The sequence below is a fragment of the Clostridium beijerinckii genome, from assembly GCF_036699995.1.
GTDB classification, from domain to species: Bacteria; Bacillota; Clostridia; order Clostridiales; family Clostridiaceae; genus Clostridium; species Clostridium helianthi.
Genome location: NZ_CP144906.1, coordinates 1,506,713 through 1,564,383, shown reverse-complemented (window position 1 = coordinate 1,564,383; position 57,671 = coordinate 1,506,713). Strand labels below are relative to the sequence as shown.

General features: G+C 28.7%; 56 protein-coding genes (2 of these 56 running past the window's edge). 9 read left to right on the top strand and 47 right to left on the bottom strand.

Annotated features, from left to right (window positions below):
• From tig to hisZ, 13 genes are all read right to left on the bottom strand, one after another.
• Positions 1-553 carry the 5' end (the start) of a trigger factor gene (gene tig / locus PZA12_RS07300; protein ID WP_103697688.1) on the bottom strand. Its footprint begins 731 nt before the window's first position, so 553 of the gene's 1,284 nt are visible here — the first part of the coding sequence; the start codon lies at positions 551-553; its stop codon lies off the left edge, out of view.
• A gap of 95 nt (positions 554-648) precedes the next feature.
• Positions 649-1,464, bottom strand: coding sequence for a hypothetical protein (locus tag PZA12_RS07295; protein WP_103697687.1), 816 nt, complete (start codon positions 1,462-1,464; stop codon positions 649-651).
• 129 nt (positions 1,465-1,593) lie between these two features.
• Complete coding sequence (locus tag PZA12_RS07290) at positions 1,594-1,788, bottom strand: hypothetical protein (RefSeq protein ID WP_077837953.1); 195 nt, start codon at positions 1,786-1,788, stop codon at positions 1,594-1,596.
• A 655-nt stretch (positions 1,789-2,443) separates the two neighbouring features.
• Positions 2,444-2,770 (bottom strand): phosphoribosyl-ATP diphosphatase, encoded by a 327-nt coding sequence (gene hisE / locus PZA12_RS07285; RefSeq protein ID WP_077837954.1) that lies wholly within the window; start codon positions 2,768-2,770, stop codon positions 2,444-2,446.
• A gap of 31 nt (positions 2,771-2,801) precedes the next feature.
• Positions 2,802-3,131: a phosphoribosyl-AMP cyclohydrolase gene (gene hisI / locus PZA12_RS07280; RefSeq protein WP_077837955.1), complete on the bottom strand. Its 330-nt coding sequence runs from the start codon at positions 3,129-3,131 to the stop codon at positions 2,802-2,804.
• A gap of 58 nt (positions 3,132-3,189) precedes the next feature.
• Positions 3,190-3,951: an imidazole glycerol phosphate synthase subunit HisF gene (gene hisF / locus PZA12_RS07275; protein WP_103697686.1), complete on the bottom strand. Its 762-nt coding sequence runs from the start codon at positions 3,949-3,951 to the stop codon at positions 3,190-3,192.
• A gap of 4 nt (positions 3,952-3,955) precedes the next feature.
• Entirely contained in the window at positions 3,956-4,678 is a 723-nt protein-coding gene (gene hisA, locus PZA12_RS07270; protein WP_103697685.1) for a 1-(5-phosphoribosyl)-5-[(5-phosphoribosylamino)methylideneamino]imidazole-4-carboxamide isomerase, read from the bottom strand.
• Positions 4,675-5,295: an imidazole glycerol phosphate synthase subunit HisH gene (gene hisH, locus PZA12_RS07265; RefSeq protein WP_077837958.1), complete on the bottom strand. Its 621-nt coding sequence runs from the start codon at positions 5,293-5,295 to the stop codon at positions 4,675-4,677. Before hisH ends, hisA begins: the two co-directional genes overlap by 4 nt.
• A gap of 127 nt (positions 5,296-5,422) precedes the next feature.
• Entirely contained in the window at positions 5,423-6,010 is a 588-nt protein-coding gene (gene hisB / locus PZA12_RS07260) for an imidazoleglycerol-phosphate dehydratase HisB (RefSeq protein ID WP_041895193.1), read from the bottom strand.
• Positions 6,011-6,226: 216 nt separating this feature from the next.
• Positions 6,227-7,267, bottom strand: a complete 1,041-nt coding sequence (locus tag PZA12_RS07255) for a pyridoxal phosphate-dependent aminotransferase (protein WP_078114946.1) — start codon at positions 7,265-7,267, stop codon at positions 6,227-6,229.
• Positions 7,254-8,552, bottom strand: a complete 1,299-nt coding sequence (hisD, locus tag PZA12_RS07250) for a histidinol dehydrogenase (RefSeq protein WP_103697684.1) — start codon at positions 8,550-8,552, stop codon at positions 7,254-7,256. Before hisD ends, PZA12_RS07255 begins: the two co-directional genes overlap by 14 nt.
• Before the next feature lie 131 nt (positions 8,553-8,683).
• A complete protein-coding gene (hisG, locus tag PZA12_RS07245) occupies positions 8,684-9,313 on the bottom strand; it encodes an ATP phosphoribosyltransferase (RefSeq protein ID WP_041895184.1) in 630 nt (209 codons plus the stop codon).
• A gap of 2 nt (positions 9,314-9,315) precedes the next feature.
• Positions 9,316-10,461, bottom strand: a complete 1,146-nt coding sequence (gene hisZ / locus PZA12_RS07240; RefSeq protein ID WP_103697683.1) for an ATP phosphoribosyltransferase regulatory subunit — start codon at positions 10,459-10,461, stop codon at positions 9,316-9,318.
• Positions 10,462-10,737: 276 nt separating this feature from the next.
• On the opposite strand from hisZ, the gene PZA12_RS07235 reads away from it, so the two are divergent.
• Positions 10,738-11,487: a YoaK family protein gene (locus tag PZA12_RS07235; RefSeq protein WP_077843484.1), complete on the top strand. Its 750-nt coding sequence runs from the start codon at positions 10,738-10,740 to the stop codon at positions 11,485-11,487.
• A gap of 59 nt (positions 11,488-11,546) precedes the next feature.
• On the opposite strand, the gene thiI is transcribed toward PZA12_RS07235, so the two are convergent.
• The 6 genes from thiI to PZA12_RS07205 form a co-directional block, all read right to left on the bottom strand.
• A complete protein-coding gene (thiI, locus tag PZA12_RS07230; protein WP_103697682.1) occupies positions 11,547-12,704 on the bottom strand; it encodes a tRNA uracil 4-sulfurtransferase ThiI in 1,158 nt (385 codons plus the stop codon).
• Complete coding sequence (locus tag PZA12_RS07225; protein WP_103697681.1) at positions 12,704-13,852, bottom strand: cysteine desulfurase family protein; 1,149 nt, start codon at positions 13,850-13,852, stop codon at positions 12,704-12,706. Before PZA12_RS07225 ends, thiI begins: the two co-directional genes overlap by 1 nt.
• Before the next feature lie 227 nt (positions 13,853-14,079).
• Positions 14,080-14,970: an NAD(P)-dependent oxidoreductase gene (locus tag PZA12_RS07220; protein WP_192927312.1), complete on the bottom strand. Its 891-nt coding sequence runs from the start codon at positions 14,968-14,970 to the stop codon at positions 14,080-14,082.
• A 50-nt stretch (positions 14,971-15,020) separates the two neighbouring features.
• Positions 15,021-15,845: a RelA/SpoT domain-containing protein gene (locus PZA12_RS07215; protein ID WP_077843480.1), complete on the bottom strand. Its 825-nt coding sequence runs from the start codon at positions 15,843-15,845 to the stop codon at positions 15,021-15,023.
• Between the two features lie 446 nt (positions 15,846-16,291).
• Complete coding sequence (locus PZA12_RS07210) at positions 16,292-17,512, bottom strand: dicarboxylate/amino acid:cation symporter (protein ID WP_103697680.1); 1,221 nt, start codon at positions 17,510-17,512, stop codon at positions 16,292-16,294.
• A 47-nt stretch (positions 17,513-17,559) separates the two neighbouring features.
• On the bottom strand, positions 17,560-19,029 hold the full coding sequence (locus PZA12_RS07205) for a UDP-N-acetylmuramoyl-L-alanyl-D-glutamate--2,6-diaminopimelate ligase (RefSeq protein ID WP_103697679.1): 1,470 nt from the start codon (positions 19,027-19,029) through the stop codon (positions 17,560-17,562).
• Between the two features lie 306 nt (positions 19,030-19,335).
• Here PZA12_RS07205 and PZA12_RS07200 point away from each other — a divergent pair, with 306 nt between their 5' ends.
• Complete coding sequence (locus tag PZA12_RS07200) at positions 19,336-20,196, top strand: AraC family transcriptional regulator (RefSeq protein WP_103697678.1); 861 nt, start codon at positions 19,336-19,338, stop codon at positions 20,194-20,196.
• Between the two features lie 73 nt (positions 20,197-20,269).
• On the opposite strand, the gene msrA is transcribed toward PZA12_RS07200, so the two are convergent.
• The 7 genes from msrA to PZA12_RS07165 all read right to left on the bottom strand — a co-directional run bounded on the left by msrA (position 20,270) and on the right by PZA12_RS07165 (position 27,157).
• The gene (gene msrA, locus PZA12_RS07195) at positions 20,270-20,743 is read right to left on the bottom strand and encodes a peptide-methionine (S)-S-oxide reductase MsrA (protein ID WP_168982082.1); all 474 of its coding nucleotides are present in this window, start codon (positions 20,741-20,743) and stop codon (positions 20,270-20,272) included.
• A gap of 172 nt (positions 20,744-20,915) precedes the next feature.
• The gene (locus PZA12_RS07190) at positions 20,916-21,863 is read right to left on the bottom strand and encodes an alpha/beta fold hydrolase (RefSeq protein ID WP_103697677.1); all 948 of its coding nucleotides are present in this window, start codon (positions 21,861-21,863) and stop codon (positions 20,916-20,918) included.
• Positions 21,864-22,176: 313 nt separating this feature from the next.
• Entirely contained in the window at positions 22,177-23,127 is a 951-nt protein-coding gene (locus PZA12_RS07185; protein WP_077869745.1) for a DUF3800 domain-containing protein, read from the bottom strand.
• A gap of 439 nt (positions 23,128-23,566) precedes the next feature.
• Positions 23,567-24,799, bottom strand: coding sequence for an anti-sigma-I factor RsgI family protein (locus tag PZA12_RS07180; protein WP_103697676.1), 1,233 nt, complete (start codon positions 24,797-24,799; stop codon positions 23,567-23,569).
• 1 nt (position 24,800) lies between these two features.
• Positions 24,801-25,355: a sigma-70 family RNA polymerase sigma factor gene (locus tag PZA12_RS07175; RefSeq protein WP_077837974.1), complete on the bottom strand. Its 555-nt coding sequence runs from the start codon at positions 25,353-25,355 to the stop codon at positions 24,801-24,803.
• Between the two features lie 367 nt (positions 25,356-25,722).
• Positions 25,723-26,799 (bottom strand): anti-sigma-I factor RsgI family protein, encoded by a 1,077-nt coding sequence (locus PZA12_RS07170; RefSeq protein WP_103697675.1) that lies wholly within the window; start codon positions 26,797-26,799, stop codon positions 25,723-25,725.
• A 217-nt stretch (positions 26,800-27,016) separates the two neighbouring features.
• On the bottom strand, positions 27,017-27,157 hold the full coding sequence (locus tag PZA12_RS07165) for a hypothetical protein (protein ID WP_011968634.1): 141 nt from the start codon (positions 27,155-27,157) through the stop codon (positions 27,017-27,019).
• A 1,110-nt stretch (positions 27,158-28,267) separates the two neighbouring features.
• Here PZA12_RS07165 and PZA12_RS07160 point away from each other — a divergent pair.
• The gene (locus tag PZA12_RS07160; protein ID WP_077843472.1) at positions 28,268-28,609 is read left to right on the top strand and encodes a hypothetical protein; all 342 of its coding nucleotides are present in this window, start codon (positions 28,268-28,270) and stop codon (positions 28,607-28,609) included.
• Positions 28,610-28,904: 295 nt separating this feature from the next.
• On the opposite strand, the gene PZA12_RS07155 is transcribed toward PZA12_RS07160, so the two are convergent.
• The 6 genes from PZA12_RS07155 to PZA12_RS07130 all read right to left on the bottom strand — a co-directional run bounded on the left by PZA12_RS07155 (position 28,905) and on the right by PZA12_RS07130 (position 34,682).
• On the bottom strand, positions 28,905-29,570 hold the full coding sequence (locus PZA12_RS07155) for a hypothetical protein (RefSeq protein WP_103697674.1): 666 nt from the start codon (positions 29,568-29,570) through the stop codon (positions 28,905-28,907).
• A 439-nt stretch (positions 29,571-30,009) separates the two neighbouring features.
• Positions 30,010-30,564, bottom strand: a complete 555-nt coding sequence (locus PZA12_RS07150) for a hypothetical protein (protein WP_103697673.1) — start codon at positions 30,562-30,564, stop codon at positions 30,010-30,012.
• Positions 30,565-30,780: 216 nt separating this feature from the next.
• Positions 30,781-31,218, bottom strand: coding sequence for an ACT domain-containing protein (locus PZA12_RS07145; RefSeq protein WP_023974269.1), 438 nt, complete (start codon positions 31,216-31,218; stop codon positions 30,781-30,783).
• Positions 31,218-32,114 (bottom strand): homoserine kinase, encoded by an 897-nt coding sequence (gene thrB / locus PZA12_RS07140; RefSeq protein ID WP_078114931.1) that lies wholly within the window; start codon positions 32,112-32,114, stop codon positions 31,218-31,220. Before thrB ends, PZA12_RS07145 begins: the two co-directional genes overlap by 1 nt.
• Before the next feature lie 11 nt (positions 32,115-32,125).
• Positions 32,126-33,583, bottom strand: a complete 1,458-nt coding sequence (gene thrC / locus PZA12_RS07135; RefSeq protein WP_103697672.1) for a threonine synthase — start codon at positions 33,581-33,583, stop codon at positions 32,126-32,128.
• A 160-nt stretch (positions 33,584-33,743) separates the two neighbouring features.
• A complete protein-coding gene (locus tag PZA12_RS07130; protein ID WP_078114929.1) occupies positions 33,744-34,682 on the bottom strand; it encodes a DUF6414 family protein in 939 nt (312 codons plus the stop codon).
• A gap of 373 nt (positions 34,683-35,055) precedes the next feature.
• On the opposite strand from PZA12_RS07130, the gene PZA12_RS07125 reads away from it, so the two are divergent.
• Positions 35,056-36,030 (top strand): alpha/beta hydrolase, encoded by a 975-nt coding sequence (locus PZA12_RS07125; protein ID WP_078114928.1) that lies wholly within the window; start codon positions 35,056-35,058, stop codon positions 36,028-36,030.
• Positions 36,031-36,453: 423 nt separating this feature from the next.
• Here the strand turns inward: PZA12_RS07125 and PZA12_RS07120 are convergent, their stop codons facing one another.
• The 9 genes from PZA12_RS07120 to hemA all read right to left on the bottom strand — a co-directional run bounded on the left by PZA12_RS07120 (position 36,454) and on the right by hemA (position 44,934).
• Positions 36,454-37,011: a DUF3867 domain-containing protein gene (locus tag PZA12_RS07120; protein WP_077843466.1), complete on the bottom strand. Its 558-nt coding sequence runs from the start codon at positions 37,009-37,011 to the stop codon at positions 36,454-36,456.
• Between the two features lie 83 nt (positions 37,012-37,094).
• Complete coding sequence (locus PZA12_RS07115) at positions 37,095-37,736, bottom strand: epoxyqueuosine reductase QueH (protein ID WP_103697671.1); 642 nt, start codon at positions 37,734-37,736, stop codon at positions 37,095-37,097.
• A gap of 40 nt (positions 37,737-37,776) precedes the next feature.
• Positions 37,777-39,072: a glutamate-1-semialdehyde 2,1-aminomutase gene (hemL, locus tag PZA12_RS07110; RefSeq protein WP_103697670.1), complete on the bottom strand. Its 1,296-nt coding sequence runs from the start codon at positions 39,070-39,072 to the stop codon at positions 37,777-37,779.
• Between the two features lie 255 nt (positions 39,073-39,327).
• Entirely contained in the window at positions 39,328-40,293 is a 966-nt protein-coding gene (gene hemB, locus PZA12_RS07105) for a porphobilinogen synthase (protein ID WP_078114925.1), read from the bottom strand.
• Between the two features lie 75 nt (positions 40,294-40,368).
• On the bottom strand, positions 40,369-40,623 hold the full coding sequence (locus PZA12_RS07100; protein WP_161222725.1) for a DUF3784 domain-containing protein: 255 nt from the start codon (positions 40,621-40,623) through the stop codon (positions 40,369-40,371).
• Positions 40,624-40,689: 66 nt separating this feature from the next.
• Complete coding sequence (gene cobA, locus PZA12_RS07095) at positions 40,690-42,159, bottom strand: uroporphyrinogen-III C-methyltransferase (RefSeq protein ID WP_103697668.1); 1,470 nt, start codon at positions 42,157-42,159, stop codon at positions 40,690-40,692.
• A 12-nt stretch (positions 42,160-42,171) separates the two neighbouring features.
• A complete protein-coding gene (hemC, locus tag PZA12_RS07090) occupies positions 42,172-43,047 on the bottom strand; it encodes a hydroxymethylbilane synthase (protein ID WP_103697667.1) in 876 nt (291 codons plus the stop codon).
• A 43-nt stretch (positions 43,048-43,090) separates the two neighbouring features.
• Positions 43,091-43,771 carry an NAD(P)-dependent oxidoreductase gene (locus PZA12_RS07085; RefSeq protein WP_103697666.1) on the bottom strand — a complete coding sequence of 227 codons (681 nt, stop codon included), beginning with the start codon at positions 43,769-43,771 and terminating at the stop codon, positions 43,091-43,093.
• Positions 43,729-44,934, bottom strand: coding sequence for a glutamyl-tRNA reductase (hemA, locus tag PZA12_RS07080; protein WP_103697665.1), 1,206 nt, complete (start codon positions 44,932-44,934; stop codon positions 43,729-43,731). Before hemA ends, PZA12_RS07085 begins: the two co-directional genes overlap by 43 nt.
• A 1,001-nt stretch (positions 44,935-45,935) precedes the next feature.
• Between hemA and PZA12_RS07075 the strand changes: the two genes are divergently transcribed.
• Positions 45,936-46,577, top strand: a complete 642-nt coding sequence (locus PZA12_RS07075) for an undecaprenyl diphosphate synthase family protein (protein ID WP_103697664.1) — start codon at positions 45,936-45,938, stop codon at positions 46,575-46,577.
• Between the two features lie 144 nt (positions 46,578-46,721).
• On the top strand, positions 46,722-46,988 hold the full coding sequence (locus PZA12_RS07070) for a DUF1294 domain-containing protein (RefSeq protein ID WP_103697663.1): 267 nt from the start codon (positions 46,722-46,724) through the stop codon (positions 46,986-46,988).
• Positions 46,989-47,027: 39 nt separating this feature from the next.
• On the opposite strand, the gene PZA12_RS07065 is transcribed toward PZA12_RS07070, so the two are convergent.
• Together PZA12_RS07065 and metA are read right to left on the bottom strand one after the other, a co-directional pair.
• On the bottom strand, positions 47,028-47,636 hold the full coding sequence (locus PZA12_RS07065; RefSeq protein WP_103697662.1) for a DUF2238 domain-containing protein: 609 nt from the start codon (positions 47,634-47,636) through the stop codon (positions 47,028-47,030).
• A gap of 84 nt (positions 47,637-47,720) precedes the next feature.
• A complete protein-coding gene (gene metA, locus PZA12_RS07060) occupies positions 47,721-48,635 on the bottom strand; it encodes a homoserine O-acetyltransferase MetA (RefSeq protein ID WP_103697661.1) in 915 nt (304 codons plus the stop codon).
• Between the two features lie 592 nt (positions 48,636-49,227).
• On the opposite strand from metA, the gene PZA12_RS07055 reads away from it, so the two are divergent.
• Both PZA12_RS07055 and ade read left to right on the top strand, forming a co-directional pair.
• Entirely contained in the window at positions 49,228-50,286 is a 1,059-nt protein-coding gene (locus PZA12_RS07055; RefSeq protein ID WP_078114916.1) for a lactonase family protein, read from the top strand.
• 257 nt (positions 50,287-50,543) lie between these two features.
• A complete protein-coding gene (gene ade, locus PZA12_RS07050) occupies positions 50,544-52,313 on the top strand; it encodes an adenine deaminase (RefSeq protein WP_078114915.1) in 1,770 nt (589 codons plus the stop codon).
• A gap of 45 nt (positions 52,314-52,358) precedes the next feature.
• On the opposite strand, the gene PZA12_RS07045 is transcribed toward ade, so the two are convergent.
• Together PZA12_RS07045 and yidA are read right to left on the bottom strand one after the other, a co-directional pair.
• Positions 52,359-53,468 carry an HD-GYP domain-containing protein gene (locus PZA12_RS07045; protein ID WP_103697660.1) on the bottom strand — a complete coding sequence of 370 codons (1,110 nt, stop codon included), beginning with the start codon at positions 53,466-53,468 and terminating at the stop codon, positions 52,359-52,361.
• Positions 53,469-53,915: 447 nt separating this feature from the next.
• Positions 53,916-54,728: a sugar-phosphatase gene (gene yidA, locus PZA12_RS07040; protein WP_103697659.1), complete on the bottom strand. Its 813-nt coding sequence runs from the start codon at positions 54,726-54,728 to the stop codon at positions 53,916-53,918.
• Between the two features lie 413 nt (positions 54,729-55,141).
• Here yidA and ytaF point away from each other — a divergent pair, with 413 nt between their 5' ends.
• Entirely contained in the window at positions 55,142-55,768 is a 627-nt protein-coding gene (gene ytaF, locus PZA12_RS07035; RefSeq protein ID WP_011968608.1) for a sporulation membrane protein YtaF, read from the top strand.
• Between the two features lie 199 nt (positions 55,769-55,967).
• Here the strand turns inward: ytaF and PZA12_RS07030 are convergent, their stop codons facing one another.
• Together PZA12_RS07030 and PZA12_RS07025 are read right to left on the bottom strand one after the other, a co-directional pair.
• The gene (locus PZA12_RS07030) at positions 55,968-56,483 is read right to left on the bottom strand and encodes a hypothetical protein (RefSeq protein WP_017211563.1); all 516 of its coding nucleotides are present in this window, start codon (positions 56,481-56,483) and stop codon (positions 55,968-55,970) included.
• Between the two features lie 16 nt (positions 56,484-56,499).
• Positions 56,500-57,671, bottom strand: partial view of a cobyric acid synthase gene (locus PZA12_RS07025; protein WP_077839368.1) — the 3' portion only. 328 nt of this gene lie beyond the right edge of the window; the window shows 1,172 of its 1,500 coding nt (coding positions 329-1,500); the start codon falls outside the window, past its right edge; the stop codon is at positions 56,500-56,502.

Below are 57,671 nucleotides of genomic sequence, written 5' to 3'. Positions count from 1 at the left end.
AGCCTTCTCCACCTTCAAAAGCAACTCCATCTATGTATCCTTTGAAATCAATAACAGCTATATCCCCTTTAGCTATATTTCCCTCTGTTTTAACTTCTATTCTAGCATTTTTTTCTTGCATTTCTTTAATTTGCTTATCTATTTCAGTATCTTCTACTTCATATACAGGCTTCTTTATATCTAATCCTTTATACTCTCCAAGTTCTACTTCTGGATAAGTAGTAACTGTAGCAGTATAAACTAATTCTTTACCTTCTCCTAATTCTACTATATCAACTTGTGGATAATCTACAGGTCTAATATTTTCTGCATTTAATGCTTCTGGATATGATTCATCTATAGCAAAATTAACAGCATCATCATAGAATACTTCAACTCCATAGAACTTTTTAACCATTGCCATAGGAACTTTTCCTTTTCTAAATCCAGGTATATTATATCTGCTCTTATTCTTATTATAAGCTTTAGTTAATGCTGCATCGAATTTTTCAGCTTCAACCCTTATTTCTAATTTTATCACATTTGTTTCTATTTTTTCCACTTTAGCTTTCATTTTATTCTTTCCTCCTAAATAGTGTGCATCTAATTTAACTAAGTCATTATACCATAAACACTTAAATCTTATCAAATAATTTATTAATATTATCTCTATTGAATATAATTACCATTTACATCGATAAAATAAACTCTACCATCAACAGTAATTTTAACGCCTTTTTCTTCCTTTTCACCAATTTCTATATTAGCTCCAGCTAAATCCCAGATAACCTTATCTTCATTATTTGAAGTATCAGTCATCCATACATACTTTTTAAGATTTCCAGCTCCAAAATATGGCCTATTAGTTACAAATATTATTTTATCTTCACTAATAAATTTTGGATTCTGATTCCATAAGTATTTTGGATTTGATTGAATTGTAGCTTCTTTAGTAAAAACACTTCCACTTGTAGATACATATTGATCTTTTGATATCACCTTGTTTGTTCCATCTAAATTATATAGAGTAATTATTGAATTTGTATCTCCTACAATTATTTCCTTACCAGATGGACTTATGCTGTAACTAACACCACTATCATTAGTATCTAAAGTTTTAAAAACTTTTCCAGCATTAGCATCATCTACATAAATTGCTTTTGCAATATTTCCACTCGCTAGAGTTATATTTATATATTCTTCTACCGGTTTTTGAGGCTCTTCTTCAACTACCTCCTCATCTTTTTTTTCATCAGATGTTTCTTCTTTTTCTGCTTTAGTTTGTTCTGAAGAATTATTAGTATCACTATCAATCCATGCCTGTATATTTTGTTTAATATTTTTATAATCTATTGGATTATACGCTATTTTAATTGATAGCGCAGATGTTATTAATATTATTGCCAAAAATATTATTATCGCATTTCTTCTTCTTCGCTTCATCCTTTTTTCATATTCTCTACTAAAAATACTTGGCTTTCCCAAAGATGGCCCCCTCCAAATCTTTCTAATGTATTATAATATAAACAAATTCATTATATATTATTCTTTTGTTTAAATCTACAATATATTTTATATTTTTGTAATCATATAATCCTAGATCAAAAGATAATATTATTTTTTACAACTGTTCTTGCTATTACAATTTGAGCACTTATCCTTTTTATTTTCTCCCTTTAAACAGCAGCCTCCGCATTGCAATAACCCTTCTTTTTTAAGTTCCTCTAGTGTTAATTTACAAACATTTTCTGAATACTCTTCATAATCTATAGTGTTTTTCAATAAGTCTTCCTTATATATTTTAATCATTTTTTTCTCCTACACATATTATTTTATTTTTAAACTTGTCATTATATATTTTAATATTGAATTTATATATTAATATAATAATTAAAAATTTTCACTTCTAAATCTATATCAAATTTAAATTAGTTTCTACATAATATCTATATTATACACCTATAAATTCTTATAATTTTTTCTATACAAAAAGACATTTGCTTAGCAACGTAAACCTTACTTATTCCCCTTATATTTTAATTGTCATAATATAAAAAATTATTGTTTTTTTTTGTGATTATTGTATAATTAAATTATCAATATTGTAACAAATATGCCCATACACTTTATGGTTTATCGCCATAAAATTTTATAAACCCACAATAACATGTTCATTTATTTCCTTTCTCGAGTGGACATGCGAAAACCTGTACTATATATACAGGTTTTCTTTTTTATATTTGATATTATAAGTATTCTTGCCTATAATTAATAAAAAAACTTACTTTGTGTTTATCTAATATTATAATACTCAACTTATAATTGACAATCAACCGTTAAAATTTTGTAATTCTAAAACTTATGTTATTCAGATTTCAGCATCTTAACATCAAAAAAAGGATTGTTCAGACAAACAATCCTACTTTTATACTTATAATACCGCTTAATTACAAATAGAATTTATTTAAACATTTGTTATCGGTTTTCTCTCACCTTTAAAATTATTAATTTTAGTTCTCCTCTTTTCCAATTCTGCTCCTACTTCTTCAATTGAAATATTCATTTGAGCCATTAGAACAAGTAAGTGATAAGTAAGATCACAAATCTCATTTATCTGTTCTTCTTTATTATTTTCTTTACAACTAATTATAACTTCCGTACATTCTTCTCCAACTTTTTTTAATATCTTGTTTGTTCCCTTTTCAAAAAGATACTTCGTATAGGATCCCTCTTCACCTTCCGTTTTTCTTTTTAATATAGTCTCATATAAAGCTCTTATATTTTCATCCATTTTTAATCCTCCAATACTTCCCATCTATAAATTACAAATCTCTATAAAAACAAGTTCTATTTCCTGTATGACATGCAGCCCCAACTTGTTCAGCTAATATCAAAATAGTATCATTATCACAATCTATTTTTATTTCTTTCACATACTGAAAATGTCCCGAAGTTGCTCCTTTATTCCAAAGTTCATCTCTACTTCTACTATAAAACCAAGTTGTATTATCTTCTAATGTCTTATTTAAACTTTCTTTTGACATATAGGCTAACATTAAAACCTCTTTAGTTTTATAATCTTGAACTATAGTTGGAATCAATCCATTCATCTTTTCAAAATCAACTTGCTCTACTCTCTTGCAACTCTCCATACAATTCTTCTCCCTTCAGGTATATACTAGCTATTTGCTTTTTTATATAATATTAAACTTATATACGTACTGAAATATTTTTATCATGTAAATATCTCTTAACTTCATCAACAGTTAATTCCCCATAGTGAAAAAGAGAAGCGGCAAGTGCTGCATCCGCTATATTATTTTTAAATACATCATAAAAATCTTCTAAACAACCGCATCCACCTGAAGCTATTACTGGAACATTAGTTATATTACTTACAGCTTTTGTTAATTCCAAATCAAAGCCTTTTTTAGTTCCATCTGCATCCATAGATGTTAAAAGAATTTCTCCAGCTCCAAGTGCTGTTGCTTCTTCAACCCACTTTAGCAGATCCAATCCTGTATCAATTCTTCCTCCGTTTATTACAACGTTCCATCCTGTATTATCAGATCTTTTCTTTGCATCGGCTGCCAATACTATACATTGACTTCCAAAATAGAAAGCTCCTTCTTTTATAAGCATTTTATTTCTAACAGCCGCTGAGTTTAAGCTCACCTTATCTGCTCCCGCTCTAAGTATTAACTTTATATCATCTAAAGTTTGAAGCCCACCGCCTACTGTAAATGGGATAAAAATTTTTTCAGCTACACTTTGAACAACTTTTTCCATTATGCCCCGTCTTTCATGAGTTGCTGTTATATCTAGGAATACTAATTCATCTGCACCTTGACTATTATAATATTCTGCAAGAGCAACAGGATCACCTACATCGACCAACCCCTCAAAATTAACTCCTTTAACAACTCTTCCTTCTTTTACATCAAGGCATGGAATAATTCTCTTAGTATGCATTCATTTATCTCCCCTCTTTAGAAATTTCTATTGCTTTTTCTAAAGACAATGTTTTAGCATATATAGCTTTACCTGTTATTGCCCCATATAAGCCTATATCTTTTAATTCTTTTATATTTTCAATATCCTTAATTCCGCCAGAAGCTGTAATATCAATACTTACTGTTTCTTTAAGTTTTTTAAGCATTTCCACATTAGGTCCTTCTAAAGTTCCATCCTTACTAATATCAGTCACTATTATATTTTTAACACCTATATTCTCCATCTTTTCAGCAAATTCTATATACTCTAGCTCACTAGCCGCAAGCCATCCTCTTCCGTATACTTTACCGTCTTTGCAGTCTATTCCCACTGCTATCTTACTGCCATATATTGATATTGCCTTTTTTAGTAACTCCTCATCTTCCATTGCTATTGTTCCTAGAATTACTCTTGCTACGCCATTATCTAAAAGATATTTGATAGTTTCAAAAGATCTTATTCCGCCACCTAGTTCCACAGGAATATTAAGTTCTTTAGCAATTTTGATTACTAACTCATGATTTTGATTACTTCCATTTTTAGCCCCATCTAAATCTACTAAATGTATATATTCCGCTCCTATATCTTGAAAAGATTTTGCTGTTTCAAACACATCATCTGCAACAATTTCTTTTTTATTATAATCTCCCTGATACAATCTTACTGGCTTGCCATCAATTATATCAATTGCTGGTAAAATTATCATTTAATCAACTCCCCAAAATTTTTTAAAATAGCCAAGCCTACAGATCCACTTTTTTCCGGATGAAATTGAGCCCCTATTACATTTTTGCACCTAACAACACCTGGTATCTTATTTTTCCCGTATTCGCTGTATGCCACCAAATCTTCATCATTATAACCTTGTGCAAAATAAGAATGCACATAATAGACAAATTCCCCTTCATCTATACCTCTAAAAAGTTCATCGCTTCTACTAAACACCAAATCATTCCAACCGATATGTGGGATCTTTATATTATTAACTTTATCATCTTTCATTTTAATAATATTACCTTTTAATAAGCCGAGGCCTTTTCTTTCAATTCCTTCAAATCCATTTTCAAATAATAATTGCATACCGAGACATATTCCAAGAAGCGGTTTATTCTTTCTTACTTCTTCTGATATTATTTTGTCTAAAGATAATTTTTCAATAGTCTCCATAGCATCAGGGAACGCTCCAACACCTGGTAATATTAACGCATCAGCATCTCTGATTTCATCTTCATTACATGAAATCTTATTTTCAATCTCAAGATAATCCAAGGCATTCTTAACGCTTTTTAAATTTCCCATTCCATAGTCTATTATAACTATCATTATATAACCCCCTCCTATAATAAAGATTAAAATGAATAACAAATGATAAATTAACATCTCTATTCCCCAAATTTTATAAATATCTTATTAATAATCATAATTATTCATTTTTCTTTTTTATAATTTTTTATAAACTTCCTTTAGTAGATGGTATATCATTGTCACTACTTCTAGATATAGCTTCTTTAATTGCTCTTCCAAAAGCTTTAAATAAGGCTTCTATTTTATGATGATCATTTTCACCGTATAAAACTTTTAAATGAAGTGTTATTCCGGCATTAAATGCAAAGGCTCTGAAAAATTCAACCACCATTTCAGTTGACATTTCTCCAACTTTTTCTCTCTTAAAATCACAATCAAAAACCAAAAAAGGTCTATTGCTCACATCAATTGACGCTAAAGCAAGCGTTTCATCCATTGGTACATAAAAAGTTCCATATCTGTTTATTCCATGCTTATCTCCTAGTGATTCTTTGAATGCTTCCCCTAATGTTATTCCGATGTCTTCTATCGTATGATGATCACATACATATGAATCACCTTTAGCAAATACATTCAAGTCAACCTTACTATTAAATGAAAACAAAGTTAACATATGGTCTAGAAATCCAATCCCTGTATTTATTTCACTATTCCCGTTTCCATCTAAGTCAATTTCTACCCTAACACTAGTTTCTTTAGTTATTCTTTCTCTTCTTGAGCTTCTATCTGACATACTAATTCTCCTTAAAACGAATAATTGTATTTTAAATATAGTGTTCCAAAAGAATTCTATATATTAATAATACCTATATAAAACATAATCTTTCTATAGTCAAGCATATCTAAGAAAATAATATGCAGATGATATGATTATTTTTTATTGGGCAGAAGATTATCCATTTAAATAAATCAACATACCAACTTATCACTTTCCTAAATATGCCAGTATTTATACATATATAAAAATCTTCTTTATTCCTTCAACTACTTTCCTATTTTGCATTGGTGAGCCAACTGTAATTCTGAAGCTGTCATCATTAAAATTTCTAATTATTATCCCATTACTCTCAAGTCCCTTAATAAGAGCTTCCTTATGAGGTGTTCGTCCAAAAATGTAGTTTCCCTTTGACGGATAGAATTGTATTTTCATTGCAGCGTTTTTTTCAATCTCTTTTAAATTCTCATATAATTCTTCTCTTTGTTTAACTATTTGTTTTGCATTTTTAACGACATTTTCTGGATATCTCAAAGCCATTGAGGCTAAATTTTGCGAAAACGAACTTATTGTATACGGAATTTTATAATTTAATAATTCAGAAATATTATTCTCATGAGTTATCAAAAATCCTACTCTCAACGATGCAAGCCCCCAAGCCTTTGACAAGGTTCTTGTAACAACCAAATTTTTATATTTATTTATATATGGAATCATTGATTTTCCGTAGAACTCATAATAAGCCTCATCCACAAGAACAACTGTATTTTTAAAAACTTCTAAAATACTAACTATATCTTCTAACTCTATTCCAATTCCAGTAGGATTATTGGGATTTGAAAAAATAATTAGATCTACGGCTTCTTGTTTTCCTATATTTATAAATTCCTGAACATTAAAATTCATAGTTTTGCCTATATCATATTTCTTTAATTCTCCACCAAATCTTGAAACAAAAAAATCATACATTGTAAAATCTGGTCCTAGAGTTAATGCCTTCTTTCCATTTTTAATAGCCTTACTTACAACAAGTTCAAGCATTTCATCAGACCCATTTCCTACAATTATATTTTTGCTCTCTATATTTGCATAATTTGCATATAATTCTTTAATGGTAGTCATCTCATTTGTAGGATACCTATGGAAAAGTACATTAGTTAAGCAAGATTTCATTTTCATTAGTATCTTTGGGTCCATCTCTAGATAAATTTCATTGCTATCTAGATTTATTGTATACTCATCATACGAATTTATATACTCATTATAAGTTCCCATTCTCTAATCTCACTTTCACAGAATTAGCATGAGCTGTAAGTCCTTCCTTGCTTGCTAATGTTATAATTTTTTCTCCATTTTCCATAAGTGCTTCTTCTGAATAATAAATGAAAGAAGATTTTTTTATAAAACTATCAACTGATAACGGTGAAAAAAACCTTGCTGTACCACTTGTAGGTAATACATGATTTGTTCCTCCAAAATAGTCTCCTATAGGCTCTGGACAGTATCTTCCTAAAAATACAGACCCTGCATTTCTAACCATACCTAAATATTTCATTGGATCATCTACCATTAGTTCTAAATGCTCTGGCGCTATAGAATTAGAAATGTCAATACATTCTTCTATTGTTCTGCAAATTATTGTGCTTCCAAAGTTTTTAAGAGAAGTTCTTATTATTTCTTCTCTTTCAAGAGTCTTTACTTGTCGTTCCAACTCCATCTCAACTCTTTTGTGTAATTCTTTTGATGTTGTGATTAATATTGATGATGCTAATTTATCATGCTCTGCCTGTGACATTAAATCTGCTGCTACAAAACTCGGATTAGATTTTTCATCAGCAATAACCAATATTTCACTAGGCCCTGCAATCATATCTATATCAACTTCTCCAAATACCAATTTCTTTGCAGTAGCAACAAATATATTTCCTGGTCCAACAATTTTATCAACCTTTTTAATGCTTTCTGTTCCATAAGCCAAAGCCGCAACAGCTTGTGCTCCTCCAACTTTATATATTTTATTAATTCCTGCTATTCTCGCAGCCACTCCAATATATGGATTAATCCCTCCATTTTTATCTGGTGGAGTTACCATAATAATTTCATCTACTCCTGCTACTTTTGCAGGTATTACATTCATAAGCACTGATGATGGATAAGCAGCGGTTCCACCAGGGACATAAACTCCAACTCTTTCTAAAGGCAATACTCTCTGCCCTAGGTATACTCCTTTATCTTTTGTCATTAAAAATCCATTTGATTTTTGTTTTTCGTGATACTCCTTTATATTTGCTTTAGCTTCTTCTAATGCTTCAATGAACTCTTTCTCCGCTTTATTAAAACATTCATCAATTTCAAGAGTTGACACTTCTAAAGTTTCAAGTTCAACCTTATCAAATGACTTCGTAAGTTCAAATAAAGCTTTATCCCCATCTTTTTTCACTCTTGATAGAATACTGTTTACACTTGAGATTATCTCTTGTTCTGTTTCTGTAACTCTACCTTTAAGTTCACTAATTAAGCTTTCTTTATTACTCTCAGTAATCTCCATTAAATTTAACATATAATTAATAGCCCCCCTTTGACTTGATAAAAAGTAATAACAACAAAAAATACTCTTTAAATTTTATTTATTATTTTTTATTAATTACTCAAGATATCATAATCAATTTTATCAACATCTCACGAATTTTGTCAATTATTAATCACTTTCTTAATCCTATCTATAAAATCCCATATTTCATTCTGCTTCATTTTAAAACTAGCTTTATTCACTATCAATCTAGCACTTATTTCACAAATCCTATCTATAACAACTAAACCATTTTCCTTTAAAGTTGTTCCGGTTTCCATGATATCCACAATTCCATCGCATAGGCCTAATATTGGTGCAAGTTCTACTGAGCCCTCTATTTTTATAACTTCTACATCCATCCCTTTCTTTTTAAAATAATCCTTTGCAACTTTTGGATATTTACTTCCTATTTTTATATGACCAACCTTTTTGAAAATATCACTTTCTGGTAATGATGCTACTATAAATCCACACTTTCCAAATCCTAAATCCAAAACTTCATAGCAATTATTATCACTTTCCAAAATAGTATCTTTTCCAACAACTCCAAGATCAGCTACTCCATGTTCAACATAAGTTATTGAATCTGCTGCCTTTACCAAAAAATAATTTATATCCTGCGTTTTATCTTTAAACACAAGTTTTCTACCTTTATTTTTTAATTCTGAAGGATCGAATTTAGCCTTATCTAAGATCTTTATGGTTTCTTCTTCTAATCTTCCCTTTGTTAATGCTATGCTTATGCTCATTTTTAATATTCCCCACCCTTAACTACTTTTATTTCTTTTACATCTTCATTTGGTAATAAATCAACAATATACCCTTGATTTCTAAACTCTTCACTTTTTTTAATAGCTTCAATTCTAGCATTTTTATTATAGTATATCTTATATATATTTTCCTTTTCACTTGCTATTTTATTGAACTTTACAGTTGGAATCACAGCATCAATATCTATCGAAAATCCTACTGCTGGAACACATTTTTTTGAGAGCTCAATTAAATTATCATATCGCCCACCTCTCAACAATGTATTGCCAACACCTTCTCCATAACCTCTAAAAATAATTCCTGTGTAATAATTCAGTCTCGGAACCATCCCTAAATCAAACGTCACATTTTTACCATAGCCCAACAAATCTAATTCATAGTATAGCGCCTCTAAATAATCAAGATTTTTTCTTATCTCTTCATTAAATGCTAATTTTTTAGCCTCTTCCAAGATCTGTTTATCTCCAAACATCCAAGGCAACTTATTAAAAAATGCCTTATACTCTTCCTTTATATCTAAATCCTCTAAGTAATCCTCTAAACTTTTCATATTTTTATCTTCTATAAACTGCGCAATGGCCTCTTTATATTCCTGCTTTATTTCTAAATTTTTGAATGCCCCATTAAAAAAACCGATATTTCCTATTTCAAGCTTAAAATCATTTAATCCTAATTTCTTCAAAGCTTCTAATGCCAATACTAATATTTCCAAATCAGATTTTTCATCTTCAAGTCCTATAAATTCAACACCGCAATCTGTATATTCATTCCTCTTTCCTCCAAGACTTGCGTGAACTCTAAAAACATTCGAGGTATACCTAAGCTTTATTGGTAATTCTACATCTTTGAGCTTAGTTTCCACAACTCTTGCTATTGGAATTGTCATATCTGGCCTCAAAATTAATATACGCCCCCTATTATCGAAGAACTTGTACATATCTTCTTCTCTTAGAGTTTGTGAATTATAGTTGAAAGTTTCATAAAACTCCAGCGTCGGTGTTATAACTTCTTTATATCCCCATTTTTCAAAAAGCTTATCAATGTCTTTTTCTAAAATACGTTTTACTGCACATTCATCTAATACTAAATCCCTTGTTCCTTCTGGAAGTATGTTCTTCTTATTCATTTTCCACCCCACCTATTCTTATTGCTTAACCTCTATATCATTTTATCATTTTATCAGTTTAGCGCGCTAAATTATCATTTAATTTATGATAACTTATTTTTTCTACCATGTCAATAATTTCAAAAGCTTTTATGCGTTTATAATTATTTATAAGTTATATGTTAAATATTCTTATATCCTTAATTTTAACTATATAGAAATTAGTGTTATAATATAATAGTTTATTTATAAAAGTATTTTTAATACTGGAAATATATTGAAAGGAGACTTTTTACATTGATTACTAAAGATATACACATAAACGCAATAAAAAAAATGCACATCCATACCAAAACTTCTGAATCAGTACGTCTTGGTATTCTCCTTGCAATTGTTGGAGGTTTCTTAGATGCTTACACCTTTGTCTGCAGAGGTGAAGTTTTTGCTAATGCTCAAACTGGTAACCTTGTTTTACTTGGAATAGCTCTTACGAAGAGAAATTCTGGCCAAGCAATTACAGCTTTACTACCTATTTTAGCATTCGTGCTCGGGGTGATATTTACCGAAAGGATAAAAGATATTAAAGTTCCATCAATGACTTTTGCTACGAATGCAGAACGTATAATTCTAATCAGTGAAATTATTGTACTTTTTATTATAGGATTTATACCAACTACAGTACCACACATATTTGTAACAGTTCCAATTTCATTTGTGTCATCAGTTCAAATCGCATCTTTTGGAAAACTGATTGACTCTCCATATAGTACGGCTATGTGCACAGGTAATTTGCGTTCTGCATCTCAAGCTGCTTATAAAGCATTTATAGAAAAAGATAAAAAACTTGCTTTCAAAAGTATCCGCTACTTAGTTATAATATTTTTCTTTATTGTTGGAGCTTATTTAGGCGGAATCTTAACTTTACACGTTGGCGGTAAATCAATTTGGTTTGCTGTAGTAATATTAATTATTTCAGTAGGCTTGTTTAGCGTTGATAAATATATTTTTGACCATAGCTCCAAAGAACAAATAACAAATGAAACTTAGAATAGCATTTAAAGTATATAAAAAAAATACCTCAGGTAAAATAAACCTGAGGTATTTTTTTAAAATGTTACAACTTCAATATTTTCAATTGATTTTTGTACTAATTCATCCACATTTAATTTTTCTTCTTCTTTTATTATTGCATCAAGCTTTGGATTTGTCTTCGGATGCTTTGGAACAAATATTGTACAACAGTCTTCATAAGGTAAAATTGAAGTCTCATATGTTCCTATTTTTCTTGCTATTTCCATTATATCTGTTTTATCCATTGCAATTAATGGCCTAAATGATGGTCTATCTGCACAATTATCACTTACAATAAGACCATCCATGGTCTGACTTGCAACTTGACCTATGCTTTCTCCTGTACTTACTGAATTTATTCCATACTTATCTGCAAGTTTACATGCTATCCTCATCATAAATCTTCTCATTATTATTGTAAGTTCATCTTCTCTACATTTATTTATAATTTCCATTTGTATATCTGTAAAAGGAACTATGTACAAATTAATTTTTTCTGTATATTGAGCTAAAATTTTTGCTAAATCTTTAACTTTATCCTTTGCTCTTTCCGATGTATATGGGTGACTGTGATAATAAACACAACTTACTTCAACACCTCTTTTAGCCATCATGTATCCTGCCACTGGCGAATCGATACCACCAGATAACATTAACATTGTGCTACCATTCATTCCATACGGAAGACCTGCTGCGCCCTTTGTTATATCAGTATTTGCCCAAACATAAGCATAATTATTTCTTATTTCAATATTTATTAAAATATCTGGATTTTTAACATCAACATTTATTTCTCCGTCTAAATTAGTAAGAACATATGCTCCTACTTTCCTTGAAACTTCCATAGAATTCAATTCAAATTTTTTATTAGCTCTATTTGTATTAATCTTAAAAGTATTTCCTTCTGATTGTCTAACCTTTTCTAACGCAACCTCTTGTATACTATTAAAATCTATGTCAACTTCTCTAACTAAACATACTTCAAGTATCCCAAAAACTTTACTTATCCTATTAATACTTTCTTCTATTTCATCAGTTTTTATGAAATATCTTCCACTGTCGTGTATAAATTCAGCTTTTATACCATCAAGCTTTTTAGCTATATTATCTCTTAATTTTCTTTCAAATTTACCTCTGTTTAACCCCTTTAAAAATATTTCTGGTGCATACTTTACTAAAATAAGTTCTCTCATTATTTTTTTATCCTCCTTAAAAATTTAAGTCCTTTTTCTAAAATGTCTACTACATAATCTATCTCTGATTCATCATTGTCATCCGAAAAAGAAAATCTAATTCCTCCTGATATTTCATCCTTAGTTAATCCTAAAGATTTTAATACATAACTGCCACCAATTCTCTCTCTTTCTTTAGAAGAGCACGCTGATCCTGTAGACACATATATTCCTGATTCCTCTAAATAATGAAGTAATACTTCGCCTCTTACACCTCTGAAAGAAACATTCAATATATAAGGTGAAAAATCACTATTTAATAAACTGTTTATCTTTATATTATCGATGTTACTTAATTTATCCAAGAATTTTTTCTTTATCTGAAATACCTTTTCGTAATTTTCTTTCATTTTATCATTTGAAATCTTAGAAGCTAAAGCCATTCCCATAATTCCAGGTATATTTTGTGTACCCGCTCTTATTCCAAACTCCTGAGATCCACCTTCTATCAACGGTGATAAAGAACTAGTATTTTTTATATATATAAACCCTACACCTTTAGGTCCATGAAACTTATGAGCACTTACTGTTAGAAAATCTATATTCATCTTCTTTACATCTATAGGTAATTTACCATAGCTTTGAACTGCATCAACATGAAATTTAGTTCTATTGCTGCTTGCTCTTATTATGTCTCCTATTTCTTTTAGATCTTGAATTACTCCAACCTCATTATTTACATGCATTATTGAAACCAATACTGTTTCCTTAGTTATGGCTTTTTTTAGCTGTTCTAAGTTAATCTTACCATCTTCATTTATCTCTAAAAATGTTACTTTAATATTATTTTCTTCTAATTTCTTTATAGTATTCAAAATAGAAGCATGTTCAAAAGGAGTTGTAATAAGATGAGTTCCACTTTTCAAAAGCCCCTTTAGAACTAAATTATTTCCTTCACTTCCACCCGAAGTAAAATGTATTTCATTTTCACTTGCGTTTATAGTTTTAGCTAATATTCCTCTGCATTCTTTAAGTTTTCTTTCACTTTTCAACCCTAAATTATGTAAGGAAGACGGATTTCCGTAAAATTCCTTCATACCAAAACTCACTTCATCTATTACCTCACCAAGCGGCTTTGTTGTTGAACTATTATCAAAATAAACTTCCATATAAGTCTTCTTCCTTTCAAGTTTATAAACGTCTAAAGATCCATTTAAAATATATTCTTCCCTTATTATCTTATAAACTTACTATGTAATATACATGTTTTATTATAACAAAAAAATAATCCCTGCATAGTATTTTTTTAAATATATAAAATGAAGCAGTAAATAAGAAGTTCTTACTTACTGCTTCTGATAGAGAAAGAAAATTATTAAGAGATAATTTCTTAGTATTAATTTTTGCTATACTTTTCGTAATATTTAATAAGACCTTGAGTTCCTAGATCACCCAAATTATCGTTATCTAATGTTTTATACATTTTTAGCACTTCATTTAATACACCTAAATTTATGGAATTATCCGTAGACTCTTCTATTGCTAAATTCATATCCTTAATAAAATGCTTTATATAAAAACCAGGGTCAAAATCTCCTTTTAGCATACGAGGAGCCATATTTTTCATTTGCCAACTTCCCGCTGCACCTTCACTTATACTATCAAGCATAGTCTGAACATCTAATCCTGCTCCTTTTGCATACGTAATTGCTTCGCATACTCCAGCTATCGCGCCAGCTAAGGCTATCTGATTTGCCATTTTAGTATGCTGTCCATTCCCAGCTTTTCCTTCATAAATTATATTAGTTCCAAGTGCAGATAAAACATCTTTATGTTTTTCAAAAACTTCTAAATCTCCACCAACCATTATAGATAATGTGGCATTCTTTGCTCCTACATCTCCTCCTGATACTGGCGCATCCAAAGCATATATTCCTCTCTTTTTAGCCTCATTATAAATTTTTATAGAAAGCTTCGGACTTGTAGTAGTCATGTCAATTATACAAGACTCTTTTTCAGCATTCTCTAAAATACCATTTTCCCCAAAATAAACTTCTTCTACATCTTTAGGATAGCCTACAATTGTTATTATGACGTCTTTATTATTTGCACAACTTTTAACATCGTCGCACCATTTAGCACCTTCATTTATAACATCAAGAACTTTTTCTTTTGTCCTTGTATAAATAGATACCTCATATCCTTTCTTCATTAGGTTTCTAACCATAGATTTTCCCATTACACCTACACCTATAAATCCAATCGTCTTCACTTCAAACTCCTCCATTTTTAGTTATAATATTTTGTATCCTCAGATTTAACTTCTTAAAATTAACATTAAGAATCTTTTTCTACGTCAATCCATGTCATTTTACTTTTTAATCTATTAATTTCTGCTTCCTGATCTTTTATTATTGTTTTATAATAAACTTCTTTGTCTCCCCACTCTTTACTTAAATTATTTATTAATGATGCCATTTCGTCAGCACTTCCTACAATTCTATTAAAGAGCATTAGGTTAGACTTAAGTATTTCCGGAATTTCATTATGGGAATATCTTAACCTATGATCTATTTCCCCATATCCTTCCTCAAAAATTGTTCTAACTTGTATCTCCGCTATTACCTTCTCATTGATTGGATAAAATTCAACTAAATAATGAACTGAACGATATCCAGAAGCTTTTGACCTTACCTCTATAATAGGATCGTCAAAAACATCTATATTATCTCCTTCTCTTACATTTGCAGTAATCTCAGTTACATTCCAAGTTTTTATTATAAAATCATGTATCCCCTGCCATTGGTCTTTAAATATATGTATAACTCTAATCCCTATTAAATCATTTATTTCATTTCTATAATTATTTACTGTAAATTCAAAATCATCTCCGTATTTATTTTTTCTATCTTCTGTCTTTCTTATAACTTTTTCTATTAATCTCTCAGGATCTTTAATTCTTGATTTAACAGAATGCACCATTCTCTGCGATCGTAAAATGTTTGCTATAAATGCAGCCTGGCTTTCATAAGAAGTTTTATAATTTATGTAGTCTTCGTAGATTTCCTTAAGATTTTCAATATTAATATTATTTTTAGAGATCATTTCTTTAGCCTGAGGATATTTTTCCAAAAATATATCTATGTTAAAACTTTTTTTCATTCTGCATACTCCTCCATAAATTCCATTAATTTCGATACTATATAGATTATACTACATTAGGCATAATCAAAAAATAACAAATCCATCTGCCACACCTATTTTCCACCATGCTGCGTCAGCAGATTGCCCTAATAGCTAGCTATGAGCCCACTCTACTTCCTTACCTGATGAAAAATAATCATAGCATTTTGGACTTATTATTTTCTTTCATATTCCTTAATTAAAAATTATTTCAAAAAACTTCAACCAAAATACGGTTGAAGCTCTTTATTAAAATTATATAGTTTATAATAGCTAATAGTTTAAATTAAATTTCTATAAAATAGACTTTTTAGAACGTATATGAATGTAAATTGTTTATTATCCACCAAAATTTTTGTTTACAAAATCCTTGTAAAGAATATGCTATCCAGCTTCTAATTTAATTCTTAGCAAATTTTTTAGTCCTATTTTTTGTCTATAAATTTTGATATTATCATTGTACAGACAGTATTTCCTGATGAATTTAATAATGTAGCTGGCGCATCAATTATTGTTGCTATTACAAGCATTATGGCTAATGCTTCCTGTGGAAATCCAAATATGCTTAAGATAAGCATTTCACCAATCGCCCCACCTCCTGGCACTGCTCCAACTACTGCACCAATAAGAAGCCCTGCTCCTAATATAGGAAGTAATGAACTAATAGTATTTATGTCTCGGCCAAATATAGCAAACAAGAACATTATTTTATATATTCCTCCAATTACTGAACCATCCTTATGAATGTTAACTCCTAGAGGCATTATTATATTAGCCAAGGTATCTGATACCCCCATATTTTTAGCTGCTTTTATATTTACTGGTATGCACGCAGCACTAGAGCATGTTGCTAATGCAGTTATTGAAGGTTCTGCTGCATTTGTCCAAAATAATTTCACGCCCTCTTTTCTACTTGCTATATAAGCATATATACTGAAGAATACAAAGAAGTATATTATGGAGACAACCAAGTATAGTATAAATATTTTTGCATACCCACTTAATATTTGTCCGCCTAGTTGTCCAATTACATTTGCAAAATAAGCTCCAAGTCCAATTGGTGCATAATACATAATTATATTTACAACTTTCATTGTCACTGTAGCTCCACTGCTTAAAAATGACGCAAAAGCCTTGCCTTGTTCCTTAGACAACATAGTTCCAAAACCTATTAATATAGAAAATAATATTAGTGCTAACAAATTATTTCTGGATAAAAGTTCAGAAAAATCACCTACGCTTATACTCGAAACGATCTTTTCTAAAACTCCTACACTTTTAGGTGTATCTATACTATTAGTGGTCATTAGATTATTAAACATTGATGGATCCAATCCAACTGCTGGATTAAACATTTTAAAACTAATTACTCCTATTATGCCTGAAATAATTGCAGTAATTCCAAATGTAATTAAAGTTATTATAAATATTCTTCCGATCTTTTTGGATTTATCCATATTAGCTATCGCAGAAGCAATACTAAAGAATACTATAGGAACTAACATCGTAAATATTAAGTTTAAAAACAAATTTCCTAGTGGTGCAAATATTTTAGCTTTATCTCCCATTATAATTCCTATTGCCCCGCCTAATAATATCGATAACACTAGAATAAATGATGATTTATAGTTCTTTAAAAATTTCAATTTTCTCGCCCCCTAATATTTTGATACTTAAGTTATAGATCCTCGCACTATCCCAGAGCTTTCCTGACAATTTCCCTATCATCAAAGTATATTTTATCCTTACCTATTATTTGATAGTCTTCATGCCCTTTCCCTGCTATTATTAATAAATCATCCTCTTTTAAAAGTTTTAGCCCTTTCTCAATAGCTTTCTTTCTATCAACAATTTTCTCATAAGTTGAATTTATAACTTCCATTCCTTCTTCAATATCTTCAATTATTTTTATTGGATCTTCCGTTCTTGGATTATCTGAGGTTATTATGCAATAATCTGATAAAATTCCTGCCGCCATTCCCATTACTTTTCTCTTACTCTTATCTCTATCTCCACCACAGCCAAATACAGTAATAAGTTTGCCTTTAGTAGTCTCTCTCGCCATCATTAATAGTCTTTCTAATGCATCAGGAGTGTGTGCATAATCAATTATTACATTTTTATTAGAATTATTTTTCACCATTTCTAGTCTTCCTGGAACATTCTTTAGATTAGATAAACAGCTTATAATATCACCCATATCCATACCAAGACCTATACAAGCTCCTATAGCAGCCAAAACATTATATACAGTTATTTTCCCAGGAATGTTTACTTTTGCATCTGTAATACACCACCAGCGCCATTTTATGTCCCTAAATTTGATTTTGAATATTATGCAATCATTTCTATATCTAATCTCAGTTGCTCTAATATCAGCCTCTTTATTTATTCCATAAGTTAAAATCTTGCAACTAGCCTTTTCTATAATTTCTTCTGCTATTCCATCATCTAGATTTATAACGCCTAGCTCACATTTCTTAAACAATTTTATCTTTTCATTCTTATAATTTTCCATCGTTCCATGTTCTTCAAGATGATCTTGAGATAGATTTGTAAATACTCCAACATTAAAATCACAATACTCAACTCTCTGTTTTGCTAATGCAGATGAAGTAACTTCCATTACAATATTTTCAGCACCTTTATCAATAAACTCCCTAAATACTCCTTGTAATTCTAATGACTCAGGTGTTGTAGGATTAACCTTTTGTATGCTTGCCTTTTCTTTGTTAAATTCATATCCCAAAGTTCCTATTACAGCTGTTCTTTTTTTATACGCCTCTAATATATCTTTTATATAATGTATAACGGTAGTCTTTCCGTTGGTACCTGTTACTCCAACTAAATTAATTTCTTTAGAAGGTTCATTATAAAATAAGTTAGCTATACTTGCTAAAGCTAACTTAGTATTTCTAACTTTTACTACAGTTATATTTTCATTATTTATTTTAATTTCTTCCTGTATCACTATTGCTAAAGCGCCACTTTTTATTGCTTCGTTTATATAGTCGTGACCATCTGCATTAGCCCCCTGTATGCAGATAAACACCGAATCCCCTTTTACTTTTCTAGAATCATAACTAACGCTACTAGCATCTATATCAACACTTCCGCTAATTATTTCGTAATCTAAATCTTTTAATAAATTGTATAACTTCATTTTTATTCCTCCAAGAATTACTTAACTTCTTATATTTTCATTATATACAACATTTTCGCATTAAATAGTGCATATATTGCTTGATATACTGCAAAAAGTGCTTTATGATTTTAATATATATGTTGCATGTGAAATAACAATGTTTCTACTTTCGGTGATAATTGCATAAATCTAGGTTGTATATTGTTTATCTATAAAACTAAAATTTATATATACACAGCTTAGAGTTAATTGAATATATATTTATATCTGATATTTTTAATTAATACAATTACAATTAAAGTTATTTCAAGGGAGTTTTCAACTATGAATAAAAATAGTAATAAATCAGGCTACTTAAACAATGATTTTCAATTATTTCATTTAAAAGATAAAAAAAATCAAGAATTTGAATTCCATTATCACGACTTTAATAAAATAATAATTTTTTTATCTGGAAAAGTTACTTATTTAATTGAAGGAAAAGCATACAACTTAAAACCATGGGATATTCTACTTGTAAATAATCATGATGTTCATAAACCTATTATTGATTCTTCTGAAATTTATGAAAGAATTATTATCTGGGCGAATTCTGATTTTATAGAAAACCACAACTATGAAAATTGTGATTTATCTACTTGTTTTAGACTGGCGAATGAAAAAAGTTTCAATCTTATTAGACTTAATAGCAAATTACAAGATAACATTAAGTTTATAATAGATTCACTAATGACTTCCTTTAACTCACAAGATTTCGGTAGTAAACTTTTAAGTAATTCATTATTTATTCAATTGCTTGTATACTTAAATAGAGTGCATCTTAACAACATGTATATAAATGATGAAGCATCTCTCAAATATGATAAGCAAATTGAAAAAATCCTGAAATATATAAATAATAATTTATCTGAAAATCTTTCTACGGAGACTTTATCTCAAAGGTTCTATATTAGCAAATATTATCTTATGCATAAGTTTAAAAAAGAAACTGGATATACTCTTCACAACTATGTAAATCAAAAGAGATTACTAATGGCAAAGGACCTTATAAGCAGTGGTGAGCAAATTACGAAAGTTTATTTACTATGTGGATTTAATGATTATACATGTTTTCTACGTTCATTTAAAAACCTGTTTAAAAAATCTCCAAGTGAGTTTTCCCCAAAAACAAAAAAACTATCTTAAAATAGTTTTCTATTCTTAAGATAGTTTTTAATAAGTTACCAGTATAAATACGCTAACTCATCAATATTTAATATTAGTTAAATTTAATATGGCAATAACCAGTAGGATTTTTTTCTAAATAATCTTGGTGATATTCTTCTGCTGTGTAATATTTCTTTAGCGGTTTTACCTCAGTTACAACTTGAACATCACATTTTTCTTGAATCTTTTCCTTACTTCTATTAATTGTATCAGCATCAGATTCATCAATATAATAAATTCCACTTCTATATTGAGTACCAACATCTCCAGCTTGTTTATTTAATGTCGTAGGATCAATGATACTCCAAAACTTATCTAATAATTCATCAAGTGAAACCATTTTTTCATCGTATGTTATGTAGCATACCTCAACGAAGTCTGTATCATTTTTGCAAACTTCTTCATATGTTGGATTTTCTGTTTTTCCATTTGCATATCCTACTTCTGTTTCTAATACTCCTGGTATCATAGAAAAAAATTTTTCTACACCCCAGAAGCAGCCTCCGCCAAAAACTATTTTTTTCATATTTAACACATCCTTTAACAGCATTATAAACCCAAATAATACTACTTTGCAATTATATATACTACAATTGAGTTTCTAAACTTTTATTTTAACTGGGTTCTTGGCTTAGTATAATAAATGTAGATTTATCATTGCAATAAATCTACCTATTGAAATATCCTGCTTGATAAAATCAAGTTTTCTTTTCACCATTAACTCTATTCATCCAATTTAAAATATCCTTATATACCTGCAATTTATTTACTTCATGTAAAAGATCATGATATTTATCTGAATATATTTTAGTAAAAACTTTCTCATATCCTATTCTTTTCATAAACCTTGTTAATTCATTAAATCTTTTTTTACTTATAGTAACTATATCCTCTTCCCCCGCAATAGATAGAATTGGGAGATTTAAGTTTCTTTTTGCCCAGTCTTTTTTGCTATAGTCAATTTTTATTAGGTTACATAAATTCTCAAATCCATTTATTGTGAAAATAAATCCACAGCCTTCATCATTCATAAACTTATCTCTTTCTATTTCTGAGGTCGTTATAACATTATCACCTATTCCTCGAAGTATTTTATGTATAAAAATCGACCTATAATGATCTCCCTTTATCTTCTCTATAATTTTACATAATTTTTTAATATACGGGATGACTTTATTCTTTACTGGTGAACCGCATAGTATAAGACCATCTAGCTCATAATCATATTTTTTTAAATATGCTCTTGCAATTAGTGATCCCATACTAAATCCAAATAAAAAATAAGGATATTCCCTGTATCTTTTCTTCATATATAGTGTTATCTGATGTAAATCTTCTATAAGATTGGTAGCTCCATTATCATAAAAATAACCATAATCATCTTTTTTGATAACACTTTCTCCATGCCCTATATGATCATGTACTATGGAAACATAACCATTTGAGCCTAAATAATCCATAAATCGTATATAGCGTTTTCTATGCTCCATCATACCATGGCTGATTTGGAATATCCCCTTTATTTCCCCCTTAGGTACATAAAGCGTTATACCAAGATTCACATTGTCTTGGATAGATTTCATCTTGAAATCTTTAAATTTTTCAGAATAATCTTCTACTTCATTTTCATAAGATAATTTATTCATAAATTCCTCTTTACTAAAAAACTTATTTTTTATATGCTTCCCTTATTTATAGAAATTTAAAATACTTATTGAGGAAATCTATAAAATTCTAATGTTTTGCTTCATTCTTCTTACAAAACAAAATGCCTAAAAGCTTCATTTAAGATTCTTTCAGGCATTTTAACTTTCCTAATTTAATATAATAAGTTTCTATTATAAATTCTAATATACTACCTTATCATATAACTATATAATTGCGAATAAATAATTCTTTGAAATTGTAATCGCTTTGTCAAACAAAATTCAATATCTACATATAAGAAAATTCGTGATACTATATTATCATTTTTCTGTTCACTAAAACTCTCTCTAACTGTTTAGATAACAATTTAATCTCACTGGTAAGTTCACTAATTTCTTTTTCCTTTTCTTTTATTCTATTATCCTTAAGTTTTAATTGCTCTTTTAGTAATTTTAATTCTTTATTAAAACCTTCAATATAGTTGTGCGAAATGGCTTGTAATTGAGTCCGTGATATTCCTATTTCTAAATCGTTGTATACCTTATGTTTAAGCTCACTAAATATCTTGTCCCTGTTACCATACTCTATGTATGATATTAATTCCTCATTAATTTCTCTATTTCCATTTAAAACTCTAAAAAATACATTAGTTATTATATTTAATATCTCTATTCCGGAACCATAAATTTTATTATTCTTGTCAGATACAATAAACGTATTAATTTTATTCTGAACGTTATCTTGTGTACTTAAATTAATATTTCTATTGTTATATATATCAAAGAAATTTTGCATTATACTACAATTTCTATTTCCTACTTTTGCTTCAATGACTATCCCGCCTGATTCTCCATCATTCTTAGTAATAAACGAATAGAACTTCTTTAAAAGTCTTTTTGTCACTATTGAATATGAATCCTCTGTTTCACTTAAATTCTGTTTTATTGAGCTTGAAATTATTTTGAATCTTAATTTGCTAATTAATGTTGGTAGTTTGCTTACGAACTCATTCATTCTGGCTTTGTCAAAATTCCTGTATACTTTATCTTCCAATATTATGCTATCTATTGGTATATTAGAATCACTCTCCATAAAACTTTCTTTCTTATATTCATTTAATTTTCTTTTTAATTCACATTCACTGTTTTTTAAATCAATACAGTAATTATATTCAAAAATCAATCCTACCATTGAGAAATTTCCGCTTTTATCTAAACTTCTAATTCCCCTTTCATCAACAAACATTACATATTTTTTTCCCATATAAACTCTCCCCTTTAATAATTACTCCTTAACCTTATATATTCAATCCTCTTCACACTGTACAACAAATTATTCCTATGAGTACATTAAACACGCTTGCTTATATATAACTTATAAAACATCCTCGTATTAAGTCCATCTTTCAAAGGAAATATATTTTTCATCCCCCTACTACTCAAAATTGAATTCCCTTTTATTTTTCAATACGTTGAAATAACAAATACAATCACAAAATAAGTTTAAATTTATCTTGCAATTGTATCCGTTAATACTAAATAAATATATGATACCCCTATACAGATTTAGAACTCAGGTTATTAAATTTATGAAAAATATTTTTCTAGAATTTTAAAGTTCTTAAAATGTTTATAGAGACAGGATAATTTACGTATTAAAATTATCCCATCTCTATAAAAAATGTATCAGTTTAAATTACTGCCTATTTATTTTTATCATTTCCTTTGCCTTTGGAATCTGAATTGCCATTATTACTTTTCTCTGACTTTGATGAGTTACTATTTCCATGAGTTTCAGCATCCCTTTTTTCAGATCCATTTGAAGACTTTTCATATTTCTTATCTTCATTTTCTTCTTGCTTAATACCTGCATTGCTATTTTCTTCTTTTTTCAAATTGCCATTATTACTTTTCTCATTCCATGAGTCATTACTTTTTTCTGTCTTAGCTTCTTTAGTTTTTTGTTCTCCTATTGATGATTGTGTAAATGTAATATCTTCTGTAGATTCAGACGTTACATCAGCATCCTGATTGCTATTGCTTGTGTTAGTATCTGTTTCAGTATTAGTATTACTATCTGTAGCATTCGTATTAGTATCTACAGAATTATCTACATCAACAGCATCATTATCAGTTCTAGTCATTTTTCTCAATTCTTTAGCTTTCTTTTGAATTTCCTTAACCGAAATCAATTTATAATCCTCTACCTTAATACTTGGATCTAGTGCTTGAAGCTTTTGTATAAGATTTAATTTTCCTGGAGTTATTCCAAGTTGCCTTGCTTCATCTCTTCTTGCAAGCGCTACTTTATCAGTTTCGACTTCTGCTTCTAAATCATTATCTTTTAATGTTTCATCTGCAGTTTCTTTTAAGGATTCATTTAATTTATCTGCTAAGCCATCCTTATCTGTAGATACTGTAATTTCAACTGCCGCAGAGGTTGTTACATTTGTACTATCTTCCTTTATGTAACCATCTGATATGGCATTTGTTATTACTGTACTGACTGCATTGTCAACTTTAGTGTTTACCAGATTAGTTCCTTCTAGAACTTTTTCACCATCTTTATTATACGCTTCTGCAGATACCACTGTATCAAAAGCGTTTACTCCTAATTCAACACTTGGATTAATATCCAGACTGACATATGCTACCGGAGTTTTAGCATAAGCATATACTCCTCCTCCTAAACTAAATGCTACTGCAATTGATGCAGCTAAAGCTATTTTTCTCTTCATATAAGTTCCCCCTAAAATATTTTTCATATTATTGTTAAATGTATCTTTCTTGCTTAAGTATCCCGTTTTTTTCTTTACAGATTCTTCAATACGTTTTCTAGAAGACAAGTCCATAGATAGATTAATATTTTCATTCAATAATAAATCAGTATCACTAATGTTTAAGTCATCTAATAATTCAAATAATTTGTCATCCAATTTATCTCCCACCTCCCAATAATTTTTTTAATTTTTCCATACATCTAGAGACTTTTTTATCAATTGTATTAACTTTTAAACCCAGATCACTGGAAATGTCTTTCGAGCTTTGATGTAAGTAATATTTTCTTATAATTATTTCGCTATCAGGTTCTCCTAATGATTTTATAGCATTTATAAGCTCAGAATTGCTTTCTTTTAATAAAATCGAATGTGCTGCATCATCTACAACACTATGTAATTCTTGGGCTACATCATCTATTGGAAGATGATTATTATTTTTATTTTTTCTATACATATCTATAGCTTTTCTTTTTGCTATAATTGCCAAAAAGGCTTTAATTGATCCCTTATCTAAATCAATTCTATTTTTATAATGAAATACTTCAAAAAACACATCACTTACACATTCTTCTATATCTTCTTTTGAATACATTCCAGAAAGTTTATTAAATATTATTGTGTAAATAAGTGCCATATAGTTATCCATCAGCTTCTTAAGGCCTATTTCCGGTTTCGTATCCAAAAGGTTTAGTAATTCAATATCCGAAATCAAAACGCACCTTCTTCCCCTAAAATTTCGTTATATATTATACAGTTCGTAATACATAAATAAAATCTGACAATAAATTTCAAAAAATATATTAACTTTTACATTATCAATGATAAATACTTATATTTTCTTTTCTCTCCTGTTCTATGTAATATATATTAAATATATAGATAAATCCTATTAATGCTATTACTAGTGATTCTTCAATAATAATTTTTTATACTATTTAGCTGATATATATTTAAATTAAATTTATTATTCTTCTCTTTCACTTGATTTAATAGAGTTATAAATTCAAATTTGTTATCGCATACATACAAAAATGAGTAGCTATTATTATTTTCTATATTAGCTACTCATTTTAAACTATTTAGTTATTTTTATTTTTATCCTTATTACCATTCTGTGAGTTTGAATTACTGTTATCACTTTGTTTTTGAGTTTTAGCTGAATTATCTTTTGATTTTTCAACTTCTGTGGCATTTTCTTCTTTTTTACTAGATGAATCACTATTCTCTTCTTTCTTGATACTTCCATTTCCATTTGATTTAGAAGAAGAAGAATTGCTTATTTTCTCTTCTGCAACTGCATCTTGATTAGTATCACCTTCTACGTTTCCACCAGTATTTGCATCATCTTTAACTGTAGTCTCTTCATTATTATTGATCTTCTTTAATTCTTTAGTCTTCTTTTGTATATCTTTTACAGAACTTGATTTATAATCTTCTACATTTATAGTTGGATCTAATTCCTGTAGTTTTTGTATCAAGTTTAGTTTGCCTGGAGTTATTCCTAACTTTCTTGCTTCATCTCTTCTTGAAAGAGCAACATTCTGAGTTTCAACTGTTGCTTCTATATTATTTTCCTCTAATGATTTGTCAGCAATTTGTTTTAAAGATTCATCTAACTTCGTCGCCACATTATCTTTATCCGTAGCTGTAGTAATTTCAACTGCCGATGTACCGTCTTCCTTTATATATCCATCTGAAACTGCATTTGTAATAATATTCTTAACTGCATCATCAACATCGCTATTTACTAAATTAGTATCTTCCAACACTTTTTTACCATCTTCATTATATGATTCTGCTGAAATAACTTGATCAAATGTATTTACTGATAATTCAATACTTGGATTAATATCCACACTAACGTATGCTACAGGAGTGGTTTTTGCATGAGCATATACTCCTCCACCTAAACTTAAAAGCGCTACAACAGATAGTACTAAAGCTATTTTTCTTTTCATATAAATCCCCCCTAAAATATAATTTACCTTTTCTTTAAACGTATTATTTGAATTATAATAGCCAGCTTTTTTGCCAACTAATTTTTCAATCCTCTTTATAGTAATATCATCTAATGATAACTTTATATCTTTAGATAGCAACAAATCAGTATCGCTAATGTTTAAATCATCTAATTTTTCAACTAGTTTATTCTCCAAGTTATAAAATCCCTCCCAATAGTTATTTTCTTTTACATAAAGTAACTATTTTTTGTTTACTCTTCTTAATAAATTTAAAACCCTGGTTTTAATGAGTACTGCAAAACTTCTGTCAGTTGTTTTTTTGCTTTTCATAATATAATTCGTATTATTATTATGAAATCTGACAATACTGCTTATAGAATTTAAATAAATTTAATTAAAATAAAAAAGAGCCTTATTTATTTGGCTCTTTTCTTACAGGTTTATATTTTGAATTTGGATCATTTGGATTTATGTAATCATAATCTCCATTTTCAGTCTTTCTTAATCCTAATGATGCCATTTGCTTTTTAGTGACTTTACGTTTATTAGTCATAATTATCTCTCCTTACACTTCTTTAGATTTAACTCATGTTAAAAATTTGTATCAGTAAGCCACATAATGATATATAAATATTATTTCTAAATAACATATAGACTAACATGACTAAACATTATCATCATTAATCTATATTATATAAGGTATATAGTCCTAAAATCTTCTTTTGTAATATCTTATGTACTTATATCTAAATTTCTATTTTGCATATTATTCTTGACTTTAGTATACTCACTCATTCAAAGTTTATACTAATTAATGATTAATCTCGTTAATCATTAAGCCGCTCATGAAATTACTTACTTAAAACAGCTCCATAATTCCATAATACTATAAATAATAAATCTCCTACTAAATATTAAGCTGATTCAGACGAACCAGTCTTCCCGTAATTTATACTCACAGTTAATGAACTCACTGTTCGCAAATTTAGCTTCATATAGTTATCTAAGACATAAAAAAGCAAACCCAGAAATATTGGTAATTTCTAAGCCTGCATACCTTAATAATTTAATATAAGTTTTAGTTCATAGCAATAATGAAATCTAGACAATAAAATTGTCAGACTTAATTTGAGATATGCCGTGCGAAAACCCTATCTATGTAATCTCTACTTTTATTTAGGAATTTGCTCTCTATTTCTTTATCCCAAAACTTCATAGCTGGTTTTTCGATAAAATTAATTCTCATCCCTTCAATGGCCATGCATATGAAAAATATAAGAGGAATAGTAATTAATTTATTATCTTACAAAATACCTCCCCAGTCTATCCCCTACACATTTCTAAGGGGGGGCTATCTATTTGGAACTAATTCTCCTTTTTTTATTTATATGTTTTTAGCTTATTGGTATTTCGCAAAAAATTTAAAACTCAGTTTTAAGCAATCTATACTTTCTCAGTCTCTAATAATACTTATTGTAATTCTATTTGTTGCAATAGCATAACTATTAATCAATATTACCAGCTACATTTACTTTATATTCATTAATTCCTAGTATTCATATTAATCTTCTAACATATTTCTGTTATATATTTTATCTAAATTCTAATAATAAAATTTGAGCGGTTCAATATTCGAATTTAAATTATGAAAGGTGGTTAAATAATGAAAAAATTTACTTTTGCACTTTCTATTATTTTACTAATCACATTTAATATTAATAAACCAACTGCTAATGCTGCATCTCTCCCACAAAACTTTTCGGAAGGATTTTATACCATATCGGATTTAAGTATCATGCAAAATGTTATGTATAATGTTCAGAACCTTTCTCCTAATGAAGTTTTTATGATTATATTCGACGGCAACAAAAGGATACAACAATCTATAAGGTTTGAAGGGCATTCAATGAAATATGTAATGCGTCCTATGAAATATGATTATAAAATTATAATCATTGGTGATGGCAGCATATCATTTTCACCAATGAATATAAATGGCAGATAAATATTCTTTATAGCTATAAATATATATACAAGCTCCTCCTTTAGGAGCTTTTCTGAAATTTTAATATTTTCTACTTAACATAAACAAGGCGATATGTTATATACTTAGTTGCATCATTTTGAAATTTTCACATTACGTAATTCATTAAAATGATCCAATTTCACAACTAAAGATCTTTTTAATTTCCTACGAGAATAAAAGTATTTTCATTATATTTTGTGAAAACTTCGCATCCATCAGCGATTACCTAACAAAAAAGAGCCTTAAATATAAGACTCTTAATTCTACATTATTGTTAAACCCATAATTCATGACTTTCTCTTTTTAGCGAATATTGACATTTTCCTAATAGTTTAGAGTTTAACTCACTCTTAACATTTCTATGAATATACTCATAAGCATCATATATATATAGAATGTCTAAATCTAAATCTTTAGTATGTTTGTTTAAAGTACTCTCTGCATATAAAAAATGCTTTTGCAAAGATGGTTGAACTATCCACCTAGATTTTTCTTCCCCTAGTTTAATAGACTTATGATTATTCTCAATCATTGATTTCATGTCTTTTAAGCACATAAATTTAAATTTTTCTGTAGGAATTCTATTAATTATAAGATAATTTTCTAATCTCTTATAAAAATTTTTCTCAACAGAAATATAGATATTTTCTTTACTTCTTATTCCTTCTTCTATGTAATTATATAAATTAACAATTAAATGCTGCTCTCCATAGTAGTATAAAATAGAATCTCTTTCACCGGTATTTCTTCGATTGGAACTATATAAATTGCTTGTATTGCAAAATATACAGTCAGATATTAAATCATCAATAGATTGACTTAAGCAAATTACTTCATCATCCAATAAGTTATTTTGCTTTTTAGCTAATAAATCATCAAGCCTTTCCTTCCATTCCTTAATATGACATTTCAAACCACAATTATTACATAATATTCTCATTATCTCACCCCATTTTTATTTTAAAACCCTTTTACAATTAAATTATAACATCTTTCTATGTAAATTTATGTCATTACTTGTAAGTTGAAAAAATAATTGTATTTTTTGTAGTTTAAACATACTAGTATTTTCTAAACTCTTCAATATTTTTGTGATTTTTTTAATTCATCTTGAAATAAATAATTATAGAGTTTATGCTAAATTGTTTTTTTATTTCAGGCATTCATATATTCCACTCTTTATGCTATAATAAAATTAAGTAAGTTAGAGTTCAAACTTTCCACTTTGCTTTCTCTAATTATTGATAGGTACTCATAATGAGTGCCTTTTATTTATATGGTGAAAAAATTTTAATATATGAGTTACAAGAAAATGAAGTTTGTTCTTTCATAAAAAAATATCTTGGAATTTATTTCAAGATATTTTTAGTCATCACTTTTTAGTAGTTTCTTAATTCCCAAATTATTATATTTTCTTGATTTATTCCTACTGGTATTTCAAACAGAGAGAACTCAACCACCATGTCAATTAAAAAATTTTGTGATATATAATCTATAACTTTAGATAATCCACTTATTGGCGGATCTCTTTTTTCTTTTAAATCGTAATTATAAATATTATATACTGGCTTTTCCATTGCAATTCTATTTGATATTCCTTTTATATCACTTAACGATGCTCTCATAATAAAATCTCTGTCTATCTCTATGTCACCTTGTAATATTAATCTACCATCTGCAATGGCTAAACTCTCATATACTGCATATCTCTTGTATTTTTTGCTTTCCAACAATACTTTATCTTTAGTAAGCATATATAAAAACTTACCTCCTGATACAGATTTATCTCTTATATTATAATATTCATAGGTATTCTCTTCTAAATAACTTTTAATTTCATCTAAAGTTGAATTATCCGTAAATATCTTTTCTGACATTCTATTTAATCCAAGCTTTTTAATTATATAATCACTTTCATATTTATTTCTAATCATGAAATCACTCCATTTTAATTTTGTGTAATAAAAAACACACCTCCATTTCTGAATAATGTGATATTTCTAACCTTTATAGTTATTATAAAACCTTCCTCGTTCCCTATAGAACTTGTCTCTACCGACTTTAATTTATTTTAGCATATTTTAAACAGGTTTTATATTTTATTAATATTCTTTAAAATTGATATAATTAAAATAGGAAGGTTTCCCTTCCTATTCCATTCCTATAAACTCAACTTTTTCAACATTTCTTATGTTAAGTAAGCCCTCTGTCAATGTTTTTATATCTCCATCTACAGTAGATAAATCTATGGTTATGCTTAAGTTAGCATAGCCATTTAAAGGTATACCTTGATTTATTGTCAAGATATCTCCACCTTTTTCTGTAATATAATTGCTTATGTTTGACAAAAGCCCTTTTTCATTCTTAAATATAATATTATAGGTAACTTTTCTACCCTCTGAAGTTTCTGCAAAATCAAATACAAAATCTCTATATTTATAGTAAACACTTCTACTTATTCCTGCTATTTTTACTGCTTCAGTTATTTCTTTTACTTTTCCATCTTTTAATAATTTTTTTGCAAAAAGAACTTTTTCATAAACATCAGGTAAAACCCTTTTATCTATAACCAAGTAATCTCCACTCATCATTTTGTACCTTCTATAATGGTTGCCCCCGCATTATCTAAAGATAACTCTAATATGTTCCATTCCAATCCTTTTATTTGCAAGAATTCTTTAAGCTTATTGCTAAAGCGCTCATCCTTTTCATCGATAATCGCCATGATTGTAGGACCTGCTCCACTTAAATAGCAAGCTAGAGCTCCTAATTCATAACTCTTATTATACACCTCTTCAAAACCAGGAATTAATTTACTCCTGTAATTTTGGTGAAAGGCATCTTTACATGCATACCTTAATAGTTCATATTTTCCGCTAGAAAAACATGCAACCATAAGAGCTGCTCTTGATACATTATATACTCCATCTTTTAAACTTATCTCCTTCGGAAGCACTTTTCTTGCTTCTTCAGTAGATAATCTAAAATTAGGAATTATCGAAATAAACTTAATTCCATTTTTTACATCTATCTTATCATAATAGGTCTTGTTTTCATCAACTATTGCAACAACCATGCCCCCAAGTAAGGCTGGTGCAACATTGTCTGGATGTCCTTCAATTTCTACAGCCATCTCCAACAACTCTTCTTCTGAAAACTTCTTCCCCAAGATTTCGTTAGCTCCTACTAGTCCCCCAACTATACATGTAGAGCTACTTCCAAGACCTCTAGATACTGGAACATTTTGTTTAATTTCACTTATTTCTAATCCTTTTATTTTATAGCCCGCTTTATCAAAACAATATTTCATTGCTTTGTAAATAATATTATCTTCATTACAAAACTCTTCTGGCATTCCATTAAACTTCAAACCATCTTCTATTTCCCTGAATGCAAAATCATTGTATAAATTTAATGCTATTCCAAGCGTGTCGAATCCAGGTCCCATATTTGCTGATGTAGCTGGTACTCTAACTGTAATCATATGTTTATCACCTATGAATTCAAATAAGATAATAGAGCATTTCTCATCTCACTCTTATCCCAAACTTCATCATGTCTTACTTTTGCATTTTCCAAAGTGCTTAAACTATTTGGTATTTTATTATTTGTTGAATCAGATAATTTATTTAGTACTTTAAAATCATCTAATCCCTCTACATCAATATCAAGTGCATTACAAATACTTCTTGGAAATTTAAACGGACTTGCTGTTGAAAGTATTAAAGTTGGTTTGTCGTCTTTAGTTTCTTCTATATACTTCTTTTTAACTACATATGCCACTGCTGTATGAGTATCCATCAAGTAATTATCTTTCTTATAAACTTCCTTTATAGCATCATACACTTCTTCTGTAGTTGCAAAGTTTCCATAAAATTCTTTTATGAAGCTTTTAATTTTTTCATTTACTTCATAAACACCTTTAGTAGTTAGATCTTCCATTAATTTACTAACAACTTCAGTATCTCTACCGCTTGCTTCAAATAATAATCTTTCAAGATTAGATGAAACAAGTATATCCATAGACGGTGATTCTGTTAAAATAAGTTCTCTTTTCTTGTCATATACCCCAGTTTCAAAGAAATCTGCAAGAACTTTATTTTCATTTGATGCACATATAAATTTATCTATTGGTAATCCCATTTGCTTAGCATAATATCCTGCTAATATGTTTCCAAAATTTCCTGTAGGAACTACAACATTTATAGGTTCATCTCTTTGTATTACTCCTTGGTTCACTAAATTGAAATATCCATAAAAATAATACACTATTTGAGGTACTAATCTTCCAATATTAATGGAGTTTGCCGATGATAAGATAAATCCTTTTTGAGATAGCCCTTCTCTGAATTCATTATCTCCGAAGATTTCTTTTACGCCTGTCTGAGCATCATCGAAATTCCCCTTTATTCCAATGACCTTAACATTGTTTCCTTCTTGACTTGCCATTTGTCTTTCCTGAATTGCACTAACACCATTCTTAGGATAATAAACTACAACTTTAAAACCATCAACATTTTTAAAACCTTCAAGTGCAGCTTTTCCTGTATCTCCTGATGTTGCTGTAAGAATTGTTATATCCTCTTTAACATCACAAATCTTTTTAGCTCTTTTCATGATTTGTGGTAAAAATAACAACGCTGCATCCTTAAATGCACAAGTTGGTCCATGATATAATTCTAAAAAATTGTTCTTTACTTCCACACTGAATCTATCATTATATGCGTCATTAATTGCCCCAGTTAATTCCGCATCATCAATATCTGTAAAAAACTCATTGATAACTTTAAATGCTAGATCTTCATATTTAATATGCGTATCTTCCTTCAATTCATCATAGACTTTAGGAAATTCATCTGGAACATACAATCCGCCATCTTTTGAAATTCCATTAATTATTGCTCTAGCAGATTCTATATTCTTATCCAGACCCCTAGTACTTCTAAACTTCATCTAATATCACCTCAAAATTGTATTAAATATGAAAATATATCTTTATTAATTAACAAATTTAAGTATATATAAACATATTCCACCTGTAATATATATTATCATGTATCCTATAGATAAACAAGTGTTTTTCCATAAAACACATGAAAATCATAATATTTTTTTACATGTAAATGTTTAATGGCATTATTTGGATTGCACATTCATTAATTCTTAAATCTGGGCACTCTGGTACAAAAATATCATTTTTCTCTAAGCACTCTATAAGAGGAGTAAATTGCTCAAAAAACTTCTCATAAAACTGTTCTTGACCAGTTTTTCTAAGTAAACTTATAGAATCGTGTTCTTCAGTGCACGTTTTTATTACTTTTCCTATAACCCTACACGGACAATTTATATTATCAAATATATTAAATTTATTATTCATAAAATTATCTTTATTGACGTTTAATATTATTGTTCCATTTCCACACTTCATAATTAAATCTGTAGTATTATTATTTTCTAAAATACTTTTCATATAAGTCAGCATTTTTAAACACATTGAAAAATTTATTTTCACATTACACTCTTTAGTTAAATCATCTAAGTATTCTGCTCCAAATATTGTTATCAAATTAATTAGAGTTTCAATATAAGACATAATGCTTTTATTTGTGATTGTTCCTTCAATCTCAATTAGATCTCCTGGATATATGTTATTATTTTCTATATCTCTTTCATTTTTATGCTGCAACTGCTTATTTTCATTGAAGTAGTTAATTAAACTTCCATTTAATACGAATGTAGTATAAGTAGTTTTGACTTGCCTTTCCTCTCTTACACATTGCCTTGCATCTATTTCTTTATCAATATGATGATGCTCAAAATTATTATTAGCATCTAATTCATTTTTATCCTTAAATCCTTTTCTCTCAATTCTTGTAACACTTCCTTGATTAGAATTTTCTATTCTATCTCCCTCATGAAACCCTGCTGATAATGTTCTATCAAACGCTTGAGTTCTAGTTATTGTTTCTATGAATCCAGTTAACACTAAAGAGGATAAATTTCTAACTAAAATTTCATCCAAATAAACAAGTATACCAAAAGGATTGCTCATATCTTCTCCTTTCAAAAAGGTTAATAACTAATCGTCTCTTCTTATATATTATTCATATTCATACTAATATAAAATATTATTTATACTTTTATTTTTATTAAAAATGCATCTATTTTTTCCCAATAAATTGCAAATTTCTTAATTTGCGAATTATTTAAATCTTTTGTAATATAAATTTATAGTATAAATTTATATTAATATAGAAATTCTAATATAGTCTTTAAGTGTACTTAAATGCCTGTTTTCTATACACATTCTTTAGACTGCCTATATTAGTATTTTGATATTATAAAATCTTTTCAGAAAGGAGATATGCCTAAATTATTATAAATACCTAAGTAAATTTTATTAAATATTAGGCATGCAGTATTTAATGAAGAAGTTTTTTAAAAGATTTTTCTCAATTTTATTTATTGTACTTTTTATTTTTAGTTTATTTTTCTACAAAAGAATTATATTATCGTATAGAATTGCTGATAAATATATTTCTTTAAAAAATCATGCATGGACAATACAAGAATTTAATACTCAAAAATCATCAAGTTCAATGAATTACAAAGATGTTATTTATAAAAATACTAATGGTGTTCCCTTAAAATTAGATATTTACGGCCCAATAAATCAAGTATATAAATCTTCACCAGTACTTGTATATGTGCATGGTGGAAGCTGGGCTTATGGAGATAAAAATATTCCTGATGCGTTGAGTCCTGTACTAGATACCTTTAGAGAACAAGGTTACACAATCATAAGTACTTCCTATGAACTTATGAAAGAAAAAGAAAATTTCACCAAGCAAATTTCTGATGTTAAAGATACTATAAGGTGGATAAATAAGAATCAATATTCCTATAATCTTAATACAAGTGAAATAGGCATCATTGGTGTTTCATCTGGTGCGCATCTTTCTCTTATGGCAAGTTATAGTGATGATGATGAGTTTATAGATGATAGAGATTTAAGCAATTATTCTTCAAAGGTAAAATACTTGATCGATTTTGCAGGTCCAACTGATTTAAGTCTACTAAATACTCAAGATTTAAATTATGATTTAACAAAAATTTTTGCTTCTATTTCAAATAAAGAGGATGTAATAAAAAAATATAATCCTATAAACTATGTAAACAAATCGAATCCAAATACTTTGATAATTCATAGTGATTCAGATAATATGGTTCCTTATGAAAGCTCAAAGGAACTCTACGATAAATGTGTTCAGGAGCACTCAAAAGCCAAGCTGATTACATTAAATAGCAGCGCTCACGATTTATCAAATATCTCTAAAGATGATATTATGGATTTTTCTGAAGGATTACTTAAATTTATAATATTCAATTCACCTTTATAGAGTAAATATTTATAGAAATCGTAGGTAATGTGATGCAACAAATCTAATCCTCAACTGTGAGTTGTATACCTCAGGCACGACTTTACCTTCGGTTTCCTTCATATTATTATTCACATCAGACACATTCTTCTCATAGACTAATGGTTGATACTATATCATCCAAATCACATGATATCATCATTAGCACATACCTATGTTCGGCACATAAATATAAAAAAATAAAGGGTATGCCCTAATTTCTCTATGGCTCACCCTTAACTTTTTAGTATTCTAAAATATACATCTTATAAAACGCAGCTACGCACTTATGAAAAGAACAGCTATACTCCAATACAGAACTTTTCTGCATACAAGAACATTCCATGGTAATTCTGGACTTGTTATATAATTTCATATGCCTTACCTGACACTTCACCTAGAAAATTAATATTCGTAATTTTTTACATTTTCACATATTACTATATTTATTTTCTTATCCTCTATTACTTTCTTATATGAGCATAAAAATTCATTTAACTCATTATCATTTAAATCTATATTCTTCTCACTAACTAATATAACATCTAAATTTTCTAGAAGTACTTTCAAATCATTTTTTTCGTTTTTTATGAAATATTCAGACATTGTTTTATTAGATATTCTGCTTTTGTATTTTTCTTGAAAGCCCATTGTCTTTTTAATAGTCTGATAGTCTAAATTGCTTCCACCCATATCAAATCCGGGTATTTTAAATTGCTCCTGAATTAAAGAAGGATCTACTCCATATCTTTCTAAAAACTTTTTTTGTATATTTATTAATTTATCTTGTGATATATTATTTTCTTCCATGTAAGCTAATATATTTTTGGAGAAATCAGACATATTCATTTTGCCTTCAGCCAGTTTATAGTACATAGAATAAATATACTCTTCGAATTTATCTATGTCTTTATCTTTGACCTTATTTTTTAATTCATTAAAATCTATAATTTTATCAGACACATTAATCCTCTCCTTTGTATTATTATATAATATTAAGTATTTATCTGTTGTACTTTTTTTATTATATTTTATTTAATAATTGCTTACTTATTTTTTTCATCATCATAACTCATTCTTTCATTTTTAGAAAATACGCATCCACAATAATCTTGCCTATATAATTTATATTGTTTAGAAAGCTCTATAGAACGTTTATACCCTTCTTTCTTCTTAAAGTCAGAATATAAATATTTTACACCATATTTTTCAGATAACTTTTTACCAATTTCATTTAATTTAGCAGAATTTTTATGAGGGCTTATAGATAATGTTGTTGTAAAATAATCATAGCCTTTTTCCTTGGCCATGATAGCAGCTTCATTAAGTCTTAATTCATAACAATTAAAACATCTAACTCCACCTTCTTTTTCCTCTTCCAACCCTTTAGTTACCTTATAAAAACTTTCAGTATCATATTTTCCTTCAATAAATCTTATTTCATTTTTGACTTTCATTTCTGATATAAGACCCTTTTGTTCTGCAACTCTTCTAGTATACTCCTCCATTGGGTATATATTAGGATTATAAAAGAAGATCGTTATCTTAAAATATTGCGACAAATATTCCAACACATAGCTGCTGCAAGGTGCACAGCAACTATGAAGCAGTAAAGTTGGAACCTCTTCATTTTTTACCAAATTTTCAATTAAGGAATCTAATTCCTTTTGATAATTAATTTTATTCATATGTAAGTCATTCCTTTTATAAGTTTATTAATGCATTCTATTATAAACTCATTTTATTTTCATTTGATGCAAATTCTTCAAATGCTTTTAAGAAAGCATCTATATGACTTTCTTTATGTTGTACGCTTAAAAATAATGCTTCAAATTGTGACGGAGGTAAATTAAATCCTGATTTTAACATATGCTCAAAATATCTATTAAATCTATTTACATCACATTTCTTAACATCATCATAAGTTCTAACTTCTTTTAAATCATTAAAGAATAAAGTCATCATTCCTCCAACTCTATTCATTACAACTGGAAGATTATATTTTTTTGATACACTTATTATACCTTCTTCAAGTCTAGCTCCTATATTTTCGATGTGATCATAATAATTCTGATTATTTTTCAACTTCTTTAAAGTTGCGATACCAGCTGCCATAACAATTGGATTACCTGACATAGTTCCAGCTTGATAAACTCCACCTAAAGGTGATAGATTTTTCATTATTTCTTTTCTTCCTCCATATGCACCACATGGAAGCCCGCCACCCATGATCTTAGCATAAGTAACTAAATCTGGCTTAACGTTAAATAGTGATTGTGCTCCTTTAAATGCCACTCTAAATCCACTCATTACTTCATCAAATATCAATAGTGAACCATATTCATTGCAAAGATCTCTTAGGGTTTCCATAAAATCATTTTCTGCCTTTATTACTCCCATATTTCCAGCTACCGGCTCAATAATAACTCCAGCAATTTCATTACCATATTTTTTAAATAATTCTGTAATTTGTTCCTTATCATTATATATACCAATTAATGTATTTTCTATGCTTTCATTTGGCACACCAAGTGAACCTGGTATTCCTCCTGTCATTACTCCTGATCCAGCTTCAATTAAAAAACCATCAAAATGTCCATGATAGCACCCTGCAAACTTAACAATTCTTTTTCTCTTTGTGTATCCTCTTGCAAGTTTAACTGCACTCATAGTAGCTTCTGTTCCAGAGTTCACCATTCTGAGCATCTCAACATTATCTAGATTAGTGCACATAAATTTTGCCAAATCTAATTCTAATTTTGTCGGTGCACCAAAAGCCAATGCCATTGAACTAACTTCTTTAATAGCTTCTACAACATCATCATCGCAATGTCCTAGAATTAATGGCCCCCAAGCTAATACGAAGTCTATATATTCATTATCTTCTTCATCTTTAATTATTACACCTTTTCCGCTCTTTATAACAGGCGGATTTAAATTAACTCCCTTAAAAGCTCTGACTGGGCTGTTAACTCCACCAGGCATGTATTCCTCTGATTCTTTAAGTATATCAACGTTTTTCAATTTAACTCCTCCTTAGACCGCATAAAATCTATAAATATTTATATATGTTTATATTTTTATTGTTTCATATTTACATATTTAAATATTTAAATATTTAAATATTTAAATTGTAAAAGATTTATATATTTATGTTGCAATGCACAATTTATAATTAATAATTACGACTAAAATTCTTGTAATATTTTTAGAATTATGGTGAATGATTATTTTTGCAATATATATAAATTTTTTAATTAATACCTATACTACACTCTCTTATCTTTTTAGAACTTTTGCTGCCTCTAATGCATGATAAGTGATAATTATATCTGCTCCAGCTCTCTTAATCGATGTTAAAGTTTCCATCATTACTCTTTCTTCATCAATAACGCCAAGCTTTCCAGCTGCTTTTATCATAGCATACTCACCACTTACATTATAAGCTACGAGAGGAAGATTGAAGTTTTCTTTACAATCTCTTATTATGTCTAAGTAAGAAAGTGCTGGCTTAACCATAATGAAATCTGCCCCTTCTTCTACATCCATTTGCGTTTCACGAATAGCTTCCATTCTATTTCCTGGATCCATTTGATATGTCTTTCTATCTCCAAATTGTGGCGCTGAATTTGCAGCATCTCTGAATGGTCCATAAAAAGCTGAGCAATATTTAGCAGAATAACTCATTATGCTAACATTCTTAAAGTTATTCTCATCTAATGCACTTCTTAATGATCCAATTCTTCCGTCCATCATATCTGAAGGAGCTATAATATCTGCACCTGCCTTCGCATGTGATACTGCTATTTTACTTAAATATTCTAATGTTTCATCATTATCTACATATTCATCATGTATTATTCCGCAGTGTCCATGTGAAGTATATTCACACATACAAACATCAGTAATAATAAGCAATTCTTTATCAAGCTTTTTTATTTCCCTTATTGCTTGTTGAACAATTCCATTATCATTATAACTTTCAGAACCACACTCATCTTTATGGTCTGGAATTCCAAAAAGTAATACTCCAGAAATATTAGCTTCTCTAACTTCTTCAACTACTTCATACAGTCTATCAACTGAATAATGATAAACGCCTGGAAGTGATGAAATTTCATTTTTTATATTGTCTCCCTCAACAACAAAAATTGGATAAATAAAATCCTTTGAATCTAAACTTGTTTCTCTTACCATATCTCTAATGGCAGCATTAACTCTAAGTCTTCTACCTCTTTTAATCATAACAAACTCCTCCATTATTTTAGCCATCTTCAAAGATGTCACTCATTTTATTTACTATCTAAATTTATATATTAATCATTTTAAAAATCTATTTCCTCTATTGCAATAAATCACAGCACCGATGCATATTACAATCATTATGGTACTCGCCAATATCCATATCCAGCTTTTTCTTAAGTAACCGCCCAACGCTATAAAACCTTGGCATGCTGCAATTGCAAACATTAAATAAGACATGAATTTACATAAGGCTTTTTTATCGTACTTTTCCTTTTCTTCTTTTGTCATCGTATTATATCCAGAAATGAGCCATAAACATTTATTATTCATTAGCAGGAATCCTATAATAATAAAAATTATCATAATAGAAACCGAAATAACCAAATTCCCATCTCCCTAATTATTTTTACATAAATTTTCTATCTCTTTCAGAAATCCTTCCTCTGAGTGTTCTTTACATACGTATGCTTTTATTCCATACTTTTCTAAAGGTTCATTAGTCTTTGGTCCTATAGCTATAACCTGCTTTTTCTTAATTTCCTCAATACCTAACATATCAATCATGTTTTCAACTGTTGACGGACTTGTGAAGAATACTATGTCAACTTCATCAAAAGATCTCTTATTAACTACTGATCCACAAACCGTATCATATATATATACTTTATCTACACTTGCACCACAATTTGTTAGTTCTTCATAGATATATTTCCTACTTTTTGCAGAACACGGCAAAAGTAGAGTTTGATCAGCTTTCAAATGAGGTTTTAATATGCTTACTAGACCTTCGCCAACAAATTCTCTGGCCTTTGCAAAACAGATAATTCCTCTTTGTTTTAAAGAATTTGCAGTAGCAACTCCTATTGCAGATATTTTAGCCTTAATTCTTCTTATATCATAATCTTTTTCAATAAGATAATCAAAAAATATTTCTACACTGTTAACTGAAGTAAATACTATATGATCATAATTTTCTATCTTATCTATATAATCATTTAAGTTTTCCGCACTGCTTTCTATCTTAATAGAATTAAAACTTGTAACTTCCGCTCCTAAGTCAACTAATTTATTTTTTAATTTCTCAGATTGTCTCCTTGATCTTGTAATACATATATTCTTTCCAAACAAAGGTTTATTTTCATACCAGTTCAAATCTTTATTTAAATTTACAACTTCACCAACTACAATTATACATGGAGATTGTAATTTAGCATCTTTTACTTTTTGTGAAATATTCTCAAGAGTTCCTACTACCTTTTTTTGCTTAGCTGAAGTTCCTCTCATCACTACTGCACATGGAAAAGTTGGTTCTTTTCCATTATTAATAAGCTCCTCAACTATATTATCTAAATTGCTTAATCCCATCATAAATACTAATGTGCCTTCTTCTTTAGCTAATGCCTTAAAATTCACATTTAAATCTTGCGCAGATTTTCCTGTTATAACATGAAAACTTTGTGCTATCTTTCTGTGAGTTATTGGGATTCCCGCATAATTTAAGACTGCAATAGGAGATGTCACCCCTGGTATTACCTCAAATTCTATATTTTCATCAACTAAAGCCAATACCTCTTCTCCGCCTCTTCCAAAAACATAAGGATCTCCACCTTTAATTCTTCCAACTGTATGCCCTTCTTTTGCAAGCTTAACTAAAAGCTCATTAATCTCTTCCTGAGTTTTTGAATGAGCTCCTGGTTCCTTTCCACAATAATAAATTTCACAATTTGGCTCCAGATAATTTAACACATTATTTGAAACTAACCTATCATAAAGGACAGCTGTGCATCTTTTTAATACCTTGACAGCCTTTAATGTTAATAACTCTTCATCTCCTGGACCTGTACCTATTATATATACTTTACTCATATTCCATCTCTCCTATAGCTCTAATATCTTATTTGCTAATTTTCTTCCTAATTCAATATGATCGTTTTTATCTCCTAAAATATCTTTTTTAACTATTCTTCCGCCTATATCATATATACCAATCATATATAAATCATTACCTTGAATTTCAGAATAAGCTCCAATAAGGCTGTGACAATCACCATTTAGCATTCTCATAAAGCTTCGTTCAGCTTCAACTGTTAGCTTAGCATTTGAATCTTCCATTTTTTCAAAATATTTTTTAGCACTGCTAGTTTTTAAACACTCTATTCCCAAAGCTCCTTGAGCCACTGCTGGTATAAATACTTTAGGATCAAAATACTCAGTGATTATATCTTCTTCATTTAATCTTTTTAATCCTGCGGAAGCTAGTATGATTCCATCTAAATTCTGATTTTTCATTTTCTCTAATCTAGTTTGAACATTTCCTCTAATTGGAACTATCTCCAAATCATTTCTCATAAGCTTTAACTGACAAGCTCTTCTTATACTGCTAGTTCCAATGATTGCACCTTTTCTAAGCTCTTTAAATGGTATATTATCTTTAGAAATTAATACATCCCTTATATCTTCTCTTTCTGTTATAGCCGCTATTTCAAATTCATGACTCAATTCATAAGGTACATCCTTCATACTATGAACTGCGCCATCAGCTCTTTTTTCTAAAAGTGCAATTTCTATATCTTTTACGAATAATCCCTTTCCGCCTATCTTTGCTAAAGAAACATCTAATTTTCTATCCCCTTCAGTAACAATAAGCATTTTTTCACTATCTATATTAAATTTATCCTTTAAACTTCTCATTATTATTTCTGTTTGTGTCTGTGCCAATTTACTTTTTCTTGTTGCTATAGTTAATTTATTCATTAATTTAATTCTACCTCCAAAATTCATTTATCTACAAATCCATTTAAAAATTGATTAAATAATCTACAATTTCCTTCGAAAATCTGCTTCTTAATGCTTTTTCAGCTTCACCCTTATCAAAAGATTTTTTAAATTCATCATTTCCAATAAACGAAGTTATCTGTATTTTAAGCTCTGGAAATGACTTTGCTTTATTTCGTATCAATCCTATATATCTAATAAATTCATCATATTCTTTTATAGTATTTTCTACTTTGTTAGAAAGTAAAACTGCTCCTTTTGGATTTCCATACTTGGTATTTAAAGCAAATACTGCATTTTCTGTACTTCTTTGAATCGGAACAACTCCCATTCCACTTATAAAATCAGATGAATCTATATATATCTTATAGTTCTCTTCACAATATTTCTTTACTATGTTTTTTAAATTTTCATCATCTAATGCAATAATTATAAGATGCTTATCCCTTAAAAATTCATAGCTTAAATCTTCATCTATAAGCGTAAGTATTTCTGGAAATGCTTCAGAAAGTTCTATTAATTCTCCATCAAAAGTTTTAGAGATTACCTCAACACAGCATTTATTTTTTACAAAATGTCTTGCTTTTATTGTGCCTGCTTTACCTCCGCCAACTATTCCAACTCTCAGTTTTTTAGAAATTAATGAGATATAAGAATACTCTATTCCTTCGTCATAAATATCTTCTCTATTATCTCTATCCATTCTTCACCACATCCTTTTAGAGTCTCTTTTTTAATTACTTCAATTGCTCTATTTATGTAAAAATCAGATGTACTTTTAATTAATTTATGTGCTAAAGCAATATCATTTTTATCTTTGCTTTTATGTGAAAAAGTTTGAACTCTTTTCTCGTAAACATCATTTCCAACAGTTTTTAAGTTTTTGATTACATGAGAAATACTTCTTAATTTTAACCATTCATCATATTCCTTTAGGTATTTATTCATTATATGTCTATTATCTTCCATCTTATCTTTTCTTAATTTTTTATTTGCATCATCTATACGGCTTATTGTATCAATATTATAAACTTCAGTCCTAGATAATAACGCTACCTCTTTTTCCACATCTCTTGGAACCGATAAATCATATATTAGTAATCTATTTCCACTTTCACTAATATCTTCTGTTTTTACAACTGGATGTGGTGCTGAAGTACAGCTTATTATACATTCTATACTATTAATATATTTATTCTTTTCTTCAAAAGTAATTACTTTTACTCGTTCATCCTGTATTTCATCTTTTATCTTAGGATTTCTAACAACCAAGTAGACAGTTTGGATTTTATGTGAAAGCAAATATTTCATTACAAGCTGTCCAACTTCGCCATAACCTAAAACCATAAATTTAGTACATTCTCGATTAATAGCTTCGCTAACCACTATCGAAGAAGATGATACTGGAATTTCAAATAACTTAGCTTCTTTTCTGAATCGCTTTCCACAAGTAATAGCTTCCTGAAATAATCTATGTAATTCCAATGAAACAGCTTTAAATTCTAAAGCTTCTTCATAAGCGTCTTTAACTTGCCCTAAAATTTGATCTTCTCCTAATATTTTCGAATGAAATCCAGAGCAAACTTCAAATAAATGCCTATAAGCATCCTTACCATTAGTTATAAAAACATATTTTTTATATTCATAGTCCCAATTAAAAATATCAAAAATCTTTTTTAATAATTCTTCTTCATTTAAAGAAGCATTAAAATAAATTTCTGTTCTATTACATGTAGCTAAAATAACTACTTCATTTAGCTCCTTTAATAATTCTCTAAAATACTCGTTATATTTTTTAGACTTAACTATAAATTTTTCTCTAATTTCCAATGGAGTATTTTTTCTTATGCCTATTAAGCCTATCACGTATTTACACCTCACATACTTTTTTATTTACATTTTCTATTTGTTTCCAAACGCTACATTCTCACAAGGAGAAACTGCAGTAACCAAATATAAAATTTGGATCCTCACTTTTGGACTTATTAGCTAAAACTTGACTCACATTCGTTCGCTGAGTAAGTTCGAGTTGCCAAATGATACATTTGGACTCTCACTTAAGTTTATCAGATAGAGATTGTTTTTTCCAAGCAATTCTTATAGGAATTATAGATTAACTCTGATTAATATAGAAATGAAAAATATTTTTCTTACTCTTTATCAAATAAAATTCTAATCAAAGTATATTCCTTAGGATATATTAACATAACATTGTTCTAAAAAAATTTTAAACTTAGATAAACATCTTGTTCTGCTAATATTTTAGTATATACTATTTTAACTCAAAAAACATTTAATTTATAATTAATTATTAAATATTTATACTCAACTCACATAACTTAATAACTTATCCTTTATAGAGATGCAACCCTTTATAAATATTATTGCATAAATTAAATATATTTTTTATTTCTGACATATTTTTGACACATTTCAGGATTATACTAATATCGTAAAGTAGTTAATTATTTACCCCTTATTAATTAATAGAAGTCGTTTATATATTATAATGACTCACCCTAAGCATGGGATCCCCTAAACTTATGCTTAGGGTTTTTATTTTTTAAGTTTATATCCAACCTATGTTAATAATTATGCTTTTCCATTTTTTCATAAATGAGTACTTTCTCACCTGATTTCCTGGCTGCGCTTAATATGTTCCGAATTGTGCTTCGCGCTTTTTTATAGGCACGTGCTTTTTCATCTAAGATTTTGGTTGCGCTTAGCAAGTTCCGAATTTGTGCTTCGCGCTTTTTTCATACTAAGTTCTTAATTGCGCTTCGCGCTTTTTTTAAAGGTGTGTATTTTTTTGGATTAATTTGGTTATACTCTTAAAAGCAATATCAAATTTGAGAGGTGAAAAAATTATGCGAATCCCGAAACACATAGGCATCATTCCTGATGGAAATAGACGTTGGGCTTTATCTAACTCATTAAGCAAAGATAAGGGATATGATCACGGAATAAATCCAGGACTTGAGGTCTTTAAATTATGCCAAAAAGAAAATATTCAGGAAGTAACCTTTTATGGATTCACAATTGATAATACCAAACGTCCCAGCGAGCAAAAAGTAGCGTTTACTAAAGCTTGCATTGATTCTGTTATGCTTTTGACGAAAGAAGATTGCGAAATATTAGTCTTAGGTAATACTGAGTCTAGCTGCTTTCCAAAGGAACTATTACCATTCACTAAAAGAAAAAAATTTGGTTTAGGCGGAATAAAGGCAAACTTTCTAATCAATTATGGTTGGGAATGGGATTTAAATTTACTAAAAAGTGCAGATATTTCAAAAAAGCATATTCAACCATATTTACAATCAAAAGATATTTCTAGAATAGATCTTATACTTAGATGGGGTGGGCGAAGAAGATTAAGCGGCTTATTGCCAGTTCAATCAGTTTACTCAGATTTTTATGTTTTAGATAATTACTGGCCTGATTTTAAGAAAGAAGACTTTTATGATGCTTTATCGTGGTACAATGAGCAAGATGTAACTTTAGGCGGCTAATGCCATATATTCAAAATAAGCAATACTAATAGACTTTAGTAGATCCAACTTTTTCATTCTATATTCCTATATTTTGTGCTCCAGTATGAATTATGTTATCATTAATATCAAATTTATATTTAATATTATATTGGAGTGAAATTTATGTTAAAAATCCTATTTACATATTTATTGATTATCAACCTTCTAGGCTTTCTTATTATGCTTATAGATAAACAAAGAGCTATTCATAAAGAATGGAAAATACCTGAAAAAAATCTCATAGGTATTTCTATTTTGGGTGGCTCTATTGGTATGCTTATTGGAATGTCTAGTTTTAGGCATAAAACAAAGCATAAGAAGTTTACAATTGGAGTCCCATTCATACTTCTTATGCAAATTTTCCTAACTGTACTATATTTAAATTATTAATAATGACATATTAATATTCAAATTTTGTTAAAGAAAATATTATTGCTTTTTCTTTAGTAAATTCTCATGATATTTTCCCAGCGTTAACACTGAAACTATTGAACCTAAAAGCGCAAAAATCATATCCCACTGAGTGTCCCAAATATCTCCTTGAGTTCCTAAAAAGGCAGTTGCACTTTCGCCAGTAATTAATGCGACAATAAATTCTATTATTTCATAGGAAGCACTAATAGCAAGGCAAATTGATATTGTAATAAAATTTGTCCATGCTATATTTTTAGCAATTTTGTTTCTTATGAAAATTTCTCTAATAATTATTGCTGGTATAAATCCTTGTGCAAAATGCCCAAGCCTATCATAGTAGTTTCTGCTCAAGTCAAAAGTATCTCTTAGCCAATTAAATAAAGGCATTTCTGCATATGTATAACGGCCACCCACTATTAATATAACTGCATGAAACCAAATAAGAGTATAAGTTAAGTTAGTAAATACGAATTTATTATAAGTAGTTATTAAGACCATAACTCCTATCACTGCCGGAAGAACCTCTAATACCCATGTAAATCTATCATGAGGATTTATTCCCGATACAACTAAAATTGCAGATATACTTATTAATAATATTAAATGAAAATTCTTTTCCTTCATCAATATCTCCTTATATACGATTCACAAAATTTAAAAACAAAATAATAAGTGCTTAAAAAGCACTTATATTTATCTATAAAATTTCTAAAGAGCATTAAGATCAAAAGGTGTATTTTGGTATACGCAATAATTTAGCCAGTTTCCAAAAACTATGCTAGCAGGACCTCTCCATGTGTACAACGGTTTTTGATTTATGTCATCATTTTTAAAATAATTTTTAGGTAAAGCTATTTCATCGCCTTTTTCTTTATCTCTTATATACTCATCCATCAATGTATTTCTATCATATTCCATATGTCCAGTTACAAACACATTTCTCCTATCTTTTGTTGCAACTATAAATACTCCAGCTTCCTCCGATTCGGATAAAATTTCAAGATTTGAAACTTTCTCTATATCTTCACGCTTGACTTCAGTATGTCTAGAGTGAGGTGCATAAAATACATCATCTAATCCTCTTGTCAAATCAGCTTTCTCATCATTAACCCAATGTGAGAACACACCAAACATTTTTTCATCTAAGTCATATTTAGGTATATTATAGTGATAATATAGACCTGCCTGTGCCCCCCAACAAATATAGAATGTTGAAAATACATGAGTCTTACTCCATTCCATTATTTCAGTAAGTTCTTTCCAGTATGTAACCTCTTCAAAAGCCATTTGTTCAACTGGAGCTCCAGTTATTATAAGTCCATCAAATTTTTCTTGCTTTATATCATCAAAATAGCTATAAAATTTATTTAGATGCTCCGACGGTGTATTGTGTGAAGTATAGCTCTTAGTTTGTATTAGACTTACCTCTACTTGTAGTGGCGTGTTAGATAAATATCTTAATAATTGATTTTCTGTTACTATTTTTTTGGGCATTAAATTAAGAATTGCTATTTTTAGCGGTCTGATATCTTGAGTATTAGCCCTTTCATTATTCATTACGAATATGTTTTCATCAGATAAAACCTGAAATGCAGGTAATTCTATAGGAATTTTTATTGGCATCTTTGTTTCCCCCCAATTTGATTATTGCTTATTTTAAATTGTTATTTGATTATTTTTGTATATAAATATTATTATATCAAAATTCCACTTCTTATCAACATTATAAAAATAAATATAATACTAAAATTATGTAAACTTAAATAATATATTTATGTTGCTATCACTTTCACAAGTTAAACTATGAATGTATAACATAAATTCTTTAAACAAATTTATATAGGTTTAAATTCACAATGCACATTTCACAATTCAAAATTACGGCTAAAATTCTTGAAATATTTTCAAAATTATGATAAAGAATTTTTTTGCTACTTACTTGCATAAAACTAATTTTATGGTAATCACTGTTAATAAATCATAGAATTACTTCATTTACAGTTTATAAATGTTTATAATTAACTATTTACAAAAACTTACTATTATTTAATTGTATTTTGACATTAATAATTATACACAATTATTAATTTTTTTTATTTTTTCCACTACTATAATTAAATGATTAAAATCAATAGATCTCTGCAAAATTTCATAAATATCTTTTACTTCTATTTATGCTATACTAATAGATATACAATAAAAGGGGGCATATATAATGGTACTAAAAGAAAATATTTCAGTTGGATTTATTGGAACTTATACCAAAAATGAAAGCAAAGGAATCTATAGAATTAATTTTGATACAATTTCAGGTAATATTGAAAATATCAATTTAGCTTACAATATAGAGAATCCAACATATTTAACTCTAGATAGAGAACGACACATTCTTTACTCAACATGTAAAGTCAAGGAAAAAGCTGGGGTATCTTCATTTAAATATTGGAAAGAAGATAATAAACTACACTTAATAAACTCTAATCTTTCAGAAGAAAAACCACCTTGTCATGTAAGTCTAAATAACAGTCATGAGATTTTAATTTCTTCAAACTATCATGAAAACAAGATGTTTGTCTACAAAACTTTAGATGGCTTGATTTTAAATTCTCCTATGCTTGGAAGTCATAGTGGGTCTAGTGTAAATCAATTAAGGCAGGAAAAACCTCATATTCACTGCTCAATGTTTACTAATGATGAGAAATATATTTTATCTATTGATTTAGGGATTGATAAAATGATAGTTTCTTCAATAAAAGATGGGAAACTATATCAGAATGAAAGTTTAAGCTATACATTCCCTGCCGGCACAGGACCAAGACATATTACTTATGCTAATGGAAAACACTATTACTACGTTTTAAGTGAATTAACTTCTGAAATATTTGTTTTTGATTATAAAGTAAAATCAAATATTGCTTTTGAAAATATTCAAACTTTAAGTTCATTACCAAAGGACTACAACGGGACAAAATCTGGTTCCGCAATTCGTATACACAAGAATAATAAATTTCTCTATACCTCAGATAGAGGAAATAATTCTTTAAGTTTATTCCATATAAATTCAGATAATGGAAAGCTTAAGTATATAAACACTATTTCTTGTAATGGTGATTCTCCTAGAGATTTCCAATTGGATCCATCTGGTAAATTCCTACTTTGTGCTAATGAAAATTCCGATAATATATCTATATTTTCTATTAATTCAATAACAGGAGAATTAACTTTTATAAAATCTGAAAACATCCCAACTCCAACATGTATAGAATTTATTTAGTCAAATAGTTAATCATATAATTAAAAGTTGGTGCATATTATAATCTAAATTTATAATATGCACCTAACTTTCTTATCTCCATATTATGTACAAAAGCCCTTTACCTAAACGTTATCACGAATAAATAATATATATATTTTATTTGTAAACATTTTTACTTTTGACAATATTCACAAATTTCAATTATAATAAGGCAATATATTTTTTAGATACAGTGAATATAACTAATAAAAATGCGTAATAAGGAGGAATTCGATTTGAATAAAGATACATTAATAAATCATATTAAGGCTTCTAATGGAAGTATAAAATGTGATCTCGTAATTAAAAATGTTACCATAATTGATGTTTTTAATAAGAATAGATTCGTAGATACTATTGGTATTAAAGATGGATATATTGTTGGTATTGGTGACTATGATGGGTATGAAATTGTAGATGGAACTAACAAATATATTTGTCCTGGACTTATTGATTCCCATTGCCATATAGAATCTAGTTTAGTCACACCTACTGAATACAGCAAACTGGCGTTATTAAACGGAATCACATCTGTTGTTGCAGATCCTCATGAAATCTCAAATGTTATGGGAACTGATGGTATAAATTTCATGCTTAATTCTTCACAAAACATCCCATTTGATATATACTTTATGCTTCCATCCTGTGTTCCTGGTACCAGCTTCGAAAGCTCTGGTGCAACTTTGCTCTCTAAGGATTTAAAAGATTTTTATAAAAATGATAAAGTTTTAGGTTTAGCTGAAGTTATGGATTATCCTTCAGTCTCAGAATGTGATGATAAGATAATTGATAAGATATACGATTCAATTATTAATAATAAAGTTATTGATGGTCATGGGGCTGGCTTCACATCTATGATGACAAACACCTATAGGGCCGCCAATATTTTAACCGATCACGAATGTAATAATGCTGAAGAAGCTCTTGATAAAATCCGACGTGGTATGTATATTCTAATTAGAGAAGGTACCGTTGCTAAAAACTTGAAGGAATTATTACCTGCAGTCAATGAATCTAATAGTAATAGATTTTGCTTCTGCACTGATGATAAGCATATTGACGATATTGCTGCTAATGGATCAATTAATAGCTCAATTATTTATACTATAAACAACTCTAACTTAAATCCAGAAACAGCTATTCAAATGGCAACACTAAATCCATCTCTCTTATACAAACTAAATAACAAGGGAGCAATTGCCCCTGGATACATTGCAGATTTTATATTATTAGATGACTTAGAAAGATTTAAAATATCTCAAGTTTATAAAGAAGGTAAACTAGTTGTAAACAATAATGAACTTGTTAATTTCGATACAGATTCGGTAAAAAACGCAAATAATAGTGCTTTTTATAATTCTATAAATCTTCCACCGCTAAGTGAAGATAGTTTCAAAATTAATATACCAAATAAAAATGCTAAGATATTAAATGCAATAGAAATAATTCCAAATAAATTAGAAAGTATTCACTTAAAACTAAATATTTCGGATATTAATTCTATAAAAAACAATGATTATGAATTTTTCACTTCCTCAACTAAAGATGACTTAGTAAAAATCGCAGTTATTGAACGGCATAAGGCTTCTGGCAATTTAGGACTTGGCATCTTAAAAGGTTTAGGAATTTCGGAAGGTGCAATTGGAACCACCATTGCTCATGACTCCCATAATTTAATAATCGCTGGAACAAATGATAAAGATATGCTATTTGCTGCTACGGAATTGGAACGAATGGGCGGCGGTATAATTGTAGTTAAAGATAAAAATATTCTTGCTCATATTAAACTTGAAATCGGTGGGCTTATGACAAATAGAACATATGGTGAAATTGAGTTTGATTTAAAAAATCTCCATTCAGCTATCAAAATCATAGCACCACAAATTGATTTCAATCCATTTTTAACATTATCGTTTTTATCTTTACCAGTGATACCAGATTTAAAGATTACAGACAAAGGTTTATTTGATGTTATTAATTTTAAGTTTATTGACATTTTTGAATAGTTATAAAGGCAATCTTACTCTAAAGATTGCCTTTGTATGCTTATGCTAGTCAATTTCATATTTAACCCCGGTAATAACTATTGAAATTTGTTTTATAAGATCAATTTTCATACTAATTCTACTTACCCTAGGACTTTCTATTACTCTTACAGTTGGTCTGAGCGGGAATCCTGGTATTGTCTCTTCAACCACAGCAACTTCTTCTGTACTTAATTCTACAATAGTTCCCTTTGGATATGGAATTACTATTCTACAAAATATATTAACTATATTATAATCAAACATTGTTCCTGCATTCGACATTAAATATTCTAGCACATCACTTGGAAACATTGCTCTTTTATTCGGCAAGTCTGTTGATAAATTGTCATATACATTGGCAATACTTACAATATTACTTAGTTCAATAATATTATCCTTAGTTAATCCATCTGGATATCCATTTCCATCTGGTCTTTCATGATGTTGAAGTACTATTAGCTTACTTAAACTATTAACATTATAAGTACTTGATAAATACTTATATCCAAGTCTTGGATGTTGTTTTAATATTTCTTTTTCTTCCTCACTTAAACTTCCCTGTTTATCAAATATCTCTCTAGGTATTAGTGATTTTCCAATGTCATGTATCAACGCACCTATACATAGGGCCTCCAATTTCTTCTTTGATAATTGAAGCGCAATTCCTATAGTAAGGGATATTACTGCAACATTTACAGAATGAGAATACATATAATTATTCATACTTCTTATATCTACTAATGCAAGCATTACATCTCTTCGATTTAAGATATCATCAATTAAATCTATCGCCATCTTTCCAATATTATAAAAATAACTCTGCTCTTGCCAAGTGTAATCACTTTCTCTATTCCTTACTGAATTATTATTGTTAAGTCTTCCTATGTTAGAAAATGCTTCTTTTATCGTTATAATTGCTTTTTGTCTAAGTTCTGGCTTAATAATATCTTCAATTTCTTCATTACTATATTTATCGACTATATATATTGATAAAATATTTATTTCCTTTATTTTTGCAATTGTATTTTCTCTTAAAACTACTCCAGCTCTAAGTAGAATTCTACCATTAATATCATACAGGGATTTTCCAAGTACTGTGTTTGGCTTTACGTTTTCAATCGGGACTAATCTCAAAGCTTATATTCCCCCTAAATAAATCATTATTATTTATACCATACCCCTAAATATAGATCATATGTACATAACCTTCATTTGCACAACACCCATAATAATTCCCAAATAGCTAATCTCAATTTTTAATTATCAAGCAAATTAAGCCTGCCATATAGGTGCATAAATATATTATATTACCTTAAACATCAAATTTCATTAATTAAATATATTTATTTTATATTCTTTTAATCCCCAACTTGCGTGGACTATTATATACGTTATACTCTCAAGTAACACAATCCCCTTATATTTCAGCCCATTATAAATTTCTACAAAAACAAAACTATTTTCATTATACTTTGAGAAGACTTTGCCTTCATGGGTAATTCCTAAATAATAAAAAGAAATTGTTTCATATTGCCTATCAAAATGTGGTTAGTCAATAATAAAACAATTTCCTATAACTTACTATTTAGATTCATTTAGAATAAATTTTTCTATTACTCTTACTATTCCATCTTCATCGTTTGAATCAGTGATAAAATCCGCAGCTTCTTTAATTTCTTCAGTAGCATTCCCCATTGCTACACCAAGTCCAGCATATTTTACCATTGATAAATCATTACCAGCATCTCCACATGCAATTATTTCTTCTCGCTTTATCCCTAGATATTCACCGAGTTTTTTTAATCCAAGTCCTTTATCTACTTCCTTATGAGTAAATTCTAAGAAGAAAGGTGCACTTTTAAACACACTATATTTCTCATAAATTTCACTAGGTAATTCCTTTATGGCTGGATCTAATATTTCTTGTGGATCTATCATCATGACTTTTATAATATCTTCATTGTCATCAACTTCATCGAAGTTTTTAATAGTAATATTTATTCCATTCATTGTAGCTTCATATTCTGTATATTGACTAGTTTTAGGAGCTATTAATCCATCCTTTGCAGAAAAAGCATGTACATTGACATTGAGTCTTTTGCTTATCTCATATATATATTTTAAATCAGTTCCTTTTAAACATACCTTTGAGACAATTTTTCCTCTAGTATTTTGAACTAATCCTCCATTAAAGCTAAGTACATAGTCCTCACCTTTTTTTAAATCAAGCTCTTCTAAATATCTATTTAACCCATCTAATGGTCTTCCTGATGCTAATACCACCTTAACACCCTTTTCTTCTGCAGCTTTTATAGCTGCCTCAGTATTTTTTGAAACCTTCTTATCAGTTGTAAGTAAAGTTCCATCCATATCTAGTGCAAGTAATTTATACATTTTATTCCTCCATTTATATAATATAATTTACAGCATATTTACTGGTATTTTTTAGATATATATGTTGCGATTAAATTGCTACATTATAAATACTTAAATTACCAAAAGCTATATATATGAATATGTTATTAAAACAATATATTACATATGTTGCAATTCACGATGTACATTTCACAATTCACAATTACGTCTAAACTTCTTACAATATTTTTAGAATTATGATGAAGAATTATTTTTGCAATATATATTATATATTCATTGTTATTATTTCTTATAGTTTACAGGGATTCTATAGGAATTTCAATTATTATTAATAAATCTATTCCAAAATAATATAAAACCTCAAAATTTGTAACTAATAGTAGTTTTCTTTCATATCATGAATTGTATCTAAAACTTATGAGGTAATAGTTATGCTTGAGTCTTTATTATTAGTATCTTCGTTATGCATAGATTCTTTTGTTGCAAGTATTGCTTATGGTACTTCGAAAATTCGTATTCCACCCATATGCGCAGTAGTAATAAATTTAGTATGCACCATTACACTTGCTTGTTCTTTACTTATTGGCTCAATAGTTAAAAGCATACTCCCAAGTAACCTTCCTGCAATTTTAGGATTTGTACTTTTGATGTTACTTGGAATATATAGATTATTTGAATATATTTTTAAATCATATATTTCAAAATGCTCGAAATCCGATAGTCCCTTAACATTTAAGATATTTGACTTTCAATTTGTCTTGCAAGTTTATGCAGATGAAATAAAAGCTGATTTTGATAACTCTAAATGCCTAAATATTAAAGAATCATTTTATCTAGGTTTAGCATTATCATTAGATAGTCTTGCAGTAGGAATTGGATCTAGCCTATGTAACATTAACTATACGGAAGTTTTAGTATTATGCTTTATCATAGGAGTTTCTCTAGTATCTCTTGGGGTAGTTATTGGACGAAAATTTGCTCAAAAAGTACACCTTGAATTATCTTGGTTATCAGGAGCTCTACTTATATTATTAGCAATACTTAGAGTATTAAAATGATAAATTTATACCCAGTTCATATAGTATATTATTACATAAATACTATAAAAACTGGGTATAAAAATTGTATCTATTATTTTCTTTATTCTTTAGAATACATATATGCTCTATTTATATAAATTTACTTCTAATACCTAAAAGCGTAATTATTATCTTTAACTACGATATGTTCGCTTAATAATTATTTTTTAACTTAATACTATAAATTTACAAACCTATTGAACTGCTTATCTAATTCCTCTAGGTCTGATTGTAAAAACTTATGAAAAGTCTCCTTTTCTAACCTATATGAAAATATTGGAGAGTTTAAAAACTTTAAATACTTTTCTGTTACCTCCATAATTTCTTCGTCTGGGACTTTATAAACTTCTCTAAGAAGATCAAAGAATGTACCGCCTTCATACTGCTTTAATCTTCTTTCAGCCGCATACATAACACTCGTATACTTATCCCCACCAAATAAATCTACCTGTTCTTGTATTGATCCATATCCCTTTTTAAGCATATCAATATATTCATCTATAATAGCATCTTTGGAATTTCCTATATTTTTTCTAGCTATTACATTCTTTAAAACCTCATATGCCTTTTCTTCAGATATCCAAAACGCCTGCTCTAATATATCCGTCATCTTATAGAAAGTTTTACCCTTAACATTTGCTCTTGCGCGTTCTTCTATATACTCTAATAATCTCTCTTCAGTAGCCGTTAACATCTCTATCCCCTTCTTCCTAAAGTTCCATTATTTTTCTCAACTGATATATATCTATATTTTCTTCAAAAAGTTTAGATAATCTATCATATTCATTATCTTTATATTCATTTACTTTTTCTATAATTATATCTTCTGTAACAACAATATCGTTGTTCTCTTTAAGAGATTTAACAAATGAACTTATAAATTCTTCTGAATCAAACATACCATGAAGATAAGTTCCTGCAACAATTCTTTCTTTGTCGCATACACCTACGATATCACCGTCTAAATCCTTAATAAAAGGTATTGCTTTCTTACCAATCTTGCTTATTCCATTATGAATTTCATAGCCACTTATAGTGCTACCTTCTATAGACTTAATTGATTTTAGATCACATAAAATATTTCCCTTAGTCTGCTTTGTAACTTTCGTCTCATTAAATCGTGTCTTTATATCCAAAAATCCGAAACCATCCTCTTGAGATATATTACCCTCAACGCCTAATTTATCGAGTATCAACGTTCCAAGCATTTGATACCCTCCACAAATTCCTAAAATGGGTGTACCACTCTCTTTTAATTCTTTTATTTTATCAAATAATTTATTTTCTTTCATACTTCTTAAATCTTCAATTGTATTCTTTGTTCCAGGTATTATAATCAAATTTGGATTTTTTAATTCACTAGGTTTATCCACATATCGTATAGTCACATCTGGAATTCTATCTAAAATACTAAAATCAGTAAAGTTTGACATATGAGAAAGCCTGATAATAGCAATATCTAAAGTTCCAACTTCTTCTTTGTTCCTAATTCTTTCAGTTACACTATCTTCATCATCAATATCAAATTTTTCATATGGCATAACTCCAAGGACTGGAATATTTATAATCTCCTCTAACTGTTTTATTGCAGGTTTAAATAGTTCTATATTACCTCTAAACTTATTAATTATTACCCCTTTTATTCTTTCACGCTCTGATTCGGGTAATAATTGAATTGTACCAACTATAGATGCAAAAACTCCACCTCTATCAATATCGGATACTAAAATTACAGGTGCATCAGCAATTTCTGCCATAGCCATATTAGATATATCACTATCTTTCAAATTTATTTCAGCACAACTTCCAGATCCCTCCAGTACAATTACATCATGCTTTTTACTTAGCTTATCATAAGCTTTCTTAACTCTGACCTTTAAAG

Excerpts from the sequence above, each read along its gene's own strand:
- PZA12_RS07290 (WP_077837953.1), bottom strand. The coding sequence starts at position 1,788 with ATGATTAAAATATATAAGGAAGACTTATTGAAAAACACTATAGATTAT.
- hisE (WP_077837954.1), bottom strand. The coding sequence starts at position 2,770 with ATGGATGAAAATATAAGAGCTTTATATGAGACTATATTAAAAAGAAAA.
- hisI (WP_077837955.1), bottom strand. The coding sequence starts at position 3,131 with ATGGAGAGTTGCAAGAGAGTAGAGCAAGTTGATTTTGAAAAGATGAAT.
- hisF (WP_103697686.1), bottom strand. The coding sequence starts at position 3,951 with ATGCATACTAAGAGAATTATTCCATGCCTTGATGTAAAAGAAGGAAGA.
- hisA (WP_103697685.1), bottom strand. The coding sequence starts at position 4,678 with ATGATAATTTTACCAGCAATTGATATAATTGATGGCAAGCCAGTAAGA.
- hisH (WP_077837958.1), bottom strand. The coding sequence starts at position 5,295 with ATGATAGTTATAATAGACTATGGAATGGGAAATTTAAAAAGCGTTAAG.
- hisB (WP_041895193.1), bottom strand. The coding sequence starts at position 6,010 with ATGTCAGATAGAAGCTCAAGAAGAGAAAGAATAACTAAAGAAACTAGT.
- PZA12_RS07255 (WP_078114946.1), bottom strand. The coding sequence starts at position 7,267 with ATGGGAACTTATAATGAGTATATAAATTCGTATGATGAGTATACAATA.
- hisD (WP_103697684.1), bottom strand. The coding sequence starts at position 8,552 with ATGTTAAATTTAATGGAGATTACTGAGAGTAATAAAGAAAGCTTAATT.
- hisG (WP_041895184.1), bottom strand. The coding sequence starts at position 9,313 with ATGAGCATAAGCATAGCATTAACAAAGGGAAGATTAGAAGAAGAAACC.
- hisZ (WP_103697683.1), bottom strand. The coding sequence starts at position 10,461 with ATGAATAAGAAGAACATACTTCCAGAAGGAACAAGGGATTTAGTATTA.
- thiI (WP_103697682.1), bottom strand. The coding sequence starts at position 12,704 with ATGAGAGAACTTATTTTAGTAAAGTATGCACCAGAAATATTTTTAAAG.
- PZA12_RS07225 (WP_103697681.1), bottom strand. The coding sequence starts at position 13,852 with ATGGAAGTTTATTTTGATAATAGTTCAACAACAAAGCCGCTTGGTGAG.
- PZA12_RS07220 (WP_192927312.1), bottom strand. The coding sequence starts at position 14,970 with ATGGAGGAGTTTGAAGTGAAGACGATTGGATTTATAGGTGTAGGTGTA.
- PZA12_RS07215 (WP_077843480.1), bottom strand. The coding sequence starts at position 15,845 with ATGAAAAAAAGTTTTAACATAGATATATTTTTGGAAAAATATCCTCAG.
- PZA12_RS07205 (WP_103697679.1), bottom strand. The coding sequence starts at position 19,029 with ATGAAGTTATACAATTTATTAAAAGATTTAGATTACGAAATAATTAGC.
- PZA12_RS07200 (WP_103697678.1), top strand. The coding sequence starts at position 19,336 with ATGAATAAAAATAGTAATAAATCAGGCTACTTAAACAATGATTTTCAA.
- msrA (WP_168982082.1), bottom strand. The coding sequence starts at position 20,743 with ATGAAAAAAATAGTTTTTGGCGGAGGCTGCTTCTGGGGTGTAGAAAAA.
- PZA12_RS07190 (WP_103697677.1), bottom strand. The coding sequence starts at position 21,863 with ATGAATAAATTATCTTATGAAAATGAAGTAGAAGATTATTCTGAAAAA.
- PZA12_RS07185 (WP_077869745.1), bottom strand. The coding sequence starts at position 23,127 with ATGGGAAAAAAATATGTAATGTTTGTTGATGAAAGGGGAATTAGAAGT.
- PZA12_RS07165 (WP_011968634.1), bottom strand. The coding sequence starts at position 27,157 with ATGACTAATAAACGTAAAGTCACTAAAAAGCAAATGGCATCATTAGGA.
- PZA12_RS07160 (WP_077843472.1), top strand. The coding sequence starts at position 28,268 with ATGAAAAAATTTACTTTTGCACTTTCTATTATTTTACTAATCACATTT.
- PZA12_RS07155 (WP_103697674.1), bottom strand. The coding sequence starts at position 29,570 with ATGAGAATATTATGTAATAATTGTGGTTTGAAATGTCATATTAAGGAA.
- PZA12_RS07150 (WP_103697673.1), bottom strand. The coding sequence starts at position 30,564 with ATGATTAGAAATAAATATGAAAGTGATTATATAATTAAAAAGCTTGGA.
- PZA12_RS07145 (WP_023974269.1), bottom strand. The coding sequence starts at position 31,218 with ATGAGTGGAGATTACTTGGTTATAGATAAAAGGGTTTTACCTGATGTT.
- thrB (WP_078114931.1), bottom strand. The coding sequence starts at position 32,114 with ATGATTACAGTTAGAGTACCAGCTACATCAGCAAATATGGGACCTGGA.
- thrC (WP_103697672.1), bottom strand. The coding sequence starts at position 33,583 with ATGAAGTTTAGAAGTACTAGGGGTCTGGATAAGAATATAGAATCTGCT.
- PZA12_RS07130 (WP_078114929.1), bottom strand. The coding sequence starts at position 34,682 with ATGAGCAATCCTTTTGGTATACTTGTTTATTTGGATGAAATTTTAGTT.
- PZA12_RS07125 (WP_078114928.1), top strand. The coding sequence starts at position 35,056 with ATGAAGAAGTTTTTTAAAAGATTTTTCTCAATTTTATTTATTGTACTT.
- PZA12_RS07115 (WP_103697671.1), bottom strand. The coding sequence starts at position 37,736 with ATGAATAAAATTAATTATCAAAAGGAATTAGATTCCTTAATTGAAAAT.
- hemB (WP_078114925.1), bottom strand. The coding sequence starts at position 40,293 with ATGATTAAAAGAGGTAGAAGACTTAGAGTTAATGCTGCCATTAGAGAT.
- PZA12_RS07100 (WP_161222725.1), bottom strand. The coding sequence starts at position 40,623 with ATGAATAATAAATGTTTATGGCTCATTTCTGGATATAATACGATGACA.
- cobA (WP_103697668.1), bottom strand. The coding sequence starts at position 42,159 with ATGAGTAAAGTATATATAATAGGTACAGGTCCAGGAGATGAAGAGTTA.
- hemC (WP_103697667.1), bottom strand. The coding sequence starts at position 43,047 with ATGAATAAATTAACTATAGCAACAAGAAAAAGTAAATTGGCACAGACA.
- PZA12_RS07085 (WP_103697666.1), bottom strand. The coding sequence starts at position 43,771 with ATGGATAGAGATAATAGAGAAGATATTTATGACGAAGGAATAGAGTAT.
- PZA12_RS07075 (WP_103697664.1), top strand. The coding sequence starts at position 45,936 with ATGCGAATCCCGAAACACATAGGCATCATTCCTGATGGAAATAGACGT.
- PZA12_RS07070 (WP_103697663.1), top strand. The coding sequence starts at position 46,722 with ATGTTAAAAATCCTATTTACATATTTATTGATTATCAACCTTCTAGGC.
- PZA12_RS07065 (WP_103697662.1), bottom strand. The coding sequence starts at position 47,636 with ATGAAGGAAAAGAATTTTCATTTAATATTATTAATAAGTATATCTGCA.
- metA (WP_103697661.1), bottom strand. The coding sequence starts at position 48,635 with ATGCCAATAAAAATTCCTATAGAATTACCTGCATTTCAGGTTTTATCT.
- PZA12_RS07055 (WP_078114916.1), top strand. The coding sequence starts at position 49,228 with ATGGTACTAAAAGAAAATATTTCAGTTGGATTTATTGGAACTTATACC.
- yidA (WP_103697659.1), bottom strand. The coding sequence starts at position 54,728 with ATGTATAAATTACTTGCACTAGATATGGATGGAACTTTACTTACAACT.
- ytaF (WP_011968608.1), top strand. The coding sequence starts at position 55,142 with ATGCTTGAGTCTTTATTATTAGTATCTTCGTTATGCATAGATTCTTTT.
- PZA12_RS07030 (WP_017211563.1), bottom strand. The coding sequence starts at position 56,483 with ATGTTAACGGCTACTGAAGAGAGATTATTAGAGTATATAGAAGAACGC.